This window comes from Streptomyces sp. NPDC057697 (genome assembly GCF_042799335.1).
In the GTDB taxonomy this organism is placed as follows: Bacteria; Actinomycetota; Actinomycetes; order Streptomycetales; family Streptomycetaceae; genus Streptomyces.
Window position 1 is genome coordinate 173,015 of sequence record NZ_JBHVJA010000005.1, and the last position, 57,671, is coordinate 230,685.

Below are 57,671 nucleotides of genomic sequence, written 5' to 3' on the forward strand. Positions count from 1 at the left end.
GCCGGGTTCAGTTCGTCCAGGAGCTCACGAAGCGCAGCCGCGATGTCGGGCCTGTCCACGAGCAGGCGACGTACGCGCCCCTGCCATTCCGCACGGAGTTCCGTCTCGGACAGCTCATCACCGTTCTCACGAGCAGCGAGCAGGTCCGCCCGCCCGGCTTCGAGTTCGGCCCCGAGGGTTTCGGCGCGTTCGGGATGAACGCGACGCCACAATGCGACGAATCCGTCGCGCGCATAGTTCCAGGTGTCTGTCGCCATCGCGCCGACGAGCGTGGCTCCAGCCGTGCGCGCCAAGTCCATGGCCATCTCCGGGCCCATCACGCCCCCTGTCTTCCCAGCGCTACGTTGCACAGTTGACAGCGTCGATAAGAGATAATAAAGCGTTTCGGCTTGAGGGGACCGGTAGTTGACTCGATGGGTTCGGGGGACCGGCAGTGGGGCGCCAGTTACTCGTCAGCCCAAAAATGGCCGTGCTGGAGACCCTGATCCCCAGGGGCAAGGAGTCGGGACAGCCCTTAGGATTACGCATGTCTGTTGGTACAGACGCGTGTCTGTTGGTGCAGCGGAGCGAACTGGGGAAGGTGCGACGGGTGCCGAAGCTTCACGTCATCACCGGTGCGCCGGGGGCCGGAAAGTCCACGCTCCTGCAGCACCTGGGTGCGTACCCGTTCGCCAGCGCCGACTTCGATGAACTGCCCGAGTCGGATGGCAGGCTGCTGGGCATCGACATCACCTCTCCTTCGGCAAGTCCCGTGTGGCCCGCCTACAACAGACTCTGGGCAAAGATCGCGGCCATGATGCTCCGGTCCGGCCGACCGGTATTGATCCTCTGCCCCTTGACTCCGAGCGAGTGGGCAGGCGCAGCCTTCGGAGACGTCGTGGATCCCTCGTGCGTCGCCTGGGCACGTCTCGACTGCGTCGACGCGGACAGACGTGCCCGTCTTGCCGCTCGCGGGTGGGACCGGGAGCAGATCGAGGAGGCGATCAAGGACGCCGAAGAACTCCGGTGCGTGGTGCCTCAGCAGTTCACCACCACCGGCCGGAGTCCTGTCGAGGTCGCGGCCGCCATGGCCGACTGGGTCTCCAGCGGCTCGGAGTGACACTTCCCGCGAGTGGCCGAGACGTTGGCGGGCGGGAAGATCGAGGACCGGATCCGGCGTGGTCCATCTAAAGATCCACTTTCGCACCAGGCCCTAACGGGAACGCGACTCGTCGGCCAACCGGTTGCTGTGGTCGATCTCCGGCATGTGCTTCTCGGCCCAGACCCGTAGGGCGGAGAGCGGTTCTTCGAGGGACAGGCCCAACTCGGTGAGCCGGTAGTGGACGGCGGGTGGCACGGTGGGTTCCACGCGGCGTGCGGCCAGGCCGTCGCGGACCAGGCTCTGCAGGGTGACGGACAGCATCTTCTGCGAGATGCCCGGGATGCGGCGCCGCAGTTCCGCGAAACGGAGTTCGTCCGGAGCCTCTTCGGCCAGCACCTTGACCGTCATCGACGTCCATTTGGTGCCGATACGGTCGAGCAACCGGCGGGTCGGGCAGAGCGGGTCCAGCAGGTCCCCGCGTTCACCGGGGCGCTGGTCGTGGTCGTCGGGCCTCGGCGTGGTCACCTGGGGCTCACCGCCTGAAGGGAAAGTGCCGTCTTGGGCGGACCAGGATAGTTCCCTAGCGTGACCCGGTCACCATCACTCACCGAGTACCTGGAGTCCCGCCATGCCCGAGCTGCGACGCGTCCTCGCCAACGGTGTCGAACTGAACGTCGCCCTCTCCGGATCGGGCCCGGCTGTCCTGCTGTTGCACGGCTTCCCGCACACCTGGGAGCTGTGGACGGACGTCATGGCCGATCTGTCCGCCCGCTACCGCGTCATCGCGCCGGACCTGCGCGGGTTCGGGGCGAGCGGCCGGGCCGCCTCCGGGTACGACGCGGGCACCCTGGCCGAGGACGCCGAGGCGCTTCTCACCACGCTCGGTGTGTCCTCGGCCGCGGTGGTGGGCATCGACGCGGGCACCGCGCCCGCCTTCCTCCTCGCCCTGCGCCGCCCCGGTCTCGTCCGGCGCCTGGTCGTCATGGAGTCCCTTCTGGGCAGGCTGCCCGGCGCCGAGGGCTTCCTTGCCGACGGGCCGCCGTGGTGGTTCGGCTTCCACTCCGCCGCGCCCGGACTTGCCGAGACCGTGCTGGAGGGCCACGAAGGTGCCTACGTCGACTGGTTCCTGGACGCCGGCACGCTCGGCGACGGAGTGCGCCCCGCCCTTCGGGACGCGTTCGTCCGCGCGTACACCGGCCGCCAGGCGTTGAGCTGCGCGTTCTCGTACTACCGGGCCCTGCCCGAGAGCGCGTTGCAGATCGAGCAGGCGGTCGCGACCGCACGTCTGACGGTGCCGACGATGGCGCTGGGCGCCCGGCCCGTCGGTTCCGCGCTGGAACGCCAACTCCGCCCGGTCGCCGACGATCTCACCGGACACATCATCGAAGACTGCGGCCACATCATCCCGCTGCACCGGCCACGCGCCCTGCTCACGCTGCTGCGTCCGTTCCTGGCCGGTGAGGACGCGCGAGCGGTGTGACGGGGGGCGGGCCGGCAGGCGAAGTGCGCCCTGAGCTCTCTTCTATCCGCGGGAGTCTGTTGCCGGGGTGGGCGGGCCCATGACGGCGTCGAGCTCTTCGACGATCCTACGGAGTTCGCGGGCACCGCGCTGCGACATCGCTTGCATCACGCCGTCGAGCAGCGCACGGCCTTCGAGAGGGTTGCCGCAGCAGTACCAGTGGACGTCGCCGAACTCGTCGTCGTGCCAGAGCTCGCGCTCGGGGCGCCGGACGTACTCCTTCCACAGGCGTAACGCCGCGCCGATGTCGCCCGGTTGGAGATGGTTCCGCGTGCGTTCGAGCCGGACGAGCTCCGACAGTGTGCGCGGGGAGAGGCGGTCGATGACCGGTTGTGTCCTCTGTGACCGGCGCCGGTCCGGGATTTCGCACCGGATGCGCCCTGGCCGCCTACGCGGCACGGACCTTTCGGTTGATCGTCATGCCGCACATGGTGCCACGGTCCGAACGACGCCTCGAACCGGTTTGCCGCTACGACGTCGGTCGGACCGTCGAACGCCCCGAGAGCCCCAGGCGATCGGCAAGTCCGGACGATCTCGGTGGACGAGGAGCACGTGGACGAAGAGCAGGCCGAGGGGGTGTCTGTCTCTCGTACAGACATGAGGAGGGGTGTCCGGCTTGCCGCCGGACACCCCTCCTCATGCGCTCGCGCCGCTACGGGTCACTCCTTGCTGCTGGTCAGCCACAGTCCCAGCGCCGATCCGACCCAGACGACGCCGGTACCGACTCCGGCCAGAACCCTCATGGTGCCGGTGTAGTGGGCGAAGGTGCTGACGTAGACCGCCGCCGCCGTGGAGACGAGGAGCAGTAGCCAGAGCACGGGCTTCATCAGGGGTTCCTCCTGTTGTGCGCCCCGGGTGGCCCGATGGGCGCCAGGGGTGGGATCTCTTATGCCTCCACCTTCTCCCCGCACCCCCGGTCGGCACATCGGACCTTTCCCCCGAACCCGGGGTGTAGCCTGCTACACCCTTCCGGGGCGCAGGTCAGGCGTTCAGGTAGGCGAGCACCGCGAGGACCCGGCGGTGGCCGCTGTCGCTCGGCGGCAGGTTCAGCTTGGCGAGGATGCTGCCGATGTGCTTGCTGACGGAGCGTTCGGTGATGAACAGGGTCGTGGCGATCGTGGGATTGTCCAGGCCCTGCGCCATCAGCCCGAGAACCTCCCGCTCCCGGGGCGAGAGCGCGTCGAGCGGGTCCCGGCGGCTCATCAGCTGGGAGACGACCTCCGGGTCCAGCGCCGTTCCGCCCGCGGCGACGCGCTCCAGCGCGTCCTGGAACTCTTCGATGTGTCCCACGCGGTCCTTGAGCAGGTAGCCGATCCCCGAGGCGCCCTGTCCGAGCAGCTCGGCGGCGTAGCTCTCCTCGACGTACTGGGAGAGCACCAGGAGCGGCAGGCCGGGAACGAGCTTCCGGGCCTCGATGGCGGCACGCAGCCCCTCGTCGCGGAACCCGGGCGGTAGCCGGACGTCGAGGACGGCCACGTCCGGCCGGTGTTCGAGCAGGGCGGGGACAATCTCCGGCCCGCTTCCCACGACGGCCACGATCTCGTGTCCGACGTCCTCCAGGAGCAGAATCAGGCCTTCGCGGAGAAGGACGTTGTCCTCCGCGATCACGATCCGCACGGAAGCACCACCTCAATCGTCGTTCCGGAACCGACAGGGCTGTCGATCCTCGTTGTACCGTCCAGGGCGGCGACCCGTCGATGTACCCCGGCGAGTCCGCTGCCGGAGGTGGAGCCGGGGGTGGCCCCGCCGCACCCGTCGTCCTGCACGACGACGCGCAGCGTGGGGCCGTCGTACCGGAGCGACACCTGAGCACGGCTCGCTTCGCTGTGCCGGGAGATGTTGGTCAGCGCCTCGGCGACGACGAAGTAGGCGGCCGCCTCGACCGCGGCGGGGGGACGGCGGTCGGTCTCGGGCAGGTCCAGGGCGGTGGGGATCGGTCGGCCCGCGGCCAGGGAGCGGATGGCTCCGTTCAGTCCCCGGTCGGAAAGGATCGGCGGGTGGATGCCTCGGATGACGGTGCGCAGTTGGACGAGTGCGTCGTCCACGGTGGTCCTGGCTTCGAGAATCATCCTCCTGGAACTCTGAGGGTCCTTGTCGAACCGCCGGTCGGCCAGGGCCAGGCGCATGGCCACCGCCACGAGCTGCGCCTGGGTGCCGTCGTGGAGGTCGCGTTCGATCCGTCGGAGTTCCGCCTCGTGGGCCTGGAGGGCTCCGGCGCGCGAGGTGGTCAGCTCCTCGATCCGCCGGCCGGGGCCGGTCCACGTACCGAGCATGATCTCCGCGATCCATGTCTCCAGCTTCACGGCGGCGGGGGCCAGCCAGAAGAAGAAGGCGGTGAAGAGCCAGGCACACACCGCGGACAGGACGATCGCCTGCATCCAGGTGGTGAGGGGGGCCGCAAGGAGGGTGAGGGTTCCACCGGGGACGGTCCACCACCACAGCGGGATGGAGATCGTCAGCAGCAGACTGAGGAGCACTCCCAGGACGAGGACGGGAAGGGCGAGCCCCACGACGCCGTGCACCAGCATCCACGCGGTGTCCTTGCGGGTGCTCGGGAACCGCAGCAGTTGGAGCGTGCGCCGGTAGGCGTTGCCCTCGGGTGTCGGGTAGGGCCGGCATACGGGGCGGCCGAGGACGCGTTCGGCGCGTCGGCGTTCGGCATCGGCCAAGGCGCGCAACGGCTGTACCGCCCACGGCAGGATCGGGGCGAAGATCAGCGTGAAGCAGACCAGCGGCAACAGAAAGTAACCGGCCAGCGAAGGCAGAGCGGTGGCGAGTCCACCCAGCAGATACTGTGTGGATCGTAGGCTGTGGAGTGCTCTTGCCTTCAGGTCCATGGGGCAAGACGGTACTTCACGGGTCTTCCCTTGTCACAGGTGTGCGCTCCACCTGGCAGGTGGAGCCCGCTACACCCCCGGTTCGGGAGCGGGACTGCTGCCGCCCGCTCGGTTTGCGCGATTACGTTCGGTACTCGTTCTGACCGACGAGGGAACCGAAGGACCCACCATGCAACCGATGACGACGAGCCGGGCCACGCCGTTCGCCGTGTCTCTGGAAGAGGTCTCCCAGTCCTACGGCAAGGTAACCGCTCTGGACCGGGTCAACTGGGGGTTCCGCAAGGGCAGTCTCACCGCGATCATGGGCCCGTCCGGATCGGGCAAGAGCACCTTCCTGCACTGCGCCTCCGGCCTCGACCGGCCCAGCAGCGGAACGGTACGCCTCGGTGACCTGGACATGGGCGGGCTCCGTGAGACGGAGCTGACCCGGCTGCGCCGCGAACGGATCGGGTTCGTCTTCCAGGGCTACAACCTCATGCCCTCGATGGACGTCGAGCGCAACATCACACTCCCGCTGTCTCTCGGCGGCCGCCAGGTGGACAAGCACTGGCTGGACGAAGTGGTCCACCGGGTGGGGATGGCCGGCCACCTGGACCGGCTTCCGGCACGGCTGTCCGGCGGCCAGCAGCAGCGCGTGGCGGTCGCCCGGGCGCTCGTCACCCGTCCCGAGATCGTCTTCGCGGACGAGCCGACGGCCGCGCTCGATCCGAGGTCGGCCGAGCACGTGCTGAAACTGCTGCGTGACGCGGTCGACCAGATGGGGCAGACGGTCGTGCTGGTCACCCACGACCCGGCGGCGGCCGCCTGGGCCGACAGCGTCGTCTTCCTGAGCGGGGGCAGGATCGTGGACGAACTCACGACGCCCTCCGCCGCAGCCGTCCTGGCCCATTGGGGGACCCTGTGAGGCGCGGAATAGCCGCCGGAGTGGCGGCGGCACTGCTGTGCGCGGCCGCGTTGACGGGCGCGTTCGGGGTCCTGTTGGAGTCCGCGCTACGGGCGCACGGAGCGACCGACCGCTATGAGCGCGCCGTGGCCGTCGTCGCCGCGAGCCAGCGCGTGGAAGACGTCCGGCGCGAGAGTTCCGACCAGGCCGATCCCAGGCCGCTGGTGGAACGGGCCCGGGTGCCGGTATCGGTGGCGGACCGGGCGCGGACGGTGCCGGGAGTCACACAGGTGATCGCGGACGTCTCGCTGCCGGTGGTCACCGCCGACGGGGCCGAGCGGACCGGCCGCGGCTGGGACGCGACCGCGCTCACCGCCGTCGAGTTGCGCGCCGGCCGGGCTCCGCAGGCAGCACACGAAGTCGCGGTGGACTCCGGCAGCGGCAGGGCCGTCGGGGACACCATCCGTCTCCAGGCCGGCGGCGGGGCGCCGGAGTCCTACCGGGTCAGCGGCCTGGTGGCCGACCGGTCCGCCGCGGGCCACGACGTCTGGTTCGGCCAGCGCACGGCACAGGTCCTCAGCGGCCACTCCCGGCACGCGGACGCGCTGGTCGTGCTCGGTACGAAGGGGACGTCCGTCCAGTCGCTGCGGGCGGCGGCCCCCGGCCTCGTCGTCTCGACCGGCGCGGACCGCGGCGACGTCGAGAACCCCGAGGTGGCGGCGGCACGACTCGACCTGATCGGCGTGTGCGCGTCGATCGGCGGTGTCGCCCTCCTGGTGGTGATGCTGATCCTGACGGGCCTCCTGGACGTGTCCGTACGGGACCGCACCCGCGAGCTCGCCGTCCTGCGCGCCATCGGTGCCACCCCCCGGCAGGTCCGCCGGGTGATCGTCCGCGAGACGCTCAAGGTCGCGGTACCGGCGTCGCTCCTGGGCGGTCTGCTCTCGCTGGGGCTCGGCACTCAGCTGCACCGCTTCATGGCCGAGCAGGGCGTCCTGCCCCCGGCGCTGGGGCTCGTGCTGGGACCGTTGCCCGTCGTCGGCGCCCTGGTGCTCACGGTCCTCACCGCAGTCGGTTCCGCCTGGCTCGCGGCACGACGCGTCTCCCGGATCCGGCCGGCCAAGGCCGTGAGCGAGACCTCCACCGAGCCGACTCGGCTGCCGCGCTGGCGCATGGTCACCGGACTGGTGTTCCTGGCCGTCGGTCTCAGCTCGGCCGCCACCGCGTTCGCGTTCGGCGGGCAGGTGGCGACCGCGGCCATGGGCGGACTCGTGCTCTCCCTCATCTGGGCCACGGCCCTGCTGGGCCCCTGGATAGCCCGAGCGGGAATCGTTGTGCTCAGCCCCGTCATGCGTCTGCTGTTCCCGGTCCCGGGGCGGCTTGCCACCGACACGGCCACCGCCGCGGCCGTGCGACTCGCGTCGGTCATCACACCGATCGCGCTCGCGCTCTCCTTCGGCGCCAGCCAGCTGTTCGTACAGACCACCGCGGTCAACGCCACCCGGACACAGGCGGCCGCGGGTCTGCGCGCGGACCACGTCCTCGTCTCCGACGGGCCAGGCGTGCCCCGGGCCATGTACCAGGCGGTGAAGGAGACGGCCGGGCCCGGGACCGTGACCGCGGTGAAGCGCACCACCGTGGTGATGTCGGTCGCGGACCAGCTCCAGTCCCTGCCCACCCAAGGGGTGAAGGGCGCGCTGTCGAACCTGGACCCGGGCGTGAAGGCGGGCTCGCTGAAGGACCTGCGCGGCAAGAACACGGTCGCGCTCAGCACGAACGTCGTCGGCGCGGACGAGGTCGGCACGACCGTGTCCCTCTGGCTCGGCGACGGCACCCTGATCCGGCCCGAGGTGGTGGCCGTCTACGGCCGCGGCCAAGGCTTCGGGGACGTCCTGCTGCCGCACGACGTGGTCACCCCCCACGTCACCGACGCGGGCCACGACGACTACCTCCTGGTGAAGGGGGAAGCCGACCTGCGACCGGTGCTCGACCGCTTCCCCGGGACGCATGCCACGTCCGCCGGACAGTACAGCGCGGCCCTCACCGAGAAGGCCCGCCAGCAGGGACTGCCGGGGCTGTTCGCCGTCGCGGCGATCTCGCTGTTCACCCTGATCGGCGTGGTGACCACCCTGGCCGTCGCCACCGCGTCCCGCCGTCGTGAACTGGCTCTGCTCCGGCTGATCGGCGCGACCCGCGGCCAGGTCCTGGCGATGCTGCGGCTGGAGACCTGTTTCGTGCTCGGTACGGGGGCCGCCGTCGGCTCCCTGGTCGCGGCGGTGACACTGCTGGCCTTCGGCGGCGCGGTGACCGGTCTGTCCGCGCTGTCGGTGTCCCCCTCGGTCTGCGCGGCGATTCTCGGCACGGTGTTCGTGTCGGGCATGGCAGCCGTCATGCTGCCCGCCCGCCGGCTGCTGCGCCGCCGAAGGTCTCCTCGCATCGTGTGACGGAACCGGATCCCGCCTCTCCCACGCCCCCGCCTTCGGGCGGGGGCACGGGAGGAGGGCCGTTCCCTCGTGCGCCGCGACCATCACGGGACCGGGCCGAGCCACCGGCAGGCCCGCCCCCACACGACCACCTCTTCCTGACCCACTGACGCTGTTCCCCCGCTGATTTTCCCTACTGACAGGAGTTGTTCCATGCGCGCACGCGTATCGTCGAGGTTCCGTCCCGCCCTTTCGCGGGGTGGCCGGCGTAAGGTTTTGCTGGCTGTGACGGTGCTCACCGGTGCTGTCATGACTACGGGTGCGTTGTTTCCGCCCGTGGCTTCGGCTGCCAGGCCGGATGCTGTTCAGAAGAGCTTGAACGCCTTGGTGTCCGAGGACGGGATGCCCGCCGCGTTGGCCAGTGTCGGGGATCGCGGGGGCCGGATGCGTAGTTATGCCGCGGGTGTCGGTGACCTCGGGACCGGGGCGAAGGTGCCCGTGGACGGGCAGGTGCGGGCGGGCAGCAACACCAAGGCGTTCACGGCCGTGGTGGTGTTGCAGCTGGTCGCCGAGAAGAAGGTCGTTCTGGACGGTCCCGTCGACACGTATCTTCCGGGCCTGTTGCGGGGTGAGGGGATCGACGGGCGTCACATCACCGTCCGTCAACTCCTCCAGCACACCAGCGGCCTGCCCGATTACGTGGACCAGCGCGCGATCCTCGGGGATCCGCAGAGGTACTACGAGCCGCGCGAGCTCCTCGACGGCGCCCTGAAGCAGAAGGCCCACTTCTCCCCGGGCGCGAAGTGGGAGTACAGCAACACGAACTACCTGGTCGCGGGTCTGATCATCCAGAAGGTCACCGGCCGCCCGCTGGGCGAGGAGATCAACCGGCGCGTCGTCGACCGCATCGGACTGCGCCACACCTACTTCCCCACGCCCGGAGACATGACCATCCGCGAGCCCCACCCCAAGGGCTACCACCGAGACTCGGCCGACTCTCCCTGGCGCGAGATCACCGAACTCGACCCGTCCTGGGGCTGGGCCGCGGGTGCGGTGATCTCCACCAACAGCGACCTCAACCGCTTCTACACCGCCCTCCTCGGTGGCAAACTGCTGCCTCCGGCCCAGCTCGCCCAGATGCGCACCACCGTTCCCGCGGAGGCGTTCGGCCCGGGTGTCCGTTATGGACTGGGCCTGGCCAGCACGCCGTTGCCGTGCGGCGGCTCGTACTGGGGCCATGGCGGCACCATTCCGGGATACATCACCCTGGGAGGTGTCACGGAGGGCGGCCGTGCGGTCAACATCGCACTGACCGCCATCCCCACCGACACCGCCGCACAGCACGCGCGGACCGCCGTCGAAACGACCCTGTGCCGCTGACCGCCTCACCCCTCCCACCGGAGAACCGCCGCCCCCGCCCCACGGTCGCAGACATCCGGTGACGGCGGGTCGGCGCCGACGGGCGGGAACCCTGTCGCCTCCGGCGCTCGACGGTACCGGTCGCCGCTCCCGCTCGTGGGGGCGGCGGCCGCTGCCCCCGGCGGGCCCGTGCTCACGAGCGTCGCCAGGTCACCGGAGCGACGGCCCGCCCGACACCGCTCCGAATCCTGCAAGCGCCCGTGTCCGGCCCCCGGGGGCGGAATCCGCCACCGTCACCACCGAGACCCGCGGCGACTCACTCTTCGATCGCCCTTCACCTTCACCACAGGAGTTGTTCCATGCGCGCACGCGTATCGTCGAGGTTCCGTCCCGCCCTTTCGCGGGGTGGCCGGCGCAAGGCGTTGTTGGCCGTGACGGTGTTCACCGGTGCTGTCGTGACTGCCGGTGCACTGTTCCCGCCCGTGGCTTCCGCCGCCCGGCCGGATGCTGTTCAAAAGAGCCTGAACGCCTTGGTGTTCGGTGACGGGATGCCTGCTGCGCTGGCCAGTGTCGAGGATCGCGGGGGGCGGATGCGTCACTACACGGCGGGTGTCGGTGATCTCAGGACCGGGGCGAGGGTGCCGGAGGACGGGCAGGTGCGGGCGGGCAGCAACACCAAGGCGTTCACGGCCGTGGTGGTGTTGCAGCTGGTCGCCGAGAAGAAGGTCGTTCTGGACGGTCCCGTCGACACGTATCTGCCGGGCCTGTTGCGGGGTGAGGGGATCGACGGGCGTCACATCACCGTCCGCCAACTCCTCCAGCACACCAGCGGACTGCCCGAATACATGGAATCCCCTGTCTTCGCGGACTTCCCCGCCGTCCGGTACCGGTACTTCGAGCCGCGCGACCTGCTCGACGGCGCACTGGCCCAGAAGGCCCACTTCTCCCCGGGCGCGAAGTGGGAGTACAGCAACACGAACTACCTGGTCGCGGGTCTGATCATCCAGAAGGTCACCGGCCGCCCCGTGGGCGAGGAGATCGAGCGGCGCGTCATCGACCGCATCGGACTGCGCCACACCTACTTCCCCGCCCCCGGAGAGACGACCCTCCACGAGCCCCACCCCAAGGGCTACGAACGGGAGGAGGCCGACGGACCTCTGATCGACTACACCACGATGGACATGTCCATGGGCTGGTCCGCGGGTGCTCTGGTTTCCACCAACAGCGACCTCAACCGCTTCTACACCGCCCTCCTCGGCGGCAGACTCCTGCCCCCGGCCCAGCTCGCCCAGATGCGCACCACCGTCCCCGCAGAGGAACGCGGCCCCGGCGTCCGCTACGGACTGGGCCTGACCAGCACGCCGCTCTCGTGCGGCGGCGTCTACTGGGGCCACGGCGGAACCGCCCTGGGATACCGGACACGAGGAGGCGTCACGGAGGACGGACGCGCCGCCGGTATCGCGGTGACCACCGCCCCCACGGGTGCGGCCTCCCAGCGGGTGGAGGCCGCCGTCGACACGGCGCTGTGCCGCTGATCCGGCCCCGGTGACCGAGCCGCGCCACTCCGTCCGCGCCCTGGAACGCCCGGTCGGGATCAGCAGGTCCTGCGGTAGGGGATGTCGGGCAGGTACGCCTTCCACCGCGCGCGGGAGAGCCCGGAGCCGGTACGGGTGCAGACCTGCCGAGCCACCCGGGCGGGAGCGATGCCGTACGTCTGGAAACGGACGTGCGCGCCCGCCGCGTGCAGTGTGGTGCCGTCCCGGTCGAAGGCGAGGGCGAGGGGAAGGTCGCCGGGGGTCGGGAAGGCGGAGCCGAGGGGGCGGCTGGAGGCCACGTCCCAGAGCCGGACGGTGCCCCCGCTGCCGGCCACCGCCAGTGTGGCGCCGTCCGGCGAGAAGACGAGCGCGGTGACGGACTCGCCGGGTCCCGTACCGGTCGCACCGACGCGATCGCGCACGTCGCCGTCCCACACGGTGACATGACCCAGGGCGTTGCCCGCCGCGAAGTACGCCCCGTCCGGGCTGAAGGCCAGCACGTCGGCCGTGCCGTCGCCGAGTGCGCGGTAACGCGTATTTCCGGTACGGAGGTCGGTCACCTGGTCCCGCGCGGTGACGAGCAGTCGCTGGTCGTCGCGGACGGCCATGCCCCCCGCGGGAACGTCGTCCAGTGTCCGGAGGAGTTTCCCGCGCGGCAGGTCCCAGACCTCCACGACCTGCCGTGTGGTGGTCCGGGACACGTACAGCGTGCGGCCGTCGGGGCTCAGCGCCAGTCCGTCGACGCCGGTCGTTCCGTCCGGGTCGGGGCGGACGGTGATGCTTGCGCGCCTGCGGTGTGTCGACGTGTCCCAGACGGTGACGGGCTGTCCGGAAGGTGTGTCCGGGAGGGTTCCGCTCCGGGCGTACGCGAAGGAGCGGCCGTCGGCGCTCAGCGCCATCAGGTTGAGGCAGTCCAGGCGTTCCGGTGCCGCTTGCGGTCCCTCGTCCCCGACCGCGGCCGTCTCGTTGTCGGCGCGCGGCTCCAGAGGGGCGTCGGCCGCCGGCTCGGGGCCGGCGGCCTCGACGGGGCACGGCTTGTCCGGCAGGGTCAGGAAGGACTTGCCGGTCCGGGTGTCCCACAGGCGGACACCCGTGTCGCCCTTGCCGTCCGCCGGGGCGCTCAGGGCGGCCGACATCCGGCCGTCCCGGGAGAGCAGGGCGTCGTCCACGGTCTGCCGACGCCAGCCGGAGCCGGTCGCCGGGCCCAGCGCCAGGGACCGGACGGCCGTGCCCGAGCTGTCGAGGTAACGGATCTCGGCCGAGGCGAAGTCCACTTCGAACTGGTCGGCCGTCTCGTTGACCAGGGTGTGGCGGAACACGGGGGCGGCATCCGGGGAAGCGAGACGCCACAGGAGGACCTGCCCCTCCTCGTCGATCGCGGCGACGAACCGGCCGTCCCGGCTGAACCGCAGGTCGGCCGCCCCCTTCGTGTCCAGCCTGGCGAGTTCCCGCCCCGAGGCGATGTCCCGGACGAGGACTTCGGTGGGGGACCCGAGCGCGATGGCGGTGCCGTCCGGCGACAGGGTCAGCCCGGTCCGGGAGCAGAAGTGCCGCCCGTACTCGGCCGCCCGGGGCAGGGGCAGGGCGGCCCGGCGGGAGACGTTCCAGATCCGCAGCGAATGCCGGGCGCCGCAGATCGCCACCCGGCGTCCGTCCCCGCTGATGACGGCTTCCGACGCCACTTCTCCTTCGTCCACCACCGGGACGCGCAGCCGCAGCCGGTGACGTGCTACGTCCCAGACCCGCACCTCGGTCGCGGTCCGGACCAGGAGACTGCGCCCGTCGCCGCTGAAGGCGACGGTCGTCGGCACCTCCGCGCGCAGGCGGCCCGTCGGCCGTCCGGTGCGGACGTCCCACAACGTCACGGAGTCTTCCCGGCTCAGCGCCAGCGTTCTGCCGTCCGGGCTGATCACGTCGTCGTCGGGGCCGGACAGCCTCCCGCCGGGCCCCGGATAGGTGTGCGTGAGCCGGTGGGTGCGCAGGTCCCAGACGCGGACGTGGTCGTGGGAGGCCGACACCAGGGTCCGTCCGTCGCCGGTGAGACGGCGGACGGCGAGGCGGTCGTCGCGTTCCGGGACGGTGAAGACGTCCCGTTCCCGGCGGTTGAGCGCGGACAACACGGCCGAGCGTGTCTCCGCGGTGTGGGCGAGCCGCCAGGACACGACGCTCAGCCGGGCCGCCATGACCGGGTCGGTGGCGCGCATGCTGTCGGCCACCGCCGCGATCCGGCGTGCCTCGGACTCCCGGTGGCGGCGGTCACTGGTGCGGGACTGCTGCCAGGCGGTGACGCCCGCCACGAGAGCGAGCGCGAGGAGGGTGGCGAAGGCGGTCAGCAGGGTGCGGCGGCGGCGCAGTTCACGCCTGCGGGTGGTCCGGCCGGCGGTCAGGAAGGCCTGCTCCACGGAGGTCAGTGGCTCCTCGGAGAGGTGTTCCTCCGCCATGGCCAGGCGCGTGCCCCGGTAGAGGGCCCCGGGATCACGGGCCAGGGCCTCCCAAGCGTCGGCCGCTTCCGTCAGACGGCGATGGGTGCGCAGGCGGTCGCGGGTCTCCTCGACCCAGGCGCGCAGACGGGGCCAGGACGTGATGAGGGCCTCGTGGGCGAGGTCGACCGTGTGGTCGTCGAGAGTGAGCAGCCGCGCCCGCGCCAGACGGCCGAGGACCGGAGCCACCTCGTCGGCCGGGGCGAAGTCCAGCTCCGTACGGTCGACGGGGCGGCGGGTGTCCGCGGAGCCCTCGCCGGGGGTGATCAACCGCAGCAGCACCAGCCGGGCCAGCTCCGCTTCGTCGGCGGACAACCCCGTGTAGATCTCCTCGGCGGTCTTGGCGATCGCGCCGTGAACGCCGCCCGCCGCCTCGTACGCCTCCACCGTCAGCGCACGGCCCCGGCGACGGCGCCAGGTCTCGCGCAGGGCGTGGGAGAGCAGTGGTAAGCCGCCGGGCTCGCCGACCACCGCCTCCACGAGACGGGCGGTCAGCTCGCGTTCGACGATGAGCCCGGCCGTTTGCGCCGGTCCGACGACCACCTCGCGCAACTCGGCGCGATTCATCGGCCCCACCAGCAGGTTGGCCTCCCGCAGCGCGTCGGCCAGCTCGCGGTGCTCGGCACAGCGGCCGTAGAAATCGGCGCGTACGGCGATCACGACGCGCAGCCCGCTGTCCGGCCGGCGGGCGGCGAGCAGGGCCTCGATGAACTCGGTGCGCTCCCGCGTGTCCCGGCACAGCGTGAAGACCTCCTCGAACTGGTCCACCACCAGGACGGTGTCGCCGTCGGCGTCCCTCGGCGTCAGTGCCTTCGCACGGGTGCGCAGCGGATGCTCGCCCGGAGTGAGGACACGGATCTCCGCCAGGGAGGCGCCCTCGGTGCGCAGCGCGGGGATCAGCCCGGCCCGCAGCAGCGAGGACTTGCCGCTGCCGGACGGGCCGAAGACGGCCGCGAAGCGGTGCGTCAGCACCAGTTCGCGTACGTCCTCCACCAGCGTGGAGCGGCCGAAGAACCGCTCGTGGTCCCCGGTTTCGAACCGGGCCAGCCCCTGGTACGGCGACGGCCCGTCGTCGTCCCCGCGGCTGCGGACCACCGACTCCTCGAAGGCCGCGCGCCATCGCCGCTCCCACTCCCGCGCATCGCCGCCGCAGGCCGCCACGTAGGCCAGAGCGACCGCCAGCGACGGCATCTGCTCCCCGGCCGCGGCCTGCGACAGCGAGGTGACCGAGTAGTCGGCCCTGCGTGCCATCTCCCGGTAGGTCAGCCCGCCCGCCTCGCGCCGCAGCGTGCGCAACTCGTCCGCGAACCGCTGCACCGGCCCCTCGGCCGGATCCAGTGGTGTCTCACGACGCCCCATTCCACTGATCCCCTCGTGTCCCTCTGCCCCGTGTCATGGCCACGGTAGGAACCCGCCGCGTGCACCGCCAAGCGCTTGTCCCGGCCCGCCGGTCGGCGCTCGATGTTTGTTCGGTGTGGTGGGGAGGCCTGCTGAACAACGGTACGGGCGGCTGGACTGGTCGTCGTCGGGCCGATCGCCGGGCCGGCGCAGCACGGTGCGACCCCGCGCCGTGCGCATCCGTCACCACCACGAAGAGGAACCCGCATGCTGAACCTCCGAAGGACCTTCGCTCTTTCGACCGGCGCCCTGGTGCTGGGCGCCGGTCTGGCCGTCACGGCCCCCGCCGCACAGGCGGAACAGCCGTTCCGTTCCCCCGAGGCGTCCGCCGTCCGGGCAGACGTCACTGTGCAGGCGCGCAGGGACGTCTGCTTCACCGGGGCCTGCGGCAGCGCGACGGTCAAGCCCACGGGCAAGTACAGCGCGAATGTCAGCATGTCCGTGAAGGACACCGCGTGCCGGGACGGCAAGAAGCCCAAGATGCGCATTCAGGCGAGGCAGTACAGCTCCACCCAGGGCACGTACGTCCACAACGGGCCGTGGCACAAGTACACCAGGAGCTGTGGCGGCTACCAGGTGTGGAACAGCGCTTTCAGGGGCCAGGACCCGTTGCTGGGCATGCGGGTGCAGATCTGCAACGGCAGCCGGTGCAAGACGTCGTCGTGGATGTAGCGACAGCGCCGGCACGGGAGAGGACCGGATCGAAGACGACCCGGGCCGGAGACGACCGGACTGGAGACGATCGGTACCGGCGAGTTCCGTAACGGTTTCTGATCCCGGGGCTCCGGCTCCGGCTCCGGCCCCGACCTCGGGATCGGGGCTGGGGCCGGGGCCGAGGCGGAGACCGCGGTTCCCTCCAGCTCGGCTTCGCCGGGCTTGGGCTCGTGGCCGTCGCCGTCGCCGGAGCCAGGGTCGGCGTGGAGGTCGGCGGTGAGTGTGCCCTCCTGCGCGCCGCTCATGGTCAGGTCGGCCGCGTAGTGCACGGTTCCCACCACTCCTCCTGCGGTGTGGCCGGCCTGTTCGGTGCCGTTGATGACGGGCTTCCCGTCGTCGGAGAAGTTGTCGTACGTGACCTTCGGGGGGTTCGCCGCCGAAGTCCTGTCTGAGCGGCTGCCGTTGGCGGCGCCGATGTCATTCGCGCACGTCCGAGCACCTTCCCGGCCTAACGGACACGGTCTTGCGCTGATCGCCCGCAGGGGTGCGCGGCCGTGCTCCACAATGTCTCCCTGTGACGAGCACCTTGATGACCACGGCCATCGCGATCGTCGGCACGCTCCTGGGCAGCGGACTGACGGCGTTCGTGACCGCTCGGATCGAGCGGCGAAAGAATGAGGCTCTGGAACGGCAGCAGATACGCCAGGAGGCCGCACAGGATCGCGCTGCGCTCCGTGAACTGCGGGTCGAGCACCGGAGGTGGCACCGGGATCGTCGACAAGCTGCCTACCAGGGCTTGATGGACGCGGCTCATGAAGCGCAGGGGGCCATCTGGCAACTGGCGCGGCTGACGCTGGAGCCCTACGACCAGCATCGCTATGACACGCGGCGTGGTGCGGCCATCGACGCCGTACGCGTGACCCGGCAGGCGGCGACCACTGTTGAGCTCGAAGGTCCCGCTCGTGTGGCGCAGGCTGGTGCCGAGTACGCCGAAGCCATGGATCGGCACATCCACCCGCCCATCGAGTACCTGATGGAGCTGAGCAGGGGGCCGCTGACGGACGAGCAGAAGGACCGCTACCGCTCCTCGGCCGCGGAAACGGGCCTCGTCGTGGAAGAGATGCGGCGGCGCTTCGTTCCTCTCGCGCGTGCGGCTCTGGACGAGTTGGTGGACGAGGCCGACCAGGGGACGCGGACAACTGCATGAGGTGTGGCAGGGTTTGTCGGGTCTCTCGTCCGGCGCACATCAGGCCCCCGGCGCGTCCGTGCCCGGCCGCCGGACGGCTCCGCAACGATCCGGGGCCGAGCTGAGGCCGACCCGAGGCCGTCCCGGGGCGAGTTCGGGGCGGGTTCGGCGCCGTGCAGAGGGCCCCGGCCCGGCTTCCCGCAGGGCTCGGCGGCGGGTTCCCGATGCGCATGGCCGCCCCGCCGTTCGCCGGAGGCCGCTTCCTACCGCGGTGCCGGGCCGTCGAGCGCGGCCAACTCGTCCGCGATCGCGTGCAGCCGGTCGGTGGGACGTCGGTCTCCTGGACCCGCTTGTAGTCGGGCCAGTCGAAGTGCGGGCCGTCGTAGGCGTGCGGGTACGCGGCTCCCGCGGCTCCTGCCGCGCTCGCGGCTCCCGCCGTCGGAGCCGATGGACCGGCCGCCCCCACTGCCGGGTCGCCCCGCCGCTTCGCAGCACGGAGGACGGCCGCTCCACCCGGCCGTGGCGGCTTCCCGGGTCAACTCGGTGTGCGGCCCGGGACGTCGAGCACCGGGTTCCGTGCCGCTCAGCCCGCGGCGCAGCGGAGGCGCTCGATCATGGCCGGTACGTGGTCGTCCAAGAAGTTCAGCACATCTCCCTGCGATGCCGAGGACGGCTGCCCTTTCGTCTCCCACAGCTTGACGTCGAAATGGATGTACTTCGCCGGATAAGCGTTCTTGCAGTTGATCTCGACGACGGCGCCGTCGTCACCGACGACAGCCGCACCGGGTACGGCCAGGCCGCGCCTCTGCCCGTGCTGGTACCGCCGCGGCGCGGAGACCCAGCTCTCCGGTGGCAGGGGCTTGACCTCGAAGGCGATCTCATCGGTGAGGACCACTGCCTTGTCCACCTTCACCCGGCAGGACAGGTGGCTTCCCGACGCGGACTCCTCGGCCTCGGCCACGCGCCCTTCCGGAAGCAGCGGCTCAAGGGCGTCCCTCTCGATCGGCCGCTCGCAGAACTCCTCCGGCACAGCCAGTGTTCGACCACCACAACCGGCCACCGACACCGACAGAACCCCGACGACGGCCGCGGCCGTCCCTACCCGCCTGATCACTCAATCCCCCGAAGACCTCGTATGGGGCGCCTCCGCGCCCGCCACAGGATATGGCCCGAGTGCAACGGCCACACACCGCTCCCGGAAGGGAGGAACAGCGCGGCCCGGTACGGCACCCACCACCGTCTGCGGTGCCGGTCGCGGCGGGGGACCGGTGGCCGCTGCTGGGCGGTCCGCCGGTGTCACCTCTTCCCGAGGAACTCCCCGGCGCCGCGGAGCCGGATGCCCAGGCGGTGTCGTGTGGCCCGGCTGTCGAGGCGCACGTCCAGCGGCCCCGGCAGCCGGGTGTCGGCGCGACGGCCCGCGGGCAGCAAGGAGGGCGCGATGCCGTCGCGGCGGGCGATGAGCACGCCCAGCGAGTAGCGGCTGAGGGCATCGGCGCCGCCGAGGTGGAAGACGCCGGTCTCGTCCGAGTCCGCGAGTTTCCACAAGCCGGCCGCGAGATCGGCGACATGGACGGGACAGCGGATGTCGTCCGTGAACAGGGCCCCCTCCCGTTCGTCGGCGGCCAGTTCGTGCACCAGCCGTTCGTGGGCGGAACCTCCGTCGCCGATGATCAAGGAGGTGCGGACGACGGCCGCGTCCGGGCACAGCAGCCGTACGGCAGTCTCGGCGGCGGCCTTCGCGGCCCCGTACGGAGTGATCGGGTCGGGGGTACACGTCTCGTCGTAACGGGCCCTGCCGAGACCGGAGAAGACCGCGTCGGAGGAGACGTGCACCAGCCGGATTCCGAACTTCGCGGCGGCCATGGCGACGTGGACGGAGCCGTCCGCGGTGGCCGCCCAGTCCGCACCGCCACTGGTCGCGTTGATCACCACGCGAGGCGCCACCGTGGCCAGAAGCGCTTCCACCTGCCCGCGCTCCCGGACGTCGAGCCGGTGCCAGGCGCCGACGCGCGCGGCACCCGGCCGGGAGCGGTACGTGGCATCCGTCCGCCCGCCCCGCCCTCGCGCCTGGCGCAGCAGCTCCGTCCCCAGGAACCCGCTGCCACCGATGACCAGCGTCTTCATGCCGCACACGCTAGGACAACCTGCCCCGGCGCGCCGGTGATCCGCGTGGCCAGGTCATGGACGACGCCCTGGTAGCGCCCGATCGGGCTGTACCACTACGACGGCCTACGGCCCGGGGAACGTCGGCCCGGGACGGGCGACTTGGCGGTCCGACCGGTGCGCCGTTCCTCTCAGTGGGGGCGGGGCAGCTCTGCCGACCGGCGGGGACGGGCGCCGGACAGCTGCGGTGGGGTGTCTTCCGCGGGCTCTTCCTGGCAGACGGCCCGGAGCCGTTCGTCCATCTCGTCGGTCAGTTCGGTCAGCCGCGCGTACAGCGTCTGTTCCTGCTTGGACAGGCTTCCGGACTTCATCCTCGCCAACAACTCTTCCCTGGCATCGGACAGGACGCCCAGGCAGGTCCCTGCCGCCTCGTTGAAGCCGTGATCGTACGCACTCCAGTAAGTGGAACGTGCCCCCTCCACGGCCCCCTCTCTCACCGCGTTGCCCAGCTCGCGCAAAATCTGCTTGCCCTTCGACATGCTTCCCCTCCCCTTCCCCGAACTCCCCGCTGAGCTGCTGAAGGTACCGCCGGAGGGGCCCGGTTGGCGACGGCGATCACGAGGGCTCGCGCTCGGCCCGCGACGGCCCGTCTCCGGGGCGGAACCTCGGCGGCGCGCGTCAGGGGCGGCATCGGCCCCGCGCGCGCCGCTTGCCCGTCGAGGCGCTCCGGCACCCGGCGCGTCGGCGCGCCCGGGGTCAGGCCGGACGCAAGGCGTCGATCGAGGATGCCTTGGCCGCGCGCGGGGCCGGGTGGCTTCCGGCGATGGCGGCCACCAGTACGGACACCAAAGGTCCGGTGGCGACCGTGCAGAGCGGGATGGCGGGCTGCCGGCCCTGGGCGAGGGCGAAGCCCTGGACGGTGAGGGAGCCGACGACCAGGCCGCCGGTTCCTTCGACGAAGCCCATCAGGGCAGCCTCCAGGAGGAATGGGACGGCGATCCGGCCGCCTCGCGCGCCCAGTGCGCGGCGCAGCCCGATTCCGCCGCCGCGTTCCATCGCCCTCCACCACCATGCCGATGCCGATGCCGATGCCGATGCCGATGCCGACGCCGACGCCGCCGGCGACGAAGGCGGACGCGGCCTGTTCCTCCTCGCCCACTACGCCGAGCGCTGGGGCACGCGCTACGGCCCGCGCGGGAAAGTCATCCGGGCCGAGCCGGCCGCCCACGGCGGACAGCGGGAGCCGGGCGTCGGCCTGGCCGACGACTTCCTGGACCAGTGGGTGGAGCCGGACCTGTGAGCTCCCGGCGGACCGGCGCCCCGAGCGGAGCCCCGACGCGGTGACCGCGACGGACCGTCGCGTCAGGCGGCCGGTCTGCCGGGCTGGTCGTGGGTCGAGCAGTGGATACCGCCGCCGCCGGAGGCGATGGTGTCGATCTCGACCTGTACGACATCGCGCTCGGGGTACTGCTCCTGGAGGATCCCGCGGGCGCGGTCGTCGGCCGCCCTGTCCCCGAACCTGGGCAGGAAGACGGCGTCGTTGGCGACGTAGAAGTTGGCGTAGCTCGACACGAAGTCGTCACCCCGCCCCGTGATCCTGTCGAGGTCGGGCTGCGGCAGGTCGATGATCTCGAACCGTCGGCCCCGGGCGTCGGTGGCCTTGGAGAGCACGTGCCTCGCCTGGTCGGAGGAGCGCGACCAGGAGTCGGCGGGCATCCCGGGGAACGCCTTGTCCAGGAGAACCACACCGGGTGCGGCGAACCGCACGAGGCTGTCGACGTGGGCGTCGGTGATGTCCTCGCCGCGCACCCCGGCCAGCCAGATCACCTTCTCCAGGCCCAGGGTCTGCTTGAGCTCCGCCTCGATCCGGTCCCGGCTCTTGCCGGGGTTGCGGTTCTTGTTGACGATCGAGCTCTCGGTGACCAGCAGGGTCCCCTCGCCGTCGCACTCGAAGGATCCTCCCTCGGCGACCAGCGGCGCCTGGACGCGGGGGATCGCGTACTTCCGCAGCAGGGTGCGGCCGACGCGGGCGTCGTTGCCGTGGACCTGCTTGTCGCCCCACCCGTTGAAGTTGAAGTCGACGCCCGTGACCTTGCCGTCGTCCTTCACGAAGACCGGTACGGTGTCGCGGGCCCACAGGTCGTCGACCTCCAACGGGACGACCTCGACCTGGGAACCGCACGCCTTCTGGGCCGCGGCCCGTTGCGAGGGCCGCGCCATCAGGACGACCTCTTCGTACTCCCCGATCGCACGCGCCACCCGCGCGATGTCCTCCCGTACGTAGGGCAGGTCCTCTCCCCAGACCGAGTCCAGTGCGGGCCACGACATGAAGGTCCGGGTGTGACTCTCCCACTCGGCCCCCATCCGTCGCGTGCCGGCGCTTCCGGCGTCCTCGCTCGGGCTGCCGGAGGCACCGCTCTCGCGCGCGGGTCCGCCGGGGTCGCAGGCCGAGACGCCGAGCGCGGCCGCGCCGACTCCGGCGAGGGCGAGCAGGGCGGAACGGCGGGAGGGGGGAAGCGTGGTCACCGTGGACTGCTCCGATCGTGGGCCGGCAGGAAGGCATCCGGCCGCGGTGGGGGACACGAGAGAGTGGGGCGGACGGCCTCGCGTACGAGTCCGAACGAACCCGGACCCCACTGTGGCACTGACTGGAATTTCAGTCAATTTTCTCGCCTCGTGGTGGCGGGCGTGCGTCCCGCGCCGGATCGCCGGGCCCGGGGGAGTCGCTACGCCTCGCGGCCGTCCAGTTGCTCCGCCTCCACCGCAATCGCCTCCATGATGAGCTTTTGGGCGTTCTCCAGCGACAGGACGCCGCTCAGCCAGCGCATGCTGAGCCCTTCCAGCAGGGCGGTGAGCCGTTCGGCGGACGCGGTACGGGCCGTCGCGGGGGCCGCCGGGTGTGCCGCGCCGAGCAGCTCCGCCACCTCTCGGGCCCAGGCCGCGCCGGCTTCGGCCAGGTCGTTCCGGAGTACGGGGTCGAAGACCGCGCTGGCCCGCAGCTCCCCCCAGGCGATGCTGTTCTCGCGCACCTCGGGCAGGTCCTGGAGCTCCAGCAGGAGGGACCGCTCCAGCTCGCCCCGGGGGCGGGTGGGCGCGGTGTGGTCACCGCGCCCGGCGGTGTACCGTTCCGCCCGGTCGTTGATGAACTCCAGGGTGCGGAGCAGGATGCCGGCCCGGTCCTTGAAGTGGTAGTAGATCAGCGCGGCGGACACGCCGGCTTCCGCCGCCAGCTCTTCGACCCGCAGACCGCGCACCCCGCGGCGGGCTATCAGCCGGGCGGCTCCTTCCAGGATTGCCGTTCTGCGGTCCGTCGCCACTTGATCCCTCCCGATGGTCTGCGCGACCATGGTGCCATAATTGACTGAAGTTTTAGTTAGAAGTGTGAACGCGATCCCATGGCCCCTCGTTCCCCCGAGAGCTCCCACCGGACCTGTCGCCTCGTCTTCCTGGTATCCGGGGCGAGACGACACGGGGTTCGTCCAGCCCGAGGGCGGCGACGCCTTCATCGCGTCCGGCGGCGATCCGGTCGGATCCGTGGGTGTGTCCGGCCGCCGTCCGGCCGCGTCCGGCCGTGCCGGGTGTTCCTGGCCGCCGGGAGACGTCCTGCTCCGGGCCGCGAACACCCCGCCGGAAAGCGCCCGGTAGGGTTCGCGTCATGGCCTCACGCAGTACTCAGATCCTCGAAGCGGCCGCCCGGGTGATTGCCCGGCGCGGGGTCCGCGGGCTGCGCGTGGAAGAGCTCGCGGCCGAGGCGGGCGTGTCCACCGCGCTGATCTACTACCACTTCAAGGACCGCACCGGGATCCTGCGCCAGACGCTTGAGTTCATCAACAACCGCGCCGAGCGCTACACCACCAGTCGCGACCCGGACGCCCCCGCGCCCACCCCCCGCGAGGAACTCGACGACACCCTCCTCCTGGAGCTCCAGGACACCGTCGAGGTGCGGGAGAACAGCTCGGCCTGGGGCGAGTTGCGGGCCAGCGCCGTCTTCGACGAGGAGCTGCGCGAGGACCTCGCCAGGGCGACCCTCACATGGGTGCAGGACGTGGCCGCGCTGCTGGGCCAGGTGCAGCCGATGGCGTCCGCCTCCTCGCTCGCCGCGGCGGCCGAGCGGCTCACCGCCCTCCTGGAGGGCCTGAGCATGCGATGGCTGAGCGGCGGTATCCGAATCGAGCACGCCCGCGATCTGATGCGCGGTGCCATCGACGCCGAACTGGCGCGGCTGGGGCAGATCTAGGGCCTCTCGTCTCTAGGGCCTCTCGTCCGGATCGGTCCGGGCTCGCGTGCCCCGATGCCCGATCCGGCCCCGTCCGGTCGAAAGACCCTGGCCCCTCCCGGAGGGAGGGCGGACCGGAACGGCCGTGCTGCCGGGCATCTCCGCCCATCGGTTCGTCGGGAACGCTCCGCCCATCAGTCCGTCGGGAACAACGGATCCGTTCCATGCCGCGACCCCCGCGCCCGTGGATCCTCGTCTCTGCACCTCTCATCTATTGACTGAATTTTCAGTCAATGCCACAGTGACCCCATCGCTCCTGGCTGTTTCACGCCACGCAGCCGCCGAGAGGCCCGGATCGAGGCCGTCCTCGCTCTCCCGCCGCCTGCGGCGGTACGGCCCCGCCCGGTTGCCCGCACCCCGTGTCGCTCTCTGCTGCCTCCCGGAGGAAGGACCGAAGATCATGGCCTCGACCGGCGTGCCCCGGCCCGGCACCGCATCTTCGAGGCCGGACGCCACGCACCGCACCGTTCGACCCACCACCTTGGAGGCACCCGCATGACACGCGCATTCGATGTCGTCGAGACAGGCATCGCCGACCTGCGCACGGCGCTGGAGAAAGGGGAGACCACCGCGGTCGGCCTGCTCGACGCCTACCTCGCCCGGATCGAGGCCTATGACCGGCCCGGCACCGCCACCGCGCTCAACTCTCTCGTCGTGATGAATCCCGCCGCCCGCGCGGACGCCGAGGCATCCGACGCCCGCCGCGCCGACGGCCGCACCCTCGGCCCTCTCGACGGCATCCCCTACACCGCCAAGGACAGCTACCTCGCCAAGGGGCTGACCGCCGCCGCCGGTTCGCCCGCGTTCGAGCACCTCGTCGCCCAGCGCGACGCCTTCGCCATCGAGCGGCTGCGCGCCGCGGGGGCCGTGCTCATCGGTCTGACCAACATGCCCCCGATGGCGAACGGCGGCATGCAGCGCGGCCTCTACGGCCGCGCCGAAAGCCCGTACAGCGCCGACTGGCTCACCAGCGCCTACGGCTCCGGCTCCTCCAACGGCTCGGGCACCGCCACCGCCGCCTCGTTCGGCGCGTTCGGCCTCGGTGAGGAGACATGGTCCTCGGGCCGGGCGCCCGCGTCGAACAACGCGCTGTGCGCCTACACCCCCAGCCGCGGCGTGATCTCGGTGCGCGGCAACTGGCCGCTCGTGCCGACCATGGACGTGGTGGTCCCGCACACCCGCACCATGGCCGACCTCCTGGAACTCCTCGACGTCATCGTCGCCGACGACCCGGAGACGCGCGGTGACCTGTGGCGGACCCAGCCGTGGGTGCCGCTTCCCGCGCCGTCCCGGGTGCGCCCGGCCTCGTATCCGGCGCTGGCCCCCGCGGACGCGGCGGCGGCGCGCGCGACGCTCACCGGCAAGCGCGTCGGCGTGCCCAGGATGTACATCAACGCCGACCCCGAGGCCGGGACCGGCCACGGCGGCATCGGCGGCCAGACCGGGCAGCGGATCGACACCCGCGCCTCGGTCGTCGCCCTGTGGCAGGCCGCCCGCCGCGACCTGGAGGCCGCCGGCGCCGAGGTCGTCGAGGTCGACTCCCCCGTGGTGACCAACTACGAGTCCGACCGTCCCGGAGCGCCGTCCCTGCGGACCAGGGGTCTGGTCGGCCACGCCTTCCTCGCCTGCGAGATCCGGGAGCTGTCGGCCTGGGCGTGGGACGACTTCCTGCGCGCCAACGCCGACCCCGCGCTCCCGTCCCTCGCCGACGTCGACGGCGAACGGATCTGGCCCAAGCACCCAGGCGAACTGCCGGACCGCTACGACGGCTTCGACGACGTGATCACCGACTACCCCGGGCTGGTGCGCGAGCGCCCGTACGGCTCGCTCACCGAGATCCCGCATCTGGAGCAGGGGCTGTGCGGGCTGGAGGAGACCCGCAGGACCGACCTGGAGGCGTGGATGGACGGACTGGGCCTCCAGGCCGTGGTGTTCCCCGCGGTCGCCGATGTCGGCCCGGCCGACATGGACGTGAACGAGGCCTCCGCCGACCTCGGGTGGCGCAACGGCGTGTGGGTCGCGAACGGCAATCTCGTACCCCGGCACCTCGGTATCCCGACCGTGACCGTGCCGATGGGCACCATGACCGACACCGGCATGCCCGTGGGGCTGACCTTCGCGGGCCGCGCCTACGACGACAACGCGCTGCTCCGGCTCGCCGCCGCCTTCGAGGCGACCGGGCGGCGCCGCGCGGAGCCGCCGCGCACCCCGCGGCTCCCGGCCGACCGGCGGGCCGACGGCACGCACTGATCCCCGGGCCCCGGCCCGTCGCGGGAGCATGCAGCTCCGGCGCACGCCCCGGCGCCCCGCCCCGCCCCGCCCCGGCACCGGGCCGGGCCGGTGGAGACCTCGCGCCCTCGTGGTCCGCCGGGAGACCTTGCCCGGCGGACCACGAGGGCGGGGCCGTGCCCTGCGTGGACAGCTGATCTCCGCATCATCGAGCGGCGATTTTCAGGACACCCCGTCTCTTGACTGAATTTTCAGTTGAGAGGAAGATTCCCCCACACCCCCCGTACTCGTCCTGTGGCCTGAACCGGCCTTGTGCCCGGTCGGCGGCTGCCGACGAGTGCGTCTGGCAAGAAGAAATGAGACGTGATGACTGCATTCCGTATGCCTGCCGAGTGGTCCGAGCACGAGGGGTGCCTGATGGCGTGGCCCACCCGCCCGGATCTGTGGGGCGGCGTGCTGAACGAGGTCAAGGAGGAGTACGCGAACGTTGCCCGGGCCATCGTCGCCTTCGAGCCGGTCACGATGGTCGCCCCTCCCGGCCACGGCGACGACGCCCGGACCTGGTGCGGCCCGCAGGTCGACGTGGTGGAACTGCCGCTGGACGACTCGTGGTTCCGCGACTCCGCCCCGCTGTTCGTCCTCGACGGCGACGGCCACCGCGCCGGGGTGGACTTCCGCTTCAACGCCTGGGGCGGCAAGCACCACCCGTACGACGCCGACGACCGGATCAGCGCCCTGCTGCTGGAGCACCTCGGGGTGGAGCGCGTCCACTCCGACATGATCCTCGAAGGGGGAGCGATCACCGTCGACGGAGAGGGCACCCTGATCACCACCGAACAGTGCCTGCTCCACCCCAACCGCAACCCGGGCATGAGCCGGGCCGACATCGAGGCCGAGCTGAAGTCCCGGCTCGGTGTCCGCAAGGTCGTCTGGCTTCCCTACGGCGGGCTGCTCGACACCGAGACGGACGGACACGTCGACGGGGTCTGTGCCTTCGCGGCACCCGGCAAGGTCGTGGTCTCCCTTCCCGAGGACCCCGGCCACCCCGACCATGCGCGGATGCGGGCCAACCGCGCCGTGCTGGAGGTCAGCACCGACGCCCAGGGCCGGCCGCTGGAGATCATCGACGTCCCGCAGACGGCCTTCGCCGACGTGGCCGGTGACGAGGTCGAGGTGTCGTACCTCAACTACTACGTCGCCAACGGCGGCGTCGTCGTCCCCGTTGCCGGGGTGCCGCAGGACGAGGACGCGCTCGCGGTGATCGCGTCGGCCCACCCCGGCCGCAAGGTCGTCGGGGTGCGGGCCCCCGTGGTCGCGTTCGGCGGCGGCGGGGTCCACTGCATCACCCAGCAGATCCCCGCCGCCCGCCCCCGCGCGTAGGGCCCCTCGTCCGGATCGAGCCGGGCTCGCGTGCCCCGGCGCCGCGTGCCCGCCGCGTCGTCGGGACCACCCCGGTGCGTCCGGTGCCGGGGCGGCCCTCCGCCTCGCGACCGCGCGCCGGACACCGCCGGGCCCGCACTCCGGGCGGGCGGCGCCGCCTTCGGAACGCCCCCGGGCCCCTGACCCCACCGCCCGCTCCTGCCGGACCGTCCCGGCGGTCCGGCAGCCTCCCCCGTGCACGTACGGCCACGCCGTACGGAAAGAGAGCGCGACGATGACCACACCCTCACCCCGCACCAGCAGACGCAGCCGCGGCGTGCCCGTCCGGCTCGTCGCCGCGACGGCCGTCCTGTCCGCCCTGGCGCTGCTCACTGCCTGCTCCGGACCGCCCAGGAACGGCGAGGGCGCCTCCGGCGACTTCACCCTGTCCCGGCAGACGCCCAAGGCCGAGGGGGAGATCGACTCCTTCACCTGGGCGACCTACGCGGAGCCGCCCACGCTCGACTACACCGTCGCGTTCGACTACCCGCAGAACACGGTTCTCTCCAACGTGTGCGAGAGCCTGATGCGCTGGACACCAGGGCTCAGGACCGAGCCCGGCCTGGCGCGGAAGGCGACGAACCCCGACCCCACCACCTGGGTCTACGAGCTCCGTCCGCACGTCCGCTTCCACAACGGCGGGGAGATGACCGCCGACGACGTGGTCTTCAGCCTGGGCCGGCAGATGGACCCGCACAACGCCGCCGCGTGGGCCCAGGTGTTCCAGAACGTCGCCTCGGTCAGGAAGACCGGTCCGCTTCAGGTCACCGTGGAGCTCAAGAAGCCCGACTCCCAATTCCCCCAGTACATGGCCACCGCCGCCGGTGTGGTGGCCTCCAAGGCGGGTGTCGAGGCGGCGGGCAGGAACTACGGCACCTCCGGCGGGCTCGACTGCACCGGCCCGTTCCGGCTCGGCACCTGGAACAAGGGCGAGTCGATCGAACTCGACCGCTTCGACGGCTACTGGGGCACCAGGGCCAAGTCCGGCAAGGTCGTCTTCCGCTTCCTGACCGACCCCTCCGCCCGCACCAACGCCTTCCTCAGCGGCGAGGCCGACGGCGGCTACCTGATCCCCACCGAGAGCTACGACCGGCTGCGCGGCAGCAGAACCGGCACCCTGTACTTCGGCGAGGGACTGAGCACGGTCAGTGTCAACGTCACCGACATGAAGGGACCGCTCGGCGACGTCCGAGTCCGCCGGGCGCTCTCCCTGGCCCTGGACCGCACCGGTTTCGTCCGGTCCGCCCTCGGGGGCGTGGGGACCGTCACCAGCTCCCTCACCACCCGTGCCGCCTGGGCCGGCGCCTCCGGGCAGGTCCGTAAGGCCGCGCTGGACGGACTGCCGCCGACCGCCCCGGACATCGAGAAGGCGAAGGCACTGATCAAACAGGCCGGCGCCGAGGGCAGGACGTTGACCGTCGCCACCAGTTCCATCGGCCAGGACGTCTCCGTGCTCGCCACCGCCGTGCAGGCGGCGGGCACCAGGATCGGCCTGGACATCAAGCTCAAGACCATCGCCCCGAACGCCTTCACCGCACTGTTCACCGACGCCGGGGCGCGCAAGGGCATCGACATGTTCCCGCTCACCTACTACGACTCGATCACCGACCCGCTGGACCTGCTGTCGAACTTCAAGACCGGCTCGTACATGAATTTCGCCGGCTACAGCGACAAGCGGTACGACGACCTCGTCGACCGGGCGACCGCCGCCTACGACCCGGACCGGCGGATGACGATCGAGGCGCGGCTCCAGAAGCGCGCCGCCGACCAGTTGTTGTGGATCCCGGTCGCCGAGTGGCCGACCTCGGTCTTCCTCAACAAGAGGATCACCGGAGCGCCCACCACGATCTCGTACATGTACTACCCGTGGGCGGCCGATGTGGGGGCTGCCCAGTGAGCTTCACGAGATTCGCCGTACGGCGGCTGGCGGAGATGACCGCCACCCTGCTCTGTGCGTCGTTCGTGGTCTTCGGCGCGATGTATCTGGCGCCGGGCAGCCCCGCGAGCTTTCTGCTCTCGGGCCGCTCCGCCTCGCCGGAGGCACTCGCCGCGATCGACGCGCAGTACCACCTCAACGATCCCTTTCTCGTCCGGTACCTGCGCTGGCTGGGCGATATGGCACACGGCGACTTCGGCCGGTCGATCACCTACCGCACCGACGTCTCCCGGCTCCTGGCCGACCGCCTGCCCACCACTTTGCTGCTGGTCGCCATGGCGCTGGTGGTGGTCGTCGTCATCGGCCTCGTCCTCGGCCGGATCGCGGCCGTACGCGGCGGCGCCACCGACTCCGCCGTCCTCGTCACGACCACGTTCGCCGTCGGCACCCCGTCCTTCGTCGCGGCGGTGCTGCTCCAGGGGCTGTTCGCCGTCAAGCTCGGCTGGTTTCCCAGCGGCGGCGCGGGCGACGGCTTCCTCGACCAGCTCTGGCACCTGACCCTGCCCGCCATCGCGCTCGCCCTCTACCTGATCGGCCTGCTCGCCCGGGTCACCCGCTCGGCGATGCTGGAGGCCCTCGACGGCGAACACGTCACCGTGGCCCGCAGCCGGGGGGTGCCGGAGCGACAGGTCATCCGCCGGCATGTGTTCCGCAACTCGCTGGGCACCGTACTGACCACCGGCGGTCTGATCGTCTCGACGCTGCTGGTCTGCACGATCCTGGTGGAGAGCGCCTTCAGCGTCGGCGGCATCGGACAGCTCCTCGAACTGTCCACCACGACCAAGGACTTCCCGACCGTCCAGGCCGTCTCCCTGATCATCGTGGCCCTGTTCATGATCGTGAACCTCGCCGTCGACCTGCTGATGCCGCTGGTCGACCCGCGGATCGCCCTCGGATCGAGGAGGTCCGCCGCATGACCGCCGTCCTCACCCGCCGACCCGGCCTCGCCCGGATCCGCTCGGCCGGGTCACCACTCCATCTCTGCTGTCTGGGGTTCGCGGTCCTCGTCGTCGCCGGAGCGCTGCTCGCCGGTGTGCTGGCACCGCACGACCCCAACGCCGTCGACCTGGGCAACGCGCTCGCCGGCCCCTCCGGTGATCATCCGCTCGGTGTGGACGTGGCGGGCCGGGACACCCTCTCCCGGCTTCTGACCGGCGCGCGCGCTTCCCTGCTGGGCCCGCTCGGGGTGATCGTCTTCTCCACCGTCGCGGGCGTCGTCGTCGGGACGGCCGCGGCCTGGAAAGGCGGCTGGCTGGACTCCGTGCTCTCGCGCAGCACCGAACTGGTCTTCGCCTTCCCCGGAATGCTGCTGGCGATCCTCATCATCTCGATCCACGGAGAAGGGCTCGCCCCGGTCGTCGCCCTCGCGATCGCCTACCTGCCCTACGTCGCCCGGCTGACCCGCTCACTGGTCCTGGCCGAACGCGAACGCCCCTACGTCAGCGCCTACCGGGTCCAGGGCCACTCCGGCCTCCAGATCTGTCTTCGCCACATCCTGCCCAATGTCGCCCCCGTCGTCCTCGCCCAGTCCGCCATCAACTTCGGCTACGCCCTGATGGATCTCGCGGGCCTCTCCTTCCTCGGACTCGGCATCCCCGCGCTCACCCCCGACTGGGGCCGCATGGTCTTCGACGGACAGACCGCCATCCAGCGCGGCTACCCGCTGTCCGCGATCCTGCCCTGCGTGCTCATCGTGCTGACCGTCGTCGCGTTCAACGTGGTGGGGGAACGCTGGGCCGACCGCGTCGCCCGGAGGGACCGATGAACACACTCGACATCCAGGGGCTGCGGATCACGCTGCCCGGCACCGCCCGCCCGGTCCTCGACGGCGTCGACCTCACCGTCGGCGCCGGCGAGACGGTCGCACTCGTCGGCGAGTCCGGCTCCGGCAAGACGCTCACCTCCCGCAGCGCGCTGCGGCTGCTGCCACCGGGCGCCGTCACCGCGGGCGCCGTCCGGGTCGACGGCCGGGACGTGCTCACCATGGACGCCGGGCAGTTGCGCGCCCTGCGCACCGGCACGGTCGCCATGATCTTCCAGGACCCGCGCGCCGCCATCAATCCGCTCCGCCCCATCGGCGACTTCCTCACCGAGAGCGTGCGGCTGACCGGGACCATGAGCCGGGCGGACGCCACGGCCCGCGCCTGTGAACTCCTGGAGGCGGTGGGCCTGGACGCCTCCGCCCTGCGCAAGTACCCCGGCCAGGTGTCCGGCGGCATGCTCCAGCGCGTCATGATCGCCGCCGCCCTCATGGGAGACCCGGCTCTGCTGCTCGCCGACGAACCCACCACCGCGCTGGACGTCACCACCCAGGCCGAGGTCGTCGCCCTGCTGAGCCGGCTGCGCGAACGCTTCGGCACCGGGCTGCTGTTCGTCACCCACGACCTCGACCTCGCCGCGGCCATCAGCGACCGCGTCTACGTCATGTACGCGGGACGGATCGCCGAGAGCGGCCCCGCGGACGTTCTCTTCGCGCGGCCCCGCCACCCGTACACGGCTGCCCTGCTCGCCTCCACCCCCCGGATGGAAGGGCCCCGGGGGCGGCTCACCGCCATCGACGGCCAGCCACCCGACCTCCGCCAGGCACTGCACGGCTGTGCCTTCGCCGCCCGGTGCCCCCTCGCGACGGAGCTCTGCGAGCGGGACGCACCGCAGGCGCTGCCCGCCCCGGGCGGGCCGGAACACCACGTCGCCTGCCACCACAGCGACCGGCTCGAAGGGAGCGCCGTCGATGCCTGAGAACGTACTGGCCGTCAAGGGCCTGCGACGGACCTTCGGCGCCGTGCGCGCCGTGGACGACGTGTCCTTCGCCCTGCCGGAGGGCGGCTCCCTCGGCATCGTGGGCGAGTCCGGCTCCGGCAAGACCACCACCGCCCGGATCGTCGTGGGCCTGGAACGGGCCGACGAGGGCGAGGTCCTGGTGCGCGGCCGGTCCCGCGCCGGACGGGAGCGCGGTGCCGGACGGGGCCGGGCGGGGCGTCTGGCCCGAGCCCGCGAGGTGCAGATGGTCTTCCAGGATCCCTACCTCTCCCTCGATCCGAGGACGAGCGTCGAGGCGGTTCTCCGCGAGACGCTGCGGCTCCACTTCCCCGGGCGCGACCCGAAGGAGCGCATCCGCGAACTCCTCGACCAGGTGGGCCTCGGGACCCGCGCCGCCGAGGCGCTGCCGCGTCAGCTCTCCGGCGGACAGCGCCAGCGGGTGGCCATCGCCCGAGCCCTGGCCGTCGAGCCCGCCGTACTCGTCCTGGACGAAGCGGTCGCCGCACTGGACGTGTCGGTGCAGGCGCAGATCCTCAACCTCCTGGCCGACATCCGGGAGCAGACCTCGATCGGGTACCTCTTCATCACCCACGACCTGGGCGTGGTCCGGTGCGTCACCGACGAGATCGTCGTCATGCGCCACGGTGCGGTCATCGAGGCGGGCTCCACGGCCGAGGTGCTCGCCGCGCCCCGGCACCCCTACACGCGGCTCCTGCTGGAGTCCGTACCTCGCCCCGGCTGGGACCCGGAAGCGATCTCGGCCGCCCGCCGGGCGCTGCGGCCGGTCACGACCGGCTCAGGCACCGGCCGCGAGCGTGAGGAGGAGGGCCCGCAGGACCGGCCCGGTGTCGACCCCGGCGTCCAGTGACTCCGCGGCGGCGAGGCCGTCGACGGCGGCGGCGACGGCCTCGCCCAGCGGCCGGGGATCGAGGTGCCCGCCCCGCTCGTCGGCCAGGACCTGGAAGAGGTCGACGAAAGCGGTGCGCCAGCGCCGGTACTCGGCTGCCAGGGATTCCCGCACCCGGTCGTCGTTGAGGGCGTGCCAGTGCAGCGCCGAGTGCAGGTGCGCGAGATCCGTGCCCTCGGGGCGGCCGAGCAGGTCGACCACGCGCTCGGCGCGCTCGGCGAACGTGCCGGGCGCGGAGACGGCCGCCTCCAGCGGGGCGATCCACTCGGGGCGGATGTCCTCGACGACGGCCAGGACGAGATCGGTGCGATCCTGGAAGTGGTAGTGGCACATACCGTGCGAAACACCGCACAGCGCCGCCACGTTGCGCGTGGTGAAGCGCTCGCTCATCTCGCCCGCCAGCAGGGTCCGGGCGGCGGCGATGAGCCGCGCGCGGGTCTGCTCGCCCTTCGCCGACACGCGCGTCCGCCCCGGCCGGGCGGGGGGAGGGGTGAGCTTCTGGGGGCCCTTCGCGGATGCTGCCATGCGGTCACTCTAACGAGCACCCCGACCGCCACCTGCGGCGTTGCGGGAACCCGGGAGATTCGCCGTCCAAAGTATTGACCGAGCGCTCGGTCAGTTTTAGTTTTCAGGCTCCCACCGCGCCACGTCGGTGGGCCAGGACGACAGAGGAGATCCCTATGAACGAGCACCCAGTCGCCCATGCGCGGGGCGGGGGCATGGGCAGGCGCGGGTTCCTCGCGGCGGCGGGGCTCACCGCCGCGGGCGCGGCCCTCGCGGCGGCCGAGGGGCGGTCCCTGGCCGCGTCGCCGCATGCCCAGGCCGCTCCGGCGGGCCCCTTCGGCGTCCCGGCCGAGGACGTACGCCACACCCGTACCTGGATGGCTTGGCCGGACAGCACCGCGATCTGGGGGCGCAAGCTGCTCGGCGGCGTGCAGGCCGACATCGCGCTGATCGCACGGACCATCGCCAAGTACGAGCCCGTCGTCATGTGCGCCAACTCCGGCAGCGCGGCCGACGCCCGGTCCAAGTGCGGCCCCTCGGTGACCGTCATCGGCTCCATCCCGGTCGACGACTGCTGGATGCGCGACAGCGGCCCGGTCTTCCGCACCGACAGGGCCGGCGGCCTCGACGCGGTCGGACTGAACTTCAACGGCTGGGGCAACAAGCAGACCCACGCCAAGGACGCCCTCGTCGCCGAGCGCATCGCCGCCTACGCCGGAGTCCCGTTCACTTCCGCGGGCCTGGTCGGGGAGGGCGGCGCGATCGAACAGGACGGCGCCGGCACCCTGATGGCGACCCGCAGCAGCCTCATCAGCTCCAAGCGCAACCCCGGCATGTCACAGGCACAGCTCGAAACCGCCATGTGCGCCGCGTACGGGGCCTCCAAGGTGATCTGGTTCGACGGGGTGTCCGGGCAGGACATCACCGACGACCACGTCGACGCCACCTCGCGCTTCCGCGCCCCGGGCAGGCGCTCGTCCAGATGCCCCTGGCGACGGACACCGACGTCTACGCCAAGGACGCGCGCCGGCAGTACCAGACCCTGTCCGCCGCCACCACGGCGAGCGGCGGCCCGATGTCGGTGACCAAGCTCCAGGGCCCCGACTACGACAAGATCCGCTCCACCAACAGGGACTTCCTCGCCTCCTACGCCAACTACTACCTGTGCAACGGGGCTGTCGTCTCCGGCCAGTTCGGCGACACGGCGGCGGACCGGGAGGCGAAGGCGACCCTGGCCCGTCTCTACCCGGACCGCGTCATCGAACAGCTCGACATCGACCGCCTCGGCAGCGGCGGCGGCGGAATCCACTGCGTCACCCAGCAGCAGCCCGTGCCGTAGCCGGTGAACGCACAAAGCGGCCGGGGTCAGTCGGCCGAGGACGCGGCCGTGACCCCGGCACTCGTGCCGGGCGTCGTGGGCTCCACGTCACGCAGGCTCCGCAGCGGGGAGAAGAGCACCCACAGGCCGCCCAGGCTCGAACCGACGAGGCCGATCCACAGGGTGGCGCGCAGGCCGTACCAGGTCGCGAACGTGCCGCCGAGGAGCGCGCCCAGCGGGATGGTGCCCCAGACGATCCAGCGCACCGCCGCGTTCATCCGGCCGAGCAGCTCCGTCGGGCAGATCTGCTGCCGGTAGGTGACCTGGGCGGTGTTGTAGACGACGGCGCCGAAGGTGAAGGAGAACCAGCCGATCCCGTACAGGACCACCCGCCACCCCGGGTACGCGAGCGGGGTGAGGAAGGAGGGCAGGCCGAGAACCAGGGGGGCCAGCCAGATGATCCGGGCCGAGCCCACGGCGCGGGCGAGCCGCCCCGCGAGCAGTCCGCCCACGACGCCGCCGACGGGCCCGAGGGCGAGGAGCAGACCGGCCCGGCCGGGGGAGAGCCCGAGGACCCTGATCAGGAACGGCATCTCCATCGCCAGGGCCATGTGCGCGAACAGGTTCACCGTCCCGGTGCAGGCGACGATCCGGCGCAGCACCGGATGGCGGAGCACGAAGCCGAGCCCCTCGCCCATGTCCTCGCGGAAGGACGGCCGGGGGCCCTCCGGGCGGACGGGCTTCGGTTCGGGTGTCCGGATCAGGAACAGCGACACCGCACTGACGAGGAAGGAGACCGCGTCCGCGGCCAGCGCCCTGGCCCCTCCGGCGGCGGCCACCAGGACGCCCGCGAGGGTGGGACCGAGGGTCGCCGCCGAGGAACTCGTCGTGCCCAGCTTGCCGTTGGCGTCGATCAGCGAGTCCGTGTCGACGAGGACGGGCAGATAGCTCTGGTACGCCACGTCGAAGAACACCGTCAGGGAGCCCGTGACGAGTGCCACCGCGCAGAGGTGGGTCAGGGTCAGTGTGTGCAGGTACCAGGCCACCGGCACCGTCGCGATGACCACGGCGCGCAGTATGTCGCACCACATCATCAGCCGGTGCCGGGCGACCCGGTCCACCACCACGCCCGCGGGCAGCGCGACGAGCAGGAACGCCAGCGAACCGAGCGCCGTGAGCAGACCGGCCTGGAAGTTGGAGGCGTCGAGCGCGGTGACGGCGATGAACGGCAGCGCGAACGGGGTGATCGTGGAGCCGATCTCGCTGACCGTCTGGCCGCTCCACAACAGCATGAAGTCGCGGTGGCGCAGCAGGGACGGGCGCCCGGTCTCGGGTGGGGTCGCGGTCACAGTACCGATCCGATGGGTCGCAGGGGCTGGGAGGTGAACTCGGCGAGCAGGGTGACGTAGCGCGCGGCGAGCCGTCGCGCGGTGGATTCCTCGAACAGGTCGGTGCTGTACTCCAGGCGTCCGGTGCAGCCGGTGCCCTCCCGGGTGAGCGACAGGGACAGGTCGACCTTCGCGGTCCCGGTGTCCCCGAACCCCCGGGCGATGCGGCAGCCCGGGAGCCGCAGGCCGGGCGGCGCCGCGGGCTGGTAGCCGAACATCAGCTGGAAGAGCGGATTGGTGCCCGGGTCCCGCACCGGGTTCAGCTCCTCCACCAGGAGCTCGAACGGCAACGACTGGTGGGCGAGTGCGTCGCGGCTCTCGTCGCGGGCGCGCAGCACCAGATCGCGGAAGACCGTCCCGTCCGGCACCGCCAGCCGGTGGACGACCGTGTTGCCGAACATGCCGATGAGCGAGAAGTGGCTCTCCCGCTCCCGCAGCGCCACCGGAGCGCCGATCACGGCCTCCGGGCCGCCGCCCTCCGCGCGGACCAGGGCGGCGAACGCGGCGAGCAGCACGGCGTACGGGGTGGTCCCGCAGGCACGGGCCAGCAGGTCCGTCCGCTCGACCACCTCCGGGCCGACCGCGAAGGGCACATGGGCGCCCGCGAAGCTCCACACCGCCGGGCGGGGGTGGTCGCACGGCAGGCCCGCCCGCGCCGGAAGGCCGTCGAGGTGCTTGCCCCAGTGGTCGCGGGAGCGGTCCAGGGCGTCGCCCGCGACCCGGTCCGCCTGCCATCGGGCGAAGTCCGTGTACTGCTCGGACAGCGGCGGAAGTTCGGGCGTACGACCGGCGGCAAGGGCCTCGTAGCAGGCCGACAGCTCGTTCTCCAGCACGACGAGCGACCATCCGTCGCACGCGATGTGATGGAGCGTCAGGAGCAGTGTGTGGCGGTCGGGGGCCGTCGTGAGGAGCAGCGCCCGGAGCACCGGGCCGCCCCCGAGGTCGAACGGCCGCAGGGCTTCGGCCCTGCCGAGCCGTTCCGCCTCGGCCTCCGGGTCCTCGTGTCCGGTCAGGTCCACCCGGGGGAGCGCCACCGGCTCCGCGGGCCGGACGGTCTGGCGCACGGCGCCCCGGGCCGTCCGGTAGCCGGTACGCAGCACCGCGTGCCGCCGGACCAGCTCGCTCAGCGCCCCCTCCAGCGCGTGGACGTCCGGGCGCCCGCTGATCCGATGGACGACCGGGACGGTGTAGGCCGGGCAGTCCGGATGGAGCCGGTCCAGGATCCACAGCCGCTTCTGCGCACAGGAGACCGGGTGGTCACCGGTCACGGGGACACCTCGTCGCGGGTTCCGGCCGGAAGCTGCGCGGACACCTCGGCCGCGAGCCGGACGACCGTCGGGTCGTAGAGGAACTCGCCCAGCCCCACCTGCACCCCGAAGGCGTCGTTGGTCCGGGACAGCAGCCGCATCGCGAGCAGCGAGTGGCCGCCGAGCGCGAAGAAGTCGTCGGTCACGCCGACCGAGTCCAGGCCGAGCAGCTCGGCGGCGAGCGCCGACAGATCCCGCTCCAGACCGCTCCGGGGCGGTACGCGGGCCCCGCCCCCGGCGCCCGCCGGGACCGCCGCCAGCGCGGCCCGGTCCACCTTGCCGCTGGTCGTCAGGGGCAGCGCGGGGACGACCACGAAGGCGGACGGGATCATCCACTCCGGGAGCCGGCCCGCCAGGAACTCCCGCAGCCCGGTCGGTGACCCACCGGGGACGGCCGGGGCGAGATGGGCCACCAGCCGCCGCTCGCCCGCCGATTCGTCGGCGACCACCACCACGTCGCGGACCTCCGGGTGCAGGCTCAGGGCCGCCGCCACCTCGCCCGGCTCGACCCGGTAGCCGCGGATCTTCAGCTGGTCGTCGACCCGTCCGAGGAAGTCGAGCCGCCCGTCCGCCAGGACGCGCACCAGGTCCCCGGTGCGGTACATGCGGGCGCCGTCCTCCGTCGCGTACGGGTCCGGCAGGAAGCGTTCCTCGGTCTGCTCCGGCTGCCCGGTGTAGCCGCGGGCCACGCCGGGCCCGCCGATGAACAGCTCGCCGCTCTCCCCTTCCCCGACCGGCGCCAGGTCCTCGCCGAGGACGTAGCAGTCGGTATGGGCGATGGGCCGGCCGATCGGTACCGAGCGGGCGTCCTCGGGAAGCCCGCTCACGCTGCCGCAGACGGCGAAGGTGGTGGTCTCGGTCGGGCCGTAGGCGTTGACGAACCGGGCCGGGCGGGCGGACGGTTCCGCGTCGAGCAGACGGCGTGCCGCGGCGACGTTCAGGACGTCGCCGCCGACCAGGAGGTTCCGCAGGCCGGCGAAGCTGTCGGGCCGGTCGGTCATCACGGTGGTGAAGAGCGCGGAGGTGAGGAACATCGAGGTGATCCGGTGCTCCGCGAGGGCCTTGCCCAGCGCGCCCGGTGACAGCACCGTCGCAGTCGGGACCACGACGACCGTGCCGCCGTTCAGGAGCGCGCCCCACACCTCGAAGGTGAAGGCGTCGAAGGAGGAGTCGGCCACCTGCGCGATGCGCTCGTCCGGGCCGAACTCCATGTAGTCGGCGCCCCGGACCAGACGCAGCACCGAACGGTGCTCGACGACGACGCCCTTGGGGCGGCCGGTGGAGCCGGAGGTGAACAGGATGTACGCGGGACGGCGGGAGCCGGTGGCGGTCGGTGCCTGTACGGCCGAGCCGGTGGGGGGCCGCGTCGGTCCGGCCGGGGCCTGTACCCCCGCTGCCGCCCCCGTACCCGCCGGAGCGCCCGCCTCCGCGCGCTCCGCCAGGGACAGTTCGTCGGCGGTGACCACCACCGTCGCCCCGGCGGCGGTCAGCATGGCCTCCCGCCGCTCCTGGGGGTAGCCGGGACTGACAGGTACGTAGGCGCCGCCGGCCTTCAGGATCCCGAGCACCGCCGTGACGAGCCCGTGCCCGCGTTCCAGCCGCACGCCCACCCGGGCGCCGTCGCCGGCGCCCCGGCCGCGCAGCAGCCCCGCCAGCCGGTCGGAGCGGGCGTCCAGCTCCGCGTACGTGAGGGTGCGTCCGGCGTCCACGACGGCCGGTGCGTCCGGTCGGGCCCGCACCTGTTCGGCGAAGACCTCGGGTATGGACGCGTCGTGCGGCCAGGGGGGAGTGGCGCCGCGCAGGATGCTCATTCGTCGTTCTCCGCTTCTCTGTCGAGGGAATCGGCGTGCGCCTCGGCGCACGCGCGCAGCTCGCCGTCGTACCGGATCCGGCCGCCGGGACCGGCCAGCCGCGGTGCGGGGACGGCGGTCCGGCGGATCATCGTGACGCTGTTCTGCCGGAGTTTGTGCGACTCCAGGAGGTTCATGACCTCCAGCTCGCCCGGCCGTGCCCGCTGGAGCCCGGCGAGATAGCGCAGGATCGCCTCGCCCTCCGGATAGGTCATCAGATAGTGCAGGACCACGACCCCGCCCGCCGGATCGATCCGGTCGAGGAAGTGGTCCAGGAAGTACAGACAGTCCCACGCGTCGACCCACGCCAGGCCGATCGGCTCGAAGTCCGGCGGCAGCGCGGCGTCGGCCTCGCGCAGCGGCGCGTCCACGACGGTGACCTGTCCGGCGAGCCCGAGCCCCGCCAGCACGTCCTCGACCCGGTCCGCGGAGGACTCCGGGATCGACCGGTCGTCCACCGCCACGAACCGCGGCCGGTACGGCTCCAGATGGGCCGCCGGGGCCGCGAGCGCCGGTTCGGCGCGCAGCCAGTCGTCGTCCAGCGGGGTTCCACCGCTCAGGTACGGCCGGGTCTTGGCGGCGAGGAGCCGTGACTCCTCGTCGGCCTCCTCCCGGGCCCCGGCCAGCGCCGCCGCCAGGAACGGGGTGGTGTAGCCCATCCCGACCTCCAGGACCCGGCGGGGCCGCACCATCCTGATCAGCCCGGCGAGGAAGGGGGCGACCGCCTCGGTGCCCATGCCCGGCACCCGCAGTCCGGCGACCGCCGCGGCGAAGACGGGATCGTCCAGCCGTACGGTCTTCTTCACACGGTCAGCCATGGGCCTGCTCCCGGGCGTTCAGGTCGGCGATCCGTTCGAGACCCTTCAGGACGGTCCCGGCCGGCAGTCCGAAGTCGATGAGGCAGGCGATCTCGTCCACCCCGATCCGGCGCAGCCGCTCGATCCCGCGGGCCGCCGTCGCCGGTGAGCCGAGCAGACCGCAGTCGTCGACATAGCGGTCGAAGGAGCGCTGTACCAGGAATTCCAGGTCGGACGAGTGCAGTTTCGCGGGGTCGATCCGGCGTCTGCCGTCCAGCCCCGAGCCGAGCAGCAGCCCGAGCGAGCCGCGCAGATAGCGCAGCAGCGGTTCCCGCACCAGCTCCCTGACCCGCTCCTCGTCGTCGTCCAGATAGGTGTGCACCATCAGGGCCACATGCCGGCCGCCCGCCGCGCGGTACGCGCCGATCTTGTGGGCGAGGTCGTCCAGGTCCTGGCCGAGGAGGTGGGTCAGGATGCCCGCCCCCATGGCCCCGGCGGCCCGGAAGGTCTCCACGCCGCCCGCGCTGGTGATCCAGGTCGGCAGCTCCGGTTGCACCGGCCGGGGATGGACGGAGACCTTCCGCTCGGTCCCGGTCCCGTCCGGCAGGGTCAGCGACTCGCCCCGCCACAGCTCACGCACCTGCCGCACCCGCTCCGTCAGCAGCTTCCTGCGGTCCGCGTACGCCTGCGGGCACAGCGCGAAGTCCGCCGCGTGCCAGCCGGACGCGAAGGACACCCCGACCCGTCCGGACGAGAGGTTGTCCACGACGGCCCACTCCTCGGCGATGCGCAGCGGATGGTGCAGCGGCGCCACGACGCTGCCCGCGCGGATCGCCACGCGCTCCGTGACGGCGGCGACCGCCGCCCCGGTCACCGCGGGGTTCGGATACAGGCCCCCGAAGGGATGGAAGTGCCGTTCCGGAGTCCACACCGCGGCCAGGCCGTGGGCATCGGCGAACCGTGCCCCCTCCAGCAGCAGCCGGTACCGGGGCCCGGTGATCTCCGCGCTGTCGCTGGCGAAGTAGAAGAGGCCGAAGTCCATGCCCCGGGACGGTTCCGGCCCGGTCACGGGGTCAGGCGAGTGCGTCATCGGTGACCTCACTGACGAGTCTGCGGAGCGCGCCCCGGTCCACCTTGCCGTTGGCGTTGCGGGGCAGGGAACCCAGGTGCTCGAAGCGGCGGGGCACCAGATGGATCGGCAGTCCTCCGCGCAGCGCGCGGATCAGTTCGGGCCGGGTGGCCGCCCGCCCCGTGTAGCAGGCCACCAGGTCGGTGACGCCGTCCCGCGCGACACCGAGCACCACGGCCTCGTCCACCGCGTCCAGGCGGCGCAGCGCGGCCTCCACCTCGCCCGGCTCGACCCGGTAGCCGCGGACCTTCAGCTGGTCGTCGAGCCGGCCCAGATGGACCAGCTGCCCGTCCTCGGCCCGGACCCGGTCGCCGGTGCGGAAGAAGCCGTCGGCCGTGAACCGGCCCTCGTCGTCGCCCGGGTCCAGATAGCCGTCGAACCGCTGGGACCCGCGTACCAGGAGCTCACCCGTCTCCCCGGCGATCCGGTACTCCAGATGCTCGTACACCCGGCCGACCGGAACGGTCCCGTTGGAGGTCTCCGGCCACCGCGAGGGGGCCTCGGGCAGTCTGAACTCGGCGCAGGCGATGGTCAGTTCGGTGGGGCCGTAGAGGTTGTCGATGGTCGAGCCGGGCGCCACGGCGTGCCACGCCCGCGCCTGGTCCAGGGTGAGCTGCTCGCCGCAGAAGACGCTGTGGCGCAGCGCCGAAGGGCGCCCGGTGGCGAGCCGCTCGAAGCCCGCGCCCACCGAGACGGCCGAGGGCACCGAGAACCAGTGGGTGAGCTTCCGGCCGGTCAGATAGTCGACCGGGGCGAACAGCTCGGTGCGGGAGGGCACCACGAGCGTCGCCCCGCCGCCCCAGGTGACGAAGAGGTCGTACACCGAAAGGTCGAAGGTCAGGTCGAAGGTGTGCGACATCCGGCAGTCCGGGCCGACCCCGTGACGCGCGATGTTGTGCGCGAGGAACGGCAGCACCTGGCGGTGGCGGATCGGGATGCCCTTGGGCCGGCCGGTCGTGCCCGAGGTGAACAGCAGATAGGCGAGCCGCTCCGGATCGGCCTCGTGCGGCGCGAGCCACCCGTCGGGCCCGGCCGCCCGGACCTCGTCGTCCGTGAACCGCAGTACGGGGCGGTCGGCGGCCCACCCGGTCCCGCCGCGCCCCACGGCGGCGGCGTCGGCCACCACCACGTCCACCCCGGCCGCCTCGCAGATGTCCCGGTTGCGCGCCGCGGGGTAGTCGGGGCCCAGCGGCACGACCGCGGCGCCGAGCCGCAGCGCCGCGAGATAGCCCGTGTACGCGACCCGGCCGCGGGCGGCGAGGAGACCGACCCGGGCCACCGGGCCGTGCGCGGCGGCGATCCGCTCCGCGACCGCCTCCGCGCCCCGCCGCAGCTCGCGGTAGCCGACCGTGCCGCCGCCCGGCCCGTCCGGGAACTCGACGGCGACGGAGTCCGGGTGGCGCTCCGCGGCGGCCGCGAACACCTCCCACAGCCCGCGGGTCATGCGCCGCTCCGCAGGAACGCCGCCTGCCCCCGTACGGTCGGGTGCTCGAAGAGGTCCGTGGCGCGCAACTCGCCGGGTGTCAGTTCGTTGAGCTGCTCCCACAGCAACAGCAGCAGCAGCGAGTTGCCGCCGGCGTCGAAGAAGCCCACGTCGAGCGGTATCTCCTCGGCGTCGGCGCCCAGGGTCTCGGCCCACAGCTCCCGGATCGGGCCGATCAGCTCGTCCTCGTCGCTCACGTCCTGTCCTCCCCCTGCCGGCCGTCGCCGGTCAGTGCTGAGATCCTGGTCCCCGGATCCGCGGTCACCGCGGCGAGCAGCTCCTCGTACCGTCCGGCGGCGCGCTCCACCGTCGCCGCGTCGAAGAGGTCCTGGTCGTACTCCCAGATGAACTCGATCGCCTGGGTCCCGGTCCGGCCCCCCTGCCCGATCGTCTGCTCGGCCCGGGGGATCGCGATGACATTGAGATCGAACTTGGCGCTGCCATTGGTGACACCGGGCGTCACCCGGACGTCCAGCCCGGGGATCGCGGCCGTCCGCGACGGCGAGTCGTGGAAGGCGAACAGCACCTCGCACATCGGCTGGCGCCCCCGGATCCGGGGCGGGCGCAGCGCCGCGACCACCCGGTCGAAGGGCAGCTCCTGGTTCTCCAGCGCGCCGAAGGTCGTCGTCCGCACCCGCCCGAGCAGCTCCCGGAAGGTCGGGTCGCCGCGCAGATCGGCCCGGAGCGCCACGGTGTTGACCAGCATGCCGAACAGGCCGTCGGTCTCGGGCCGGGTGCGGGCCGCCATGCCCGTGGCGACGCAGAAGTCGTCCTGGCCCGACCAGCCGGTGAGCAGCACCTCGAACGCGGCGAGCATCACCGTGAACAGCGGCACCCGCTCACGCGTCGCCAACGCCCGTACGGCGGTGGCGAGTTCCTCCGGGACCGTGAAGCGCGGCGCGTCACCGGCGAACCGGCGGGCCGGGGTGCGGGGCCGGTCGGTGGCCAGATCGAGGCGGTACGGCACGCCGTCGAGCTGTTCGCGCCAGTACGCGAGCTGCGCCTCGGCGGCCGGACTGTCCAGCCAGGAGCGCTGCCAGACCGCGAAGTCGGCGAACTGGACGGCCGGTTCGGGCAGCGGCGACGGCTCGCCCGCGGCGTACGCCCGGTACAGCGCGCAGAGTTCGTCGACGAAGAGGTTGAACGCCCAGCCGTCATGGACGAGATGGTGTTCCCGATGGAGCAGGGTCCAGCGGTCCTCCGCGGTCCGCAGCAGCCGCCAGCACACCAGCGGCAGCCGGTCCACCGGGATCTCGGCCCGGACCGCCTCGCGGACCACCTCCGCGGCCTCCCGCCCCGTGCCGCGCAGGTCCTCCACCGGGAGTTCCACCGGGTGCGGCGGGTGCACCACCTGGACCGGGCCGTCCGGGCCGTCGGCGAAGGTGGTGCGGTAGACCTCGTGCCGCCGGACCACCTCCGTCAGGGCGGCGGCGAGCACCCCGGGGTCGAGCGTCCCGGTGAGGTCGAGCACCGCCTGGAACTGGTAGGCGAGCATGCCGGGGTGCAGCCGCTGCATGAACCAGAGCCGCTCCTGTGCGCTCGACAGCGGCAGCGGTACGGAACCGTCGCGGGGTACCGGCCGGATGCCGGTGACATCGTTCATCCGAGCTCCTCGGTGAGTGCGTCGGCCGGCTCCCCGGCCAGGGCGGCCCAGTCGACCGCCGCGCCCGCCGCCCACAGCCGCCCGGCCGCGGCGAGCAGCACCTCCCGTTCCGTACGGCTCTCCAGACGGCCCGGCAGGGTCTGGACGACCGAGGCGATCGCGTCCGCCGGACGGTCCGGGTGGCCGAGGGCGAGCCGGGTGAGCGCCTGGCCGGGGCCGAACTCGACGAGCAGCGGAGCGGGCAGGCGCCAGATCTCCGCCAGCTCGTCGGAGAACCGGATGGTCCGGGACAGCTGCCGCGCCCAGTGGGCCGGGTCCGTCGCCTCCTCGTCCCGCAGCCAGGTGCCGGTCACGTTGGACAGCAGGGGGACGGCGGGCGGGGCGAGCGGCACGGTGGCGAGCAGTTCCTCCAGCGGACCGGTCAGGGCCCGGGTCATGGCCGAGTGGTAGGCGTGCGCGGTGGCGAGCCGCCGACAGGGCACCCCCGCCGCGGTCAGCCGCAGGGCGGCCTCCTCGACCGCCTCGACGGTCCCGGACAGCACGGTCTGCTGCGGACCGTTGAGCGCGGCGAGCGACAGCGCCCGGTCCGCGGCGGCGCCCAGCGGTCCGTCCAGGGCCTCCGGCCCGTCCGCGACCGCGAGCATCGCGCCCGGTGGCAGCTCGTCGACGAGCCGCGCCCGCTCGGTCACCAGGCGCAGCGCGTCCTGGAGGGGGAACACCCCCGCGACGCAGGCGGCCGTGTACTCGCCGACGCTGTAGCCCGCCAGGGCGGACGGCCCGGCGCCGAGCCCGGTCAGGGCGTGTGCCAGCGCGTACTGGAGCGCGAACAGCAGAGGCTGGGCCACGACCGTGCGGTGGATCTCCTGCGGCTCGGGGGGCCGGTCGAAGAGCTCCGCCGGGCCGGGGCCGGGGGAGTCCGCGGGGGGCTCCGGGGGGAAGAGGACGGGACGCAGGTCCAGGCCGTGCTCGTCGGCGAGCATCCGGAAGCAGCGGTCCAGCTCCTCGCGGAACACCGGCAGACACCGGTACAGACCCGCGCCGAGCCCCGGGTACTGGTCGCCCACCCCGGAGAAGAGGTAGACCCGGGAGGCCGTGTCCCCGGGGCCGCCGGTGAAGACCCGCCGCACGTCCCGCCCGCGCAGCCGGCGTGCCGCGCGCTGCGGCGAGTCGGCGAGCACGGCACGCCGTACCGCGCCTGGCGCCGCCGGGGGAGCGGGCACGGCGGGCAGCCGTGCGAAGTCCGCCCCGCCCATGGCGTCGAGCCGGTCCGCGAGATCGTCCGTGGCCCGTTCGAGCAGGTCCGGGGTGGGGGCGCAGAGCGTCAGCAGGCGCGCGGGCGCGGACACGGGTGCGCGTACGGTCATGGCGCCACCGCCGCCCGTACGGCCCGCGGCCAGTGCGCGGGGTCCAGCCCGTGCCGGCACAGGAACGCGTAGGCGAACCGCTCCAGACCGAACCCGGCGCACCCCGTGAAGACCGGCTCGCCGCCCGCGCCGTCGATCCCGAAGGACCTGCCGAAGAACTGCTCGTGGTAGTTGAACGAGCCGACGGACACCTCGCGCTCCCCGCCCAGCGGAAGCCGGAGTTCGTACTTCAGCTCCAGCAGCCGCTGCGACCAGGCGCGCGACGCGGTCGTGTCGTTGAGGAAGAACGGATCGCCGGCCACCTCGCACCGCCCGCCCAGACCGAGCGCGTCCACCAGCCCGTACGCCCGCTCCATCAGGCGCCTGCGCGCGTCGAGCACGAACTCCGGCGTGCCGAGGAAGACGACCTCGCGGATGGTGAAGTCCCAGAGCCGCTCCAGGGAGCGCCGGTAGCGGGACTCGTTGCGGAACGACTTCCCGCGCGCGGTCACCACCGCCGACGGTGCCGGCAGCGGGGCGTCCGCGAACTGGTGGTACGTGTGGAAGCACATGGTGGGCGGCAGGCAGTGGTCGAAGCCGCCGCTGTGCGCGCCCAGCGCCGACTGGAGGTCGTCGCCGCCCGCGAGGGCGTCGAGGAAGCCGCGGTAGCTGTCGATGTCGCCGTGCAGCCGGGACACCGACATCACCATCTGCGGGAAGGACTCGAAGTAGCCGGTGCGCCGCAGCACATCGGCGGAGATCAGTGTCGGGTAGCGGTACTCCCGGGCGCCGAACTCCTCCGCGACCAGGGCGCGCAGGAGCGAGTCCAGGTGGTCCATCAGCGACAGCACGGGCTCACCGACACCGATCAGGCCCTCGCCCGCCTCCACGGCGCCGCCCCGGGCCACCAGCTCGTCGAACACGTCCGTCACCGGACCCGGCCCGGCGGCGCGCCAGACCACCTTGGGCTCCGTGATCCGCTGGCCGACCAGGTCGTTGGCGGTCATCAGATTGATCCGCCGCGTGAGTCCGGCCGTGTCGACCGCCGTCTCCTCCCGCGCGTCGACGTCGACGTCCACGGCCGTGATGACGTCCGCCGAGCGGACCAGGGAGAAGCCGGTGATGGTGTCGGAGACGAAGTAGACCCGCTGGGACAGCTCCTGGGCGAGCTCGACGGGCAGTGCCGGTTCCAGCGGGAGCCTGACCGTGGTGGTCCTCGTGGTCATCGCGGCCCGCCTCCCGACAACGCCCCGCGCACACCGAGGAGTTCGGCGAGGATACCGCGCTGCACCGCGTTCGCCCCGGCGTAGATCGGGCCACCGAGCGCATCGCGCAGCTCGCGTTCGATGCCGTACTCCTCCAGATAGCCCCGGGCGCCGTGCAGGTCCACGGCGGCCCTCGCCGTGTCGACCAGGCCCTCGCTGATGAAGATCTTGGCCATGGTGGCCTCCTGGAGGGCGATCCGCCCCTCCCGCTTCAGCCAGCCCACGCGGTAGAGCAGCATTTTCGCCAGATCGAGGCGGATCTTCATGTCGGCGATCGGGTGCGAGACCGCCTGGTGCGAGCCGAGCGTCCGGCCGAACTGGCGGCGGGTGTTGGCGTGCCGGACGCAGCTCTCCAGCAGCCGCTCCATGGCACCCACCTTCGAGGCGAACATGAAGGACCGCTCCCACTCGATGGTCGAGGAGAAGACCGGGTAGCCGGAGCCCTCCCGGCCGAGCAGGTTCGCCGAGGGCACCGGGGTGCCGTCGAACTCGACGACCCCCATCGGCGTGGTCCGCAGCCCCATCTTCGGCAGCTCGCGCTTCTTGACCACGCCGGGCAGATCGGCGGTGACCAGGAACGCCGACAGCTGGTTCTGCCGGCCCGTGTCCGTGGCCGTACCGGTGCGGGCGAGAGCGACGAAGACGTCCGCCACCGGGCCGTTGCTGATGAAGCACTTGGTGCCGGTCAGCCGGTAGCCGTCGCCGTCCCGCTCCGCGGTGGTGGTCATGCCGAGGACGTCGGAACCCGCCTCCGGCTCCGACAGGGCGTGGGCGCCCACCAGCGTGCCGTCGCACAGACCGGGCAGGAAGCGCCGCTTCTGCTCCTCGTCGCCGTGCAGCAGCAGATAGATCACACAGCCCCAGAGGTGGTTGTCGACCGCGAACACCAGGCCGTTGTCGGGGCAGGCGTAGCCCAGCGCCTCCAGGGCCATGGCGGTCGTCAGCGGGTCGAAGCCGCGTCCGCCGTACTCCTCGGGCACCGGCCAGCCCAGCACGCCGAAGTCGGCGCAGCGCTGCCAGTCCTCCCGGGGGAAGCGGGCCCCGCGGTCGGCCGCCGCCGCGTCACGGCCGAGCTCCGTACGGGCGAACGCGATGATCTCCCGGCGCAGCGCGAGCTGTTCGGGGGAGGGCTCGACGATCACGCGCCGCCTCCGACGAGGGCCTTCTTGCGCGCCACGAACCCCGCGATGGCGTCGATCGAACGGAAGTTGGCGAAGTCGAGGTCCTCGCCCGAGGTCCGCAGCCCATGGGTCCGCTCGACCCACATCACCAGCTGCACGGCGAACAGCGAGTTCACCAGCCCCGAGGCGAACAGGTCCTCGTCGTCCTCCACCACCACACCGTGCACATGCCCGTCGAGGAACTCCCGGATCAGGGCCTTGTCTTCGTCAGTCGGCGCGTCAGCCATTGCGTCGTTCTCCCGACTCGTAGGAATGGAAGCCCTGTCCCGTCTTGCGCCCGTGCAGACCGGCGTCGACCAGCCGGGTGAGCAGCGGACAGGGCCGGTACTTGGGGTCGCCGAAGTGGTCGCAGAGCACCTTCAGGGACAGCAGGACGGTGTCCAGGCCGATGAGGTCCGCGGTCTCCAGCGGCCCCATCGCGTGCCCGAAGCACTCCTTGAACAGACGGTCCACGTCCGCCGCGGTGGAGACCCCCTCGTGGAGCAGGAAGACCGCCTCGTTGATGGTGAGCATCGCGACGCGGTTGGTCACGAAGCCCGAGGAGTCCTCCACCAGGACGTGCCCCTTGCCGACGCCGTCGAGCAGCGACCGGGTGCGGGAGACCGTCCCGTCCGAGGTGTGGTGGCCGCGGATCAGCTCGACGGTGGGCTTGAGGTGCGCCGGGTTCATGAAGTGCATCCCGATGACGCGATCGGCCCGGCCGGTGAGCGCGGCGACCCGGGTGATGGGGATCGCGGACGTGTTCACGCCGAAGGGGACCCCGGGGCGGCAGACGGTGTCCAGCCCGCCGTACAGCGGCCGCTTGACCTCCCAGTCCTCGGTGACGTTCTCGATCAGGAAGTCCACCCGGCCCAGCCGCTCCGGCTCCACGGTGAAATCGATCCGGCCGGTCACCTCCGCCGGGTCCCGCGCGGGTGTCCCCGGACGGACCAGCGGAGCGAACCGTACGTTCCTGGCGATCTCGTCCCGCGCCGACGACAGGGCGTGCTCCGCCACGTCCACCAGCACGACCTCGTGCCCGTGCTCCGCGAACAGCTGTGCCACCCCGCGCCCCATCGTGCCGGCGCCCACCACACCTATGCGGTCCACCCGCGGTCCCCCTTCGTCGTCGGTACGGAATCCCGCAGCACACACAGGACGTCGGCCTTTCTCTCGCGGAAGTGGAAGTGGCCCCCGGGCACCACCCGCAGCTCGGTGCCCGCGCGCGTGTGCGCGGCCCAGCCGTCCCGCCAGGCCGCCCACGGCTCCTCGCTGCCGGCGAGGACGGTGAGCGGACAGCCCAGGGGTTCGGCCCGCCGGGGGCGGTACCGGTCGAGCAGGGCGTAGTCGGCCCGGAAGCTCGCGAGCGCGTGCTCCCGGAGCCCGGCGTCCTCCCGCAGATGGGCCAGGGACTCGCCGGTGCCCCGCTCGATCGCTTCGAGCAGTTCGTCGTCCGGCAGTCCGTGCACCGGCCGCGCGGCGGGCGGCAGCGGCGGGGCCGGGCAGGAGGACACCAGCAGCCGTCCCGGTACCTCCCGTCCCCTGGCGCGCAGTTCCTTCGCCACCTCGAAGGCCACCAGGGCGCCGAGGCTGTGCCCGAAGAACGCGAACGGCCGGTCCCGGCCGAAGTCGACGGCCGACACCAGGGCGTCCACCAGCTCGTCCATCCGGGTGTACGGGGGCTCCGCCCGGCGCGTGGTCCGGCCGGGCAGGTGCACGCCCCAGACCTGCACCTCGGGCAGCTCGTCGGACCAGCGCAGATACTCGCCCGGCAGCCCCCCGGCGTGCGGGAAGCAGTAGAGGGAGGCGGCGGCGTCCGGGCGGCGGCGCCTGCGGACGGTCCACCCCGTCACGGCGTACGCCCCCGGGCGAGCCGCGTGTCGATCAGCGCGGCGAACTCCTCGGCGGTGGGCGCCGCGAACAGCTCCTTGGGCGCGAGCTCCACCGGATACCTCTCGCGGACCCCGGCCACCAGCCGGGTCGCGGTGAGGGAGTCGCCGCCCAGGTCGAAGAAGCTCTCGTCCGGCTCGACCTCGGGCAGGTCGAGGATCCCGGCGAAGAGCGCGGCGACCAGGTCGTACGTCGTCGTTCCGGCGGGCGGCGGACCGGCGGGGGCGGCCGCGGCCGGTACGGGCGCCGGGGCGCCGCGGACGGCGGGCCCCGCGGTGAACGGCCGGCGTTCGAAGGGGTACGTGGGCAGGGCGACCCGGCGCGGCCGCCGGTCCCCGTGCGACGCTCCCCAGTCGACGGCGGCACCGGTCAGCCAGAGCGCGCCCGCCGCCCCGGGGTCCTCCGGCGGCGCCTCGGGCTCCCGTGCCGGAGCCCGGACCGCGCCGCCCGAGGTGACCAGACGGTCCGGTTCCCCGCCGGTCAGTACGCGCACGGCGTCCGCGGTGTCCCGGACGAGCGCGAACCGCCGGTAGGGGTGCTCCCACCGGCCGGTCTGGAGCGTCCAGGCCACATCGGCGAGCGGTACGCCGGGATTCCGGCGCAGGTGCTCGGCGAGCCGCGCGGTGACGGCCTCCAGGGCCTGCGGGGACTTCGCCGAGAGCGGCAGCACGTACGGGCCCACCGCGCCTCGCGCGTGGCCCGATTCCCGCTCCGCGGGCGGCTGTTCGAGGACGACGTGGGCGTTGGTCCCGCCGATGCTGAAGGAGCTGACTCCGGCGCGCCGCGGCATCCCCTCCGGCCGCCACTCCTCCACCGCGGTGACCACCCGGAACGGGCTCGACGCGAAGTCGATCTCCGGATTGGGTTCCGTGAAGTGCAGGCTGGGCGGGATGAGCCCGTGCTTCAGCGCCAGGACCGTCTTGATCAGACCGGCCGCGCTCGCCGCCGCGTCCGTGTGCCCGATGTTGGTCTTCACCGAGCCGATCCCGCAGAAGCCCCGGCGCCCGGCGCCGCGGCCGCCCTCGCGGTCCTCCCGGCAAAACGCCCTGGTGAGCGCCGCGATCTCGACCGGGTCGCCGAGCCGGGTGCCGGTGCCGTGCGTCTCCACGTAGGTGCACGACTTCGCCGCGATGCCCGCCGTCCGCTGCGCCCGCTCGACGACCGCGGCCTGCCCGGCGACGCCCGGGGCGGTGAAGCCCATGCGGTCGGCGCCGTCGTTGTTGACGGCGGAGCCGAGGACGACGGCGTCGATCCGGTCGCCGTCGGCCACCGCGTCCGCGAGGCGCTTGAGCACCACGACGCCGACGCCGTCCCCGCCGACCAGTCCGCGGGCAGCGGCGTCGAAGGCCCGCAGCACCCCGTCCGGGGCCTGGATCCCCACCTCGTCGGGCCCGCCCACCCCGGTCGGGACCCGCACACTGACGCCCCCGGCCAGGGCCAGGTCGCAGTCGCCTGCCAACAGCCCCTGGACCGCGAGGTGCACGGCGACCAGCGCGGTGGCGCAGGCGGCCTGCACCGCCACCGTGGGACCGCCCAGCCCCAGCCGGTGGGCGACCCGGCCGCACAGGAAGTCGGGCCCGTTCGCGACCCGTATCTCCCAGTCGGACACCGAGGGCAGCGACGCCCGGTTCGCCTTGAGCAGCTGGGCGTACCCGTTCTCACCGCTGCCCGCGTACACGCCTGTGGCACCGGTCCGGCGCCCCGGTTCGAGCCCGGCGTCCTCGAACGCGGCCACGGCGCACTCCAGGAACACCCGGTGCTGGGGATTGATCAGCCTGGCCTCGCGCGGCGAGATGCCGAAATATCCCGCGTCGAACCACTCGGGGGATTCGATCAGTCCGCGCGCGGCGACTCCGTCGGGGCCGGTGACCCGTGTGATCGAGTCCTTGCCGTCGAGCAGATTGCGCCAGAATTCATCGGGATTCTCCGCGCCGGGAAACCGGCAGGCCAGACCGACGACGGCGACCCGCCTGTCCATCGCAGTCACGAAAGCCCCCGTTCCAATGCGTCGTGGTCGACGGGCGGCCATGCCGTCCGGACCGGCGAGGGAAAGAGAGGAGAGCGGTTGTTCCACACCGAGGACGAATCCTTTCGCCACGGATCACCGGAGAACGGCACCAGTGAATCGCGCGATCAGGGAATGGTGCGTTCCGATTCCTCTTGCGGAATCGGTGGCATGCCATTCCGTCAATTCCCGAGGGGGTGGGCGCCCGGTATCCGGGGATCCGGGGATCCGGCGGGAGACGCAGGCGACGGACCCGGCCGCGCCGCCCGCCGCCCGGGGGCCGGCGGCGTCCGCGCAGGCTCCAGGGACCCCGCCATGTGCTGCCGGAGTCCCTGGAGTGGAAGGGGGCGGGTACGTCAGCCGGTCGGAGGGATCTGACAGGCCTGGGCGACGGCGTACTCGTCCAGTTCGAGTTCCTCGAAAGCGACCATTTCCTCAGCGGTGGACTGCATCGGAATTTCCCCTCTCCTGATACACCTCTCGCCGTGGTCGGATCCCATCGGCGATGCGGTGCTTCGAGAATACGTTCGCGATGATGCGCCATCAATAGCGGTCGGACATTTTGATAATTATGGAGGTGGTCCCCGACGTGCCGTCAGGCGACGTAACGGGCCGTCTCCGTGGGGAAGTCACGGCATTTCCGAAGAGGGCTGGCCAGAAGGATCAGTCCGGACAGGGCGAGTGTGATGCACGATATCCAGACGGCCGAGCGGGTCGACATGGAACTGGCGACGATACCGGCCAGAAAGGCTCCGACGGGCAGGGTGCCGAAGGCCAGGAAGCGCGATGCGGAGGTGACCCGGCCGAGGAGTTCCGGCGGGCAGTAGGTCTGCCGGAATCCCATGGTGAGAATGGAGGAGACGACCGTTCCGGCATTGATGACGAGCCCGCCGACCAGGAAGAGCGCGAGCCCGTATCCGTGGGTGGTCAGGGGGATGAGGAGCGCGAAGGGCATGGCCACGAACTCGGAGATCAGGGTGCCGCGTGCGGTGCCGAAGCGCCGGGCGAAGCGGGTGGTGACGAGTGCGCCGAGCAGGCCGCCGGCGCTGGTGACGCCGATCATGATGCCGACGGCGCCGGGGGTGGCGCCGACGTCGCGCAGCAGGAAGAGGACGATGATCGCCTCGAATCCGCCCGCCGCGAGGTTGGCGACCGCGGTGTAGAGGGTGAGCGGGCGCAGGAACGGGTTGGTGAACAGGAAGCGCAGACCGGTGGCGATCTCCTGGGCCAGGCTGCTGCCGCGCGGCCGCGGCGGAGCGGGGGCCGTCCCGGGTTCCTCCGCGGGTTCCTCCCCGGGCTTCCCGGTGGGCCGCATCCGCGCCAGGCAGACCGCGGAGACCAGGAAGCTCGCCCCGTCGAGGAGCAGTCCGAACACCGCCCCGAACCACTGCGCCAGCAGGCCGCCGAGGCTCGGACCCACCAACTGTGCGGTGGATTCGCTGCCCTGGAGCTTCGCGTTGCCCTCCGGGACGTCGTCGCGCGGCACCACGGCCGGAAGGAGGACCTGGCAGGCGGTGGTGAAGAAGACGCTGACCGCGCCGATCCCCATCGCGGCGACGAGCAGGTACTGGATGGTCAGGACGTCGAGCGCGTAGGCCGCGGGCACGCTCAGCAGCAGCGCGGCGGAGATCAGGTCGCAGGCGATCATGAGTCGCCGGTGCGGCAGCCGGTCCACCCAGGCGCCGGCGGGCAGGCCAAGCACCAGCCAGGGCAGCCAGACCGCCGCGGAGAGGGCCGCGACGGCGAACGTACCGGCGTGCAGGACGTTCACCGCGACCATCGGCAGGGCGACGGTGGTGATCGCGGTACCCACCTTGCTGGCGGTCTCGCCGACCCACAGCAGCCGGAAGTCGCGATGGCGCAGCAGGTTCCCGCCCGGACGGGGGGCCGGGGGCGCGGTGTCCTGGTCACTGCTCATGGTCACCTCATAGGCAGGGGCGAAGGTCCGGCCAGACTAACTTCCGAAGAGTTCTTCGGAAAGGCTTCTTCCGAAGAACTCTTCGTAAGTTGAGGGGAGTTGACGCGGGCGGGGCGCCGGCGGGAGGCGTTCGGCCGCCTGTGGTCCCGCCGGGCCGGGGCTCAGACGAGTAACCCGACCAGCTCGTTGCCCCGGTCGGTCAGCGCGATGCGCACATGCTGCCCCTGTCTGTTCCGGTTGAGCAGCCCGGCGGCCTCCAGCCGGCTGCAGTGGTGGGTCGTGGTGCCGGGCGAGCACTGGAGCAGGCTCGACAACTCGCCCATGGTGAGGGGGCGTCTCAGCGCGCGGAGGACCGCGGCCCGGGGTTCGCCGAGCACCAGCGCGAGCGGGTCCCGGTCCTTGTCGCGGGTGCGCTCCTCGCGTTCCCCGGCCGGTGCCAGGCTGGACAGCGGATAGGCGATCCAGTCCACGGTGTCGCCCTGGTGGGAGAACATGGAGGCGCCGACGCCCGAGGCGACCGGGATGAGGGTGAGCGGGCGGTTCTCGTCCAGCCGGTAGGAGCCCGGCCGCCGGTCGGGGATGCGCAGGGAGTTCCCGGCGAGCTGGAAGCGCGGGCCGAGCTGGGCGAGCGCCAGGTCCAGTGTGCCGTTGACCGTGGAGGCGCCGATGCGCTCGTACTCCCGCTCGAAGAGCGAGTCATGGCGGTGCCAGGTCGGGCGGATCGCCTCCCAGACGCTCCGCATCACGTGTGCGTAGGACCGGGCCCAGGCGCGGGGCTGGCTGACCACCGGCTGCCAGGCCAGCGGGACGTGTTGCGGGAACTCCGCCTCCAGCTCGGTCAGGAGGTCGTCGGGCCTGACGTCGGAGAGCCGCTCGACATAGGCGTCGGCCGAGTTGTCGGAGGCGGCCGCGGGCGGCGCGAGGCAGTCCGGGACCAGTGCGTAGGGATGGTTGAAGAGCGGTCGCAGCAGGGCGGTGCAGTTCGAGGGCGCTGCGGCCTGGATCAGGGCGCGGGTCGGGGCGGGAACGCCCTGGAAGCGTCCGCCCAGGGCGTCGGCCACGAGGGACAGGACGGTCGCGCCGGGATTCTTGAGCACGCGGATGTGGAGGGCCCCGAGTTTTCCAAGGTCCACGTCTGAATGCGATTCCAATCTGACTCCCCCGTTGAATGCACTTGTTGCGGTAGGCCGTCGAACCGAGGCCCTGTTCGGACGGAGCGGCCCACTGGTCCGGCTCCGCCCTGAGTTCAGCGCGCGTCGAAGAGCGAGAACTCCCCGGGATCCACCAGGTTCGGTGTCACCCAGCCGTCCAGGTCGTACTCCGCGAGACAGTTGTCCACGAGATCCAGCATCGATGCCGCGACACCGGACGTCCGGGCTTTCGCGAGGGTTTGGACGCGGTTTCCCTCCGCGTTCCCGGCGTAGCTGCGTTCGTACAGTTCGTGGCGGCCGCCGAATTCCGTGCCGACCGCGTCCCAGAGCAGCTTCATGATCTTGACCCGCTGTTCGGCGCTCTGTCCGTTCGAGCCGCGCAGGTACCGTTCGAGGTAGGGGCGGACGTCCTCGCTCCGCCAGTCGGCCGCACCGGAGTTGAGGTAGATGAGGCTGCCGCCCGCGGTGTGCTGGACCAGCTCCTTCATCTTCCCGTAGACCATCGGGGCGATGACGCGGTACGTGAGCGCGTACTCCTCGCAGGGCTGGACGTACTCCTGCCGCCAGGAGCCGGCGGACTGGATCATGCCGTCGGAGAGGGACCAGAGCAGATGGCGCCAGACCATGAGCTCGCCGACGTTGGCCTGGACGCTGCGGAACTCGTCGATCCCGCTGATCTCGGCGGCCTTCAGCATCAGCCCGCAGATGAAGTCGAGCTTCACGGCCAGCCGGGTCACCCCGTGCAGGGCGAAGCGGGGGAGGAAGCCCGATTCGTGGAAGAAGGTGTTCGCCTTCTCGGTGTCGCCGTAGACCAGGACGTTCTCCCACGGGATGAAGGCCTTGTCGAAGACGATGATGGCGTCGTTCTCGTCGAAGCGGCTGCTGAGCGGGTAGTCGAACGGCGATCCGACCCGCGCCGTGGCCATCTCGTAGGAGGTGCGGCAGAACAGCTTCACGCCGGGGGCGTCCATCGGGGTCATGAAGACCACGCCGAACCGCCGGTCCTTGACCGGCACTCCGTGGTGGGCGATGAAGTTGTAGTGCGTCAGCGCGGAGCCGGTGGCCACCATCTTGGCGCCGCTGACCACGATGCCCGCGTCCGTCTCCCGTTCGACGTGGACGAAGACGTCCGAGGAGTCCTCGATCGGCCGCTGCCGGTCGATGGGCGGGTGCACCAGGGCGTGGTTGATGTGCAGCACCCGTTCCTGGGCCCGGCGGTACCAGGCGCGGGCGTTGTCCGCGAAGGGCTCGTAGAACTCGGCGTTGGCCCCGAGCGTGGCCATGAAGGACGCCTTGTAGTCGGGGGAGCGTCCCAGCCAGCCGTAGCAGCGGCGCTGCCAGGCGGCGATGGCGTCGCGGGAGGCGGCCAGCTCCTCCCGGTCCCGCGGGGCGCGGAAGAACCGGTGGGTGAAGCCGCCGTTCCCGGTGTCCGTCCCGGTGATCAGCCGGTCCCGCTCGGGGGAGTCCCAGAGGGCGTCGTAGAGCCCGGCGACGGAACGGGCGCTGTTGCGGAAGGCCGGGTGCTCGGTGACGTCCTTGACCTGCTCGCCGTAGATCCATACGGACCGGCCGTCGCGCAGGCTGTTCAGGTACTCGTCCCCCGTGAAGGGCAGGGTGGCGTCGCTGTCGTGGGTGGGCACGGTGGGTCATCCCTTCGTTGCGGCACTGGAAGCTGAAGCGGTGTCCGTGAGGAGGAGCAGGAGCCGTCGCGTCGCTTCCTCCAGGTCGGCCGGGGCGAGCGAACTGCAGCACACCCGCAGCTCGTTGGTGCCGCCCTGCCCGGGGTAGAAGTACGACATCGGTGTCCAGAGCACGCCGTACTCCTCGGCGGAGCGTGCCAGCAGGGCCTCGTCCACGGCGAACGGGACGCGGACGACGACGAAGAAGCCGGTGTCCGGGGTGTTCCAGGAGATGCCCAGGGCGCGGCGCCGTGCCTCGGGCAGGCCCTGGTCGAGGCACGACAGGAGAAGGGCGAGGTTGTCCCGGTAGTGCGCGATCCGTTCGGCGTTGGCCTGCCGGAGCCGGCAGCCGCACCGCACCAGCATCCCGCCGATCACGGCCTGCGAGACCGCGGAGGTGTTGACCGTGATCATGCTGCGGACGAGGGCCAGTTCGTCGGCGAGCAGACTGCGCCGGCCGTCCGGGTGGCGCACCTCCTGGTCGGCGACGACGTATCCGACGCGCGCGCCCGGGAAGCAGGTCTTGGCGAATGTGCCGATGTGGATCACCCGTCGGCCGGTGTCCAGTGTCTTCAGGGTCGGCACCCGGTCCGGGCCGTCGGCCAGGAATCCGTAGGGGTCGTCCTCGATCACCAGGAAATCGGCGTCCTCGGCGACGTCGAGCAGTCGGCGACGCCGGTGTTCGGGCATGGTCAGGCCGGACGGGTTGGACGCGGTGGGGACCACGTAGAGGGCGCGGGGCGTACGGCCCTGCGCCCGGACCTCGGCGGCCACCCGGGCGACCTCGGCCGGGTCGAGGCCGTGCTCGCCCTCGGGCACCGGCACGACGGCGACGCCCAGGAGTTCGGCGACGCCGAGCATGCCGATGTAGCACGGCGCCGTGACGAGCAGGACGT

At 72.0% G+C, this 57,671-nt stretch carries 48 protein-coding genes and 2 pseudogenes (2 of these 50 running past the window's edge); 17 read left to right on the top strand and 33 right to left on the bottom strand.

The window, feature by feature from the left end; genetic code table 11:
- A protein-coding gene (locus tag ACFVFH_RS16285) for a hypothetical protein (RefSeq protein ID WP_383768378.1) crosses the window boundary here: on the bottom strand, positions 1-317 show its 5' portion. 109 nt of this gene lie to the left of the window's left edge; 317 of the gene's 426 nt are visible here — the first part of the coding sequence; its start codon is at positions 315-317; its stop codon lies off the left edge, out of view.
- A gap of 272 nt (positions 318-589) precedes the next feature.
- On the opposite strand from ACFVFH_RS16285, the gene ACFVFH_RS16290 reads away from it, so the two are divergent.
- Positions 590-1,099, top strand: coding sequence for a hypothetical protein (locus ACFVFH_RS16290; protein WP_383768381.1), 510 nt, complete (start codon positions 590-592; stop codon positions 1,097-1,099).
- A gap of 93 nt (positions 1,100-1,192) precedes the next feature.
- On the opposite strand, the gene ACFVFH_RS16295 is transcribed toward ACFVFH_RS16290, so the two are convergent.
- Positions 1,193-1,606 (bottom strand): winged helix-turn-helix transcriptional regulator, encoded by a 414-nt coding sequence (locus ACFVFH_RS16295; RefSeq protein ID WP_383768383.1) that lies wholly within the window; start codon positions 1,604-1,606, stop codon positions 1,193-1,195.
- A gap of 103 nt (positions 1,607-1,709) precedes the next feature.
- Here ACFVFH_RS16295 and ACFVFH_RS16300 point away from each other — a divergent pair, with 103 nt between their 5' ends.
- Complete coding sequence (locus ACFVFH_RS16300) at positions 1,710-2,561, top strand: alpha/beta fold hydrolase (RefSeq protein WP_383768386.1); 852 nt, start codon at positions 1,710-1,712, stop codon at positions 2,559-2,561.
- A gap of 42 nt (positions 2,562-2,603) precedes the next feature.
- Here the strand turns inward: ACFVFH_RS16300 and ACFVFH_RS16305 are convergent, their stop codons facing one another.
- The 4 genes from ACFVFH_RS16305 to ACFVFH_RS16320 form a co-directional block, all read right to left on the bottom strand.
- Positions 2,604-2,999, bottom strand: coding sequence for a hypothetical protein (locus tag ACFVFH_RS16305; RefSeq protein WP_383768388.1), 396 nt, complete (start codon positions 2,997-2,999; stop codon positions 2,604-2,606).
- A 260-nt stretch (positions 3,000-3,259) separates the two neighbouring features.
- Positions 3,260-3,427, bottom strand: a complete 168-nt coding sequence (locus ACFVFH_RS16310) for a hypothetical protein (protein WP_383768391.1) — start codon at positions 3,425-3,427, stop codon at positions 3,260-3,262.
- A gap of 154 nt (positions 3,428-3,581) precedes the next feature.
- Positions 3,582-4,217, bottom strand: coding sequence for a response regulator transcription factor (locus ACFVFH_RS16315; RefSeq protein ID WP_383768393.1), 636 nt, complete (start codon positions 4,215-4,217; stop codon positions 3,582-3,584).
- Positions 4,205-5,437 carry a sensor histidine kinase gene (locus ACFVFH_RS16320; RefSeq protein ID WP_383768396.1) on the bottom strand — a complete coding sequence of 411 codons (1,233 nt, stop codon included), beginning with the start codon at positions 5,435-5,437 and terminating at the stop codon, positions 4,205-4,207. Before ACFVFH_RS16320 ends, ACFVFH_RS16315 begins: the two co-directional genes overlap by 13 nt.
- A gap of 169 nt (positions 5,438-5,606) precedes the next feature.
- On the opposite strand from ACFVFH_RS16320, the gene ACFVFH_RS16325 reads away from it, so the two are divergent.
- The 4 genes from ACFVFH_RS16325 to ACFVFH_RS16340 all read left to right on the top strand — a co-directional run bounded on the left by ACFVFH_RS16325 (position 5,607) and on the right by ACFVFH_RS16340 (position 11,637).
- Positions 5,607-6,341 (top strand): ABC transporter ATP-binding protein, encoded by a 735-nt coding sequence (locus ACFVFH_RS16325; protein WP_383768399.1) that lies wholly within the window; start codon positions 5,607-5,609, stop codon positions 6,339-6,341.
- On the top strand, positions 6,338-8,764 hold the full coding sequence (locus ACFVFH_RS16330; RefSeq protein WP_383768402.1) for an FtsX-like permease family protein: 2,427 nt from the start codon (positions 6,338-6,340) through the stop codon (positions 8,762-8,764). The genes ACFVFH_RS16325 and ACFVFH_RS16330 overlap by 4 nt, the downstream gene beginning before the upstream one ends.
- Before the next feature lie 192 nt (positions 8,765-8,956).
- Positions 8,957-10,123, top strand: coding sequence for a serine hydrolase domain-containing protein (locus tag ACFVFH_RS16335; protein WP_383768404.1), 1,167 nt, complete (start codon positions 8,957-8,959; stop codon positions 10,121-10,123).
- 338 nt (positions 10,124-10,461) lie between these two features.
- Complete coding sequence (locus ACFVFH_RS16340; RefSeq protein ID WP_383768406.1) at positions 10,462-11,637, top strand: serine hydrolase domain-containing protein; 1,176 nt, start codon at positions 10,462-10,464, stop codon at positions 11,635-11,637.
- 59 nt (positions 11,638-11,696) lie between these two features.
- On the opposite strand, the gene ACFVFH_RS16345 is transcribed toward ACFVFH_RS16340, so the two are convergent.
- Positions 11,697-15,476 (bottom strand): helix-turn-helix domain-containing protein, encoded by a 3,780-nt coding sequence (locus ACFVFH_RS16345; protein ID WP_383768409.1) that lies wholly within the window; start codon positions 15,474-15,476, stop codon positions 11,697-11,699.
- A gap of 246 nt (positions 15,477-15,722) precedes the next feature.
- Here ACFVFH_RS16345 and ACFVFH_RS16350 point away from each other — a divergent pair, with 246 nt between their 5' ends.
- Both ACFVFH_RS16350 and ACFVFH_RS16355 read left to right on the top strand, forming a co-directional pair.
- Positions 15,723-16,187 carry a hypothetical protein gene (locus ACFVFH_RS16350; protein ID WP_383768412.1) on the top strand — a complete coding sequence of 155 codons (465 nt, stop codon included), beginning with the start codon at positions 15,723-15,725 and terminating at the stop codon, positions 16,185-16,187.
- Between the two features lie 556 nt (positions 16,188-16,743).
- Positions 16,744-17,376: a hypothetical protein gene (locus ACFVFH_RS16355; protein ID WP_383768415.1), complete on the top strand. Its 633-nt coding sequence runs from the start codon at positions 16,744-16,746 to the stop codon at positions 17,374-17,376.
- 562 nt (positions 17,377-17,938) lie between these two features.
- Here ACFVFH_RS16355 and ACFVFH_RS16360 read toward each other — a convergent pair.
- The 6 genes and pseudogenes from ACFVFH_RS16360 to ACFVFH_RS16385 form a co-directional block, all read right to left on the bottom strand.
- Positions 17,939-18,469 (bottom strand): hypothetical protein, encoded by a 531-nt coding sequence (locus ACFVFH_RS16360; RefSeq protein WP_383768417.1) that lies wholly within the window; start codon positions 18,467-18,469, stop codon positions 17,939-17,941.
- A 182-nt stretch (positions 18,470-18,651) separates the two neighbouring features.
- Entirely contained in the window at positions 18,652-19,479 is an 828-nt protein-coding gene (locus ACFVFH_RS16365; RefSeq protein WP_383768420.1) for an SDR family oxidoreductase, read from the bottom strand.
- A 170-nt stretch (positions 19,480-19,649) separates the two neighbouring features.
- Entirely contained in the window at positions 19,650-19,997 is a 348-nt protein-coding gene (locus tag ACFVFH_RS16370) for a hypothetical protein (RefSeq protein ID WP_383768423.1), read from the bottom strand.
- Between the two features lie 217 nt (positions 19,998-20,214).
- Positions 20,215-20,526: pseudogene (locus ACFVFH_RS16375) on the bottom strand (ABC transporter permease); the annotation flags it as partial.
- 294 nt (positions 20,527-20,820) lie between these two features.
- Positions 20,821-21,984, bottom strand: coding sequence for an agmatine/peptidylarginine deiminase (locus ACFVFH_RS16380; protein ID WP_383768425.1), 1,164 nt, complete (start codon positions 21,982-21,984; stop codon positions 20,821-20,823).
- A 200-nt stretch (positions 21,985-22,184) separates the two neighbouring features.
- Positions 22,185-22,805: a TetR/AcrR family transcriptional regulator gene (locus tag ACFVFH_RS16385; protein ID WP_383768428.1), complete on the bottom strand. Its 621-nt coding sequence runs from the start codon at positions 22,803-22,805 to the stop codon at positions 22,185-22,187.
- Between the two features lie 308 nt (positions 22,806-23,113).
- Between ACFVFH_RS16385 and ACFVFH_RS16390 the strand changes: the two genes are divergently transcribed.
- From ACFVFH_RS16390 to ACFVFH_RS16425, 8 genes are all read left to right on the top strand, one after another.
- Positions 23,114-23,695, top strand: a complete 582-nt coding sequence (locus ACFVFH_RS16390) for a TetR/AcrR family transcriptional regulator (RefSeq protein WP_383768431.1) — start codon at positions 23,114-23,116, stop codon at positions 23,693-23,695.
- 534 nt (positions 23,696-24,229) lie between these two features.
- Entirely contained in the window at positions 24,230-25,984 is a 1,755-nt protein-coding gene (locus tag ACFVFH_RS16395; protein WP_383768434.1) for an amidase, read from the top strand.
- 345 nt (positions 25,985-26,329) lie between these two features.
- Positions 26,330-27,343, top strand: coding sequence for an agmatine/peptidylarginine deiminase (locus ACFVFH_RS16400; protein WP_383768437.1), 1,014 nt, complete (start codon positions 26,330-26,332; stop codon positions 27,341-27,343).
- A 274-nt stretch (positions 27,344-27,617) separates the two neighbouring features.
- Complete coding sequence (locus ACFVFH_RS16405; protein WP_383768439.1) at positions 27,618-29,279, top strand: ABC transporter substrate-binding protein; 1,662 nt, start codon at positions 27,618-27,620, stop codon at positions 29,277-29,279.
- Complete coding sequence (locus tag ACFVFH_RS16410; RefSeq protein WP_383768442.1) at positions 29,276-30,235, top strand: ABC transporter permease; 960 nt, start codon at positions 29,276-29,278, stop codon at positions 30,233-30,235. The genes ACFVFH_RS16405 and ACFVFH_RS16410 overlap by 4 nt, the downstream gene beginning before the upstream one ends.
- On the top strand, positions 30,232-31,083 hold the full coding sequence (locus ACFVFH_RS16415) for an ABC transporter permease (RefSeq protein ID WP_383768444.1): 852 nt from the start codon (positions 30,232-30,234) through the stop codon (positions 31,081-31,083). Before ACFVFH_RS16410 ends, ACFVFH_RS16415 begins: the two co-directional genes overlap by 4 nt.
- Positions 31,080-32,057 (top strand): ABC transporter ATP-binding protein, encoded by a 978-nt coding sequence (locus ACFVFH_RS16420; protein WP_383768447.1) that lies wholly within the window; start codon positions 31,080-31,082, stop codon positions 32,055-32,057. The genes ACFVFH_RS16415 and ACFVFH_RS16420 overlap by 4 nt, the downstream gene beginning before the upstream one ends.
- Entirely contained in the window at positions 32,050-32,946 is an 897-nt protein-coding gene (locus ACFVFH_RS16425; RefSeq protein WP_383768450.1) for an ABC transporter ATP-binding protein, read from the top strand. Before ACFVFH_RS16420 ends, ACFVFH_RS16425 begins: the two co-directional genes overlap by 8 nt.
- Here ACFVFH_RS16425 and ACFVFH_RS16430 read toward each other — a convergent pair.
- Positions 32,875-33,510, bottom strand: a complete 636-nt coding sequence (locus ACFVFH_RS16430; protein WP_383768453.1) for a TetR/AcrR family transcriptional regulator — start codon at positions 33,508-33,510, stop codon at positions 32,875-32,877. The two genes, ACFVFH_RS16425 and ACFVFH_RS16430, sit on opposite strands and share 72 nt — an antisense overlap.
- A gap of 356 nt (positions 33,511-33,866) precedes the next feature.
- On the opposite strand from ACFVFH_RS16430, the pseudogene ACFVFH_RS16435 reads away from it, so the two are divergent.
- Positions 33,867-34,828: pseudogene (locus ACFVFH_RS16435) on the top strand (agmatine/peptidylarginine deiminase).
- Between the two features lie 26 nt (positions 34,829-34,854).
- Here the strand turns inward: ACFVFH_RS16435 and ACFVFH_RS16440 are convergent.
- The 19 genes from ACFVFH_RS16440 to ACFVFH_RS16530 all read right to left on the bottom strand — a co-directional run.
- The gene (locus tag ACFVFH_RS16440; RefSeq protein WP_383768455.1) at positions 34,855-36,156 is read right to left on the bottom strand and encodes an MFS transporter; all 1,302 of its coding nucleotides are present in this window, start codon (positions 36,154-36,156) and stop codon (positions 34,855-34,857) included.
- Complete coding sequence (locus ACFVFH_RS16445; RefSeq protein WP_383768457.1) at positions 36,153-37,463, bottom strand: condensation domain-containing protein; 1,311 nt, start codon at positions 37,461-37,463, stop codon at positions 36,153-36,155. Before ACFVFH_RS16445 ends, ACFVFH_RS16440 begins: the two co-directional genes overlap by 4 nt.
- Positions 37,460-39,313, bottom strand: a complete 1,854-nt coding sequence (locus ACFVFH_RS16450; protein WP_383768460.1) for an amino acid adenylation domain-containing protein — start codon at positions 39,311-39,313, stop codon at positions 37,460-37,462. The genes ACFVFH_RS16445 and ACFVFH_RS16450 overlap by 4 nt, the downstream gene beginning before the upstream one ends.
- Positions 39,310-40,170 carry a hypothetical protein gene (locus tag ACFVFH_RS16455; protein ID WP_383768462.1) on the bottom strand — a complete coding sequence of 287 codons (861 nt, stop codon included), beginning with the start codon at positions 40,168-40,170 and terminating at the stop codon, positions 39,310-39,312. The genes ACFVFH_RS16450 and ACFVFH_RS16455 overlap by 4 nt, the downstream gene beginning before the upstream one ends.
- On the bottom strand, positions 40,163-41,239 hold the full coding sequence (locus tag ACFVFH_RS16460) for a MupA/Atu3671 family FMN-dependent luciferase-like monooxygenase (protein WP_383768465.1): 1,077 nt from the start codon (positions 41,237-41,239) through the stop codon (positions 40,163-40,165). Before ACFVFH_RS16460 ends, ACFVFH_RS16455 begins: the two co-directional genes overlap by 8 nt.
- A complete protein-coding gene (locus ACFVFH_RS16465) occupies positions 41,223-42,722 on the bottom strand; it encodes an AMP-binding protein (protein WP_383768468.1) in 1,500 nt (499 codons plus the stop codon). Before ACFVFH_RS16465 ends, ACFVFH_RS16460 begins: the two co-directional genes overlap by 17 nt.
- Positions 42,719-42,958 carry an acyl carrier protein gene (locus ACFVFH_RS16470; protein WP_383768470.1) on the bottom strand — a complete coding sequence of 80 codons (240 nt, stop codon included), beginning with the start codon at positions 42,956-42,958 and terminating at the stop codon, positions 42,719-42,721. Before ACFVFH_RS16470 ends, ACFVFH_RS16465 begins: the two co-directional genes overlap by 4 nt.
- Positions 42,955-44,364 (bottom strand): condensation domain-containing protein, encoded by a 1,410-nt coding sequence (locus tag ACFVFH_RS16475; RefSeq protein ID WP_383768473.1) that lies wholly within the window; start codon positions 44,362-44,364, stop codon positions 42,955-42,957. The genes ACFVFH_RS16470 and ACFVFH_RS16475 overlap by 4 nt, the downstream gene beginning before the upstream one ends.
- Complete coding sequence (locus tag ACFVFH_RS16480) at positions 44,361-45,728, bottom strand: acyltransferase domain-containing protein (protein ID WP_383768476.1); 1,368 nt, start codon at positions 45,726-45,728, stop codon at positions 44,361-44,363. Before ACFVFH_RS16480 ends, ACFVFH_RS16475 begins: the two co-directional genes overlap by 4 nt.
- The gene (locus ACFVFH_RS16485; RefSeq protein ID WP_383768478.1) at positions 45,725-46,933 is read right to left on the bottom strand and encodes a hypothetical protein; all 1,209 of its coding nucleotides are present in this window, start codon (positions 46,931-46,933) and stop codon (positions 45,725-45,727) included. Before ACFVFH_RS16485 ends, ACFVFH_RS16480 begins: the two co-directional genes overlap by 4 nt.
- Complete coding sequence (locus tag ACFVFH_RS16490) at positions 46,930-48,114, bottom strand: acyl-CoA dehydrogenase family protein (RefSeq protein WP_383768481.1); 1,185 nt, start codon at positions 48,112-48,114, stop codon at positions 46,930-46,932. The genes ACFVFH_RS16485 and ACFVFH_RS16490 overlap by 4 nt, the downstream gene beginning before the upstream one ends.
- Positions 48,111-48,380 carry a phosphopantetheine-binding protein gene (locus tag ACFVFH_RS16495; RefSeq protein WP_383768484.1) on the bottom strand — a complete coding sequence of 90 codons (270 nt, stop codon included), beginning with the start codon at positions 48,378-48,380 and terminating at the stop codon, positions 48,111-48,113. Before ACFVFH_RS16495 ends, ACFVFH_RS16490 begins: the two co-directional genes overlap by 4 nt.
- Positions 48,373-49,242 carry a 3-hydroxyacyl-CoA dehydrogenase family protein gene (locus ACFVFH_RS16500; RefSeq protein ID WP_383768487.1) on the bottom strand — a complete coding sequence of 290 codons (870 nt, stop codon included), beginning with the start codon at positions 49,240-49,242 and terminating at the stop codon, positions 48,373-48,375. Before ACFVFH_RS16500 ends, ACFVFH_RS16495 begins: the two co-directional genes overlap by 8 nt.
- The gene (locus ACFVFH_RS16505; RefSeq protein WP_383768490.1) at positions 49,230-49,985 is read right to left on the bottom strand and encodes a thioesterase II family protein; all 756 of its coding nucleotides are present in this window, start codon (positions 49,983-49,985) and stop codon (positions 49,230-49,232) included. The genes ACFVFH_RS16500 and ACFVFH_RS16505 overlap by 13 nt, the downstream gene beginning before the upstream one ends.
- Positions 49,982-52,000 carry a beta-ketoacyl synthase N-terminal-like domain-containing protein gene (locus tag ACFVFH_RS16510; RefSeq protein WP_383769036.1) on the bottom strand — a complete coding sequence of 673 codons (2,019 nt, stop codon included), beginning with the start codon at positions 51,998-52,000 and terminating at the stop codon, positions 49,982-49,984. Before ACFVFH_RS16510 ends, ACFVFH_RS16505 begins: the two co-directional genes overlap by 4 nt.
- Before the next feature lie 622 nt (positions 52,001-52,622).
- Complete coding sequence (locus ACFVFH_RS16515; RefSeq protein ID WP_383768493.1) at positions 52,623-53,945, bottom strand: MFS transporter; 1,323 nt, start codon at positions 53,943-53,945, stop codon at positions 52,623-52,625.
- Positions 53,946-54,106: 161 nt separating this feature from the next.
- On the bottom strand, positions 54,107-55,078 hold the full coding sequence (locus tag ACFVFH_RS16520) for an ArsR/SmtB family transcription factor (protein WP_383768496.1): 972 nt from the start codon (positions 55,076-55,078) through the stop codon (positions 54,107-54,109).
- 113 nt (positions 55,079-55,191) lie between these two features.
- Entirely contained in the window at positions 55,192-56,736 is a 1,545-nt protein-coding gene (locus ACFVFH_RS16525; protein ID WP_383768498.1) for a 4-hydroxyphenylacetate 3-hydroxylase N-terminal domain-containing protein, read from the bottom strand.
- 6 nt (positions 56,737-56,742) lie between these two features.
- Positions 56,743-57,671, bottom strand: the 3' portion of a protein-coding gene (locus ACFVFH_RS16530) for a PLP-dependent aminotransferase family protein (protein ID WP_383768501.1). 388 nt of this gene lie beyond the right edge of the window; only the last 929 of its 1,317 coding nucleotides appear in the window; its start codon lies off the right edge, out of view; it ends in the stop codon at positions 56,743-56,745.

Coding starts and splice junctions, on each gene's coding strand:
- ACFVFH_RS16300 (WP_383768386.1), top strand. CDS start 1,710: ATGCCCGAGCTGCGACGCGTCCTCGCCAACGGTGTCGAACTGAACGTC.
- ACFVFH_RS16310 (WP_383768391.1), bottom strand. CDS start 3,427: ATGAAGCCCGTGCTCTGGCTACTGCTCCTCGTCTCCACGGCGGCGGCG.
- ACFVFH_RS16320 (WP_383768396.1), bottom strand. CDS start 5,437: ATGGACCTGAAGGCAAGAGCACTCCACAGCCTACGATCCACACAGTAT.
- ACFVFH_RS16325 (WP_383768399.1), top strand. CDS start 5,607: ATGCAACCGATGACGACGAGCCGGGCCACGCCGTTCGCCGTGTCTCTG.
- ACFVFH_RS16335 (WP_383768404.1), top strand. CDS start 8,957: ATGCGCGCACGCGTATCGTCGAGGTTCCGTCCCGCCCTTTCGCGGGGT.
- ACFVFH_RS16340 (WP_383768406.1), top strand. CDS start 10,462: ATGCGCGCACGCGTATCGTCGAGGTTCCGTCCCGCCCTTTCGCGGGGT.
- ACFVFH_RS16345 (WP_383768409.1), bottom strand. CDS start 15,476: ATGGGGCGTCGTGAGACACCACTGGATCCGGCCGAGGGGCCGGTGCAG.
- ACFVFH_RS16350 (WP_383768412.1), top strand. CDS start 15,723: ATGCTGAACCTCCGAAGGACCTTCGCTCTTTCGACCGGCGCCCTGGTG.
- ACFVFH_RS16365 (WP_383768420.1), bottom strand. CDS start 19,479: ATGAAGACGCTGGTCATCGGTGGCAGCGGGTTCCTGGGGACGGAGCTG.
- ACFVFH_RS16370 (WP_383768423.1), bottom strand. CDS start 19,997: ATGTCGAAGGGCAAGCAGATTTTGCGCGAGCTGGGCAACGCGGTGAGA.
- ACFVFH_RS16385 (WP_383768428.1), bottom strand. CDS start 22,805: ATGGTCGCGCAGACCATCGGGAGGGATCAAGTGGCGACGGACCGCAGA.
- ACFVFH_RS16390 (WP_383768431.1), top strand. CDS start 23,114: ATGGCCTCACGCAGTACTCAGATCCTCGAAGCGGCCGCCCGGGTGATT.
- ACFVFH_RS16395 (WP_383768434.1), top strand. CDS start 24,230: ATGACACGCGCATTCGATGTCGTCGAGACAGGCATCGCCGACCTGCGC.
- ACFVFH_RS16400 (WP_383768437.1), top strand. CDS start 26,330: ATGACTGCATTCCGTATGCCTGCCGAGTGGTCCGAGCACGAGGGGTGC.
- ACFVFH_RS16405 (WP_383768439.1), top strand. CDS start 27,618: ATGACCACACCCTCACCCCGCACCAGCAGACGCAGCCGCGGCGTGCCC.
- ACFVFH_RS16415 (WP_383768444.1), top strand. CDS start 30,232: ATGACCGCCGTCCTCACCCGCCGACCCGGCCTCGCCCGGATCCGCTCG.
- ACFVFH_RS16420 (WP_383768447.1), top strand. CDS start 31,080: ATGAACACACTCGACATCCAGGGGCTGCGGATCACGCTGCCCGGCACC.
- ACFVFH_RS16425 (WP_383768450.1), top strand. CDS start 32,050: ATGCCTGAGAACGTACTGGCCGTCAAGGGCCTGCGACGGACCTTCGGC.
- ACFVFH_RS16430 (WP_383768453.1), bottom strand. CDS start 33,510: ATGGCAGCATCCGCGAAGGGCCCCCAGAAGCTCACCCCTCCCCCCGCC.
- ACFVFH_RS16450 (WP_383768460.1), bottom strand. CDS start 39,313: ATGAGCATCCTGCGCGGCGCCACTCCCCCCTGGCCGCACGACGCGTCC.
- ACFVFH_RS16455 (WP_383768462.1), bottom strand. CDS start 40,170: ATGGCTGACCGTGTGAAGAAGACCGTACGGCTGGACGATCCCGTCTTC.
- ACFVFH_RS16460 (WP_383768465.1), bottom strand. CDS start 41,239: ATGACGCACTCGCCTGACCCCGTGACCGGGCCGGAACCGTCCCGGGGC.
- ACFVFH_RS16465 (WP_383768468.1), bottom strand. CDS start 42,722: ATGACCCGCGGGCTGTGGGAGGTGTTCGCGGCCGCCGCGGAGCGCCAC.
- ACFVFH_RS16475 (WP_383768473.1), bottom strand. CDS start 44,364: ATGAACGATGTCACCGGCATCCGGCCGGTACCCCGCGACGGTTCCGTA.
- ACFVFH_RS16480 (WP_383768476.1), bottom strand. CDS start 45,728: ATGACCGTACGCGCACCCGTGTCCGCGCCCGCGCGCCTGCTGACGCTC.
- ACFVFH_RS16485 (WP_383768478.1), bottom strand. CDS start 46,933: ATGACCACGAGGACCACCACGGTCAGGCTCCCGCTGGAACCGGCACTG.
- ACFVFH_RS16495 (WP_383768484.1), bottom strand. CDS start 48,380: ATGGCTGACGCGCCGACTGACGAAGACAAGGCCCTGATCCGGGAGTTC.
- ACFVFH_RS16510 (WP_383769036.1), bottom strand. CDS start 52,000: ATGGACAGGCGGGTCGCCGTCGTCGGTCTGGCCTGCCGGTTTCCCGGC.
- ACFVFH_RS16515 (WP_383768493.1), bottom strand. CDS start 53,945: ATGAGCAGTGACCAGGACACCGCGCCCCCGGCCCCCCGTCCGGGCGGG.